The organism is Enterococcus malodoratus ATCC 43197, assembly GCF_000407185.1.
Taxonomy (GTDB): domain Bacteria; phylum Bacillota; class Bacilli; order Lactobacillales; family Enterococcaceae; genus Enterococcus_A; species Enterococcus_A malodoratus.
In genome coordinates this window covers 960,978-1,018,648 of the sequence record NZ_KE136481.1, presented here as the reverse complement: position 1 = coordinate 1,018,648, position 57,671 = coordinate 960,978, and the positions used below count along the sequence as shown (strand labels likewise).

The window sequence follows — 57,671 nt, the reverse complement described above, 5'->3', positions numbered from 1 at the left end:
AGCATTCTTATGGATTCTCTTTGGCGGAATCTTTTTCGGAGCAGTTCATGACTTTGGTGCGTTATATGCATCGGTTAAAAATGAAGGAAAATCAATTGGTCTGATTATTGAAAAATATATCGGGAAAATCGGCAAGAAGTTGTTTCTATTATTCTGCTGGTTATTTGCTCTATTAGTGATTGCTGCATTTGGCGACATCGTAGCAACTACGTTTAATGGTATGACTCCGGATGTTCCGGCAGCAGTTAATACGGCGAATGCTTCTGCAGCTTCGATCTCAATGTTGTTTATCGTTTCCGCGGTGTTAGTAGGCTTTTTCATGAAAAAAGTTCATTTAAAGGGAATTGCGATGCATGCTTTTGGAATCGCCGTTTTGCTAGTGACACTTGCTGTGGGAATCATGTTCCCAATTTTTGCGGATAAGCAGACATGGTTATTGATCGTATTTGCTTACTTATTCTTGGCTTCGGTCATGCCGATTTGGTTGCTGATGGCACCGCGTGATTTTCTTAGCACTTATATGTTGTTAGGGATGATTATTGCAGCTGTCCTAGGATTGTTAGTAGAAGCGCCAATGGTAGAGTTGAACGCATTCAATGGCTTTGCTGTACAAGATGCGACCGGAAATGTGAAATATTTATTCCCGATCTTGTTCATTACGGTTGCCTGTGGTGCAGTGTCAGGCTTCCATAGCTTAGTTTCTTCTGGTACGTCATCGAAACAAGTCTCGAATGAAAAGCATATGCGCCCGATTAGTTACGGAGCAATGATGTGTGAATGTGTTTTAGCTGTCGTAGCATTGGTTGTTGCGGGAGCGGTGGCTCAGAATGGACAATTGCCGGCAGGAACGCCTTTCCAAATTTTTTCTGGCTCGGTGGCAGGATTCTTAACAAAATTTGGCTTGCCGTTGAATATCGCTCAAGCATTTATGACGATGTGTGTATCGGCATTGGCATTGACTTCTTTAGACTCGGTAGCTCGGATCGGCCGGATGTCACTGCAGGAATTCTTCTATGAAGAAGGTGCAGAACAAAAAGGCTTAGCAAAATTATTGACCAATAAATATGTAGCAACTGTGGTGACATTGGGCGTAGGCTTTGTTTTAGCGCTTGGCGGATACAATAGCGTTTGGCCATTGTTCGGCTCAGCGAACCAATTGTTAGCTGCAATGGTAATGATTGCCGTGGCAGTGTATATGAAAACTTCTAAAAAATCAGGTGTCATGTTCTATATTCCCATGGGAATCATGTTGGCGGTCACCTTTACCGCGCTAGGAATGTCGATTTACGGATTAGTTACAAAATTGATCAACGCAACGCAATACTTAGTAACGATTCCAGCAGTTCCAGCTGCAGGGCAATTCGTCTTCTTGTCCGATGGCTTGCAGCTAGTTTTTGCCTTCTTATTATTAGGCTTAGGTTTGATGGTAGCAACGAAGTGTTTGCACTCTCTGTTTAATGTAGAAACAAAAAGCTCTGAGAAAATCGCGGCTGAATAAGCGAGAAAGCGACTCTTGAAAAAGGGTCGTTTTTCTTTTGTCCATTTTTGGAAAAACGGATAAATATTTCTTATTGAGCTTCTTGTTTATTAGAAATAGATAAGAGATACTTAAAGAAGAAATTTACGTTTAAGGATGAAATGGAGGAAACAATGAACATAGCTATCTGTGATGATAATCCTAAAATGATTGGTCAGATTGAGACACTGCTGCTTTCTTTTTTTGAAGACGATCCGAATCAATTTAGTTATGAAGCTTTTCTATCTGGAGAATCATTGGTGGATCACTTAACTAAGGAGGAATCTGCTTTTCAACTATATCTGCTGGATGTTGAAATGAAGTCGCTAGATGGTTTTGAGGTCGCGCGCTTTATTCGGGAAAGAGACCAGCAGGCGATTATCATTTTTATTACGAGCCATGTGGAATGGATGCCGGAAGCGTTTGAGGTCAACGCCTTTCATTATTTGATCAAGCCGGTGGATGAAGTAAAGGTCAAACAAGTTCTAATGAAGGCGCTGGAACAATTCTCTTTGCGCAAAATGATTCTTCAATTTACGATCAAGAAAAAAGTTTACACTGTCTATTTAGGCCAGGTGGAATATTTCGAAAGTATGAAACGTAAAATGGTCCTTCATTTAAAAAATGGCAAAGAGTATGAGTATTACGGCACCATGAAGGAAGTGATTGATAAAGTCTCCCCGCAATTGTTTACGCAAGTTCATCATTCGTATGTGATCAATATGGATTATGTCCAAATGAAAAGCGGGGAAACAATTGTGATGCGGTCAGGCCGAGAGATTGCGATCACAAAAAGTTTAATCAGTCTTTTCAACGGGCCTATCGTAATTACGTCTTGAAGAGGACAAAAGGATGAAGCTTGCTGGATTATTTGAACTGATCAAATCAGTCAACGATATTTTTATTGTCAGCGTCTTTTTCTCGTGCTATTTAACTGGACATTCCCTTAACTACTGGCAGAAGCATCGATTAAAAGGAGTGGCTTCTGTTCTTACAGTAATAACCGCCTATTTAATCAGAAACATCAGCCCGCTTTATCTATCTTTCGGTTCCTTCTATATGCTAGTCAATATTATTACATACGTTTTTCTAATGTATAGTATTGGATATTATTTTTTTAAAGGGCGAGCAGCAACGAAGTTTTTGCTGATTTTCCTTTCAATGATCATTCTATTGTTTTTTGATTTCTTGGTTTATTTAATTATTCAAACTATTTTTGGAATCAATTATTTTGATTCCAATCAGCTGTCTTATGCTTATGGCGGGATATTTGCCAGTCAGTTTTTACAATTGATTGCCGTCTTTCTTTTAAGAGCTAAACGCAAGGCACCATTATCCAGTCATGGAAGTAGTCGTTTCTATTTATTACAAGTCATCATTCCTTTTTTAACGAGTCTCTTTTTTATTATTTATCCCGTCTTCATTGAACAGAAGGCGCAAAACGATGATGCGCGTTTTTTTGTGGTTGTTCTATTATTTGCCGTTATTAACTTGGTGCATTTTGTGGTTCTTGAAATCCATCAGAAGCTGGAAAAGGAAAACTACGAGAACCTTTTTTTAGTTCAGGAATTCGCCCATCGAGAAGAGTATTATCAACAAATGGAAAACCATCAAGCAAAAATTCGCGGGATTCGTCATGATTTAAAGAATCAACTATTATCCTTAGTTACCGATAATATGGAATCTGAATCACAGATCGAACAATTATTGGAAGAAGTTATTGAGGTAGAGGAATGTCTATTTACTCAAAATAGCGGCATTAATCAACTATTGAGCAATAAGTATCAGCGAGCGAAAGAAAGCAATATCCAAACGAACTTTGAAGTAAAGGTTCCCACGGAGATGCAGTTTGAAATGCGTGATCTGGGAGCGCTGATCGGGAATGCAGTGGATAATGCAATCGAAGCCTGTCAAAGATGTTCCAATGAACGTGAATTGGATCTGAAATTGATTTATTTTAATCATATGCTGCTGTTGGAAATCGAAAATAGTACGGCGGAACAGGTGACGGACTTTAAAACACAAAAGAAAAAAGCCATCGAACACGGCTTTGGGGTGAAGAGCATCCAAGCAATTACTGAAAAGTATCACGGAGATCTGATTTATGAGGCTAAAGAACATTCTTTTCGTTTAGAGCTGTCGATTTGGGAGCCCAACTAGACAAAGGTGAGTTGTTACACGAAAAAGGGTCAAACGTTACATTTTACTAAAAAGTCTAATTTTTCCTTCTATACTAAAGTCAGTTAATAAATGACACGAAATTAGGAGGAAATAAAAATGATGAATACTAAAGTAGAGGGTTACAAACCGGGGGAATTCTTTGGCTGGGTGTTTTTGATCACATGGGGGAGCTGGTTAATTGCCGCTTATCTGAGTTACAATCACCCCGATCCCGATTTTTACTCAATCTTTTTGATCCCAGGCTTGTTTGCACCAGTCCTTGTGACGATCGCCTTTATTGCGATGCCGAAAAATCGTCAAATCAGAAAAGATTTTTTTCAGCGGCTATTCGATATGAAAAAAATTAATCTAGCGCCGTTGGTAAAAATTTGTTTGATCATGGGCTCTTCCGTTGTACTTGCAATCCTTGTTTCAGTTCTTTTAGGCGGATCAATCGAACAATTGCAGCTATCAGAAGATTTCAAGTTTTCAGCGGGTTCGATTCCTGTGCTTATGGTGATGATTATTGCACCGATACTAGAAGAAATTGGTTGGCGCGGATGCGTTGCTTAATCGTTTTAGCCTGCTTACTGGTTCGATCATGTTTGGTTTCCTTTGGTCAATTTGGCACTTGCCGTTGATGTTCGTAAAAAACTACTCGATGAATTTGTTGTTACAAGAAAATGTTTGGTTTGCGGTCAACTACTTTGTAAGTATTATTCCATTAGGGATCATTTTGAATTGGCTTTATGTAAAAAGCAATCGCAGCACGATGGCCTTGATCATTTTCCACATCTTCTTGAATTTTATGCAAACGTCGACTCAAATGACCGAATGGACGAGCTGTATTCAGACGGTTATCATCATCAGCATTGCTGGTTTGGTTGTGCTGACAAATAGAGAAATGTTCTTTCCAAGTTTGAGAATCTACTCTGAACTTGAAGTCTAATAAAAATAGTCACTGTCAAAATTCGACAGTGACTATTTTTTATGCAAGGCTTTGGGCAAAATGGGCCATTGCGACTTTAACTTCATTTAGTTTCTCAGGTTTGATTAAAGGAAACAATTTTTCTTGGAGTTTTTTGAACTCATGCAGGCTCAGTGCACCAGTTTCTTGATCAGCAAAACTTTTGACCAAGATTTCTTTTGCTTCATTTTCTTTTCCTTCAATTGTATTGTTTAGGAAAAAGTCTAGAAATTTTAGTTGTCCATCAAGCATCTTCTTCACTTCTTTCATTAGAATCATTTATTAGTATAAAAAATTAACGAAAAAGTTGCCATTAATATGTCTTGAAACCGAGTTAGTTTCTTGCGTTTGATGGTATTTTTTCAGCGATCTCTTTAGTATTGCGATGAACCAATAAATAATTAGTTAAGACAAGCGCAGAAGTTGAGATGAAAACGCCGCGATAGCCAAAGATCGAAGAAACACTAGAACCAATCATCGGACCTACAACGTTACCGGCTGCTTGGAAAGATTGATTGTAGCTAAAAATTCTTCCAGCGGCTTCTTGCGGTGAATATTTTGTGATCAGAGCTTGAACCGCAGGTAATAGACAGGCATCGGAAATACCAACCAAGAATCGCAGAAAGGCCAGTTGCCAAACATTTGTAACGATCGACATTGGTAAAAAGACAAGCATAGCAAAAATCAAACCAATACCTAAGATTTTCTCGCTGCCAATTCGGTCGCCAAGTCGACCAAAACGTGGCGCTGCGATCAGAGTTGCAATCCCGGGAATCGAAGCAATGATTCCGCTGATCAAAGTGACGTTTCCGTGGTTGTGCATTAATTGTCGAATATATAAACTGATGATTGGACTGATAGAATTATTTGAAGCTTGAATAATTAAAGTCGTGATGAACATGCCGATGACGACATGTGGGTATTTCAAACTATGAAATATTTCTTTTGCCGGAAGCATATCTTTTTTCTCAACGGGTGTAAATTCTTCATGAACGAAGAAGAGGCTGAGCAGGAAGACTAAAAATAAAATACTGCCGGTGATAAAAAAGGTTAAACGATAACCAAAAATAGAAGCAGTAATTCCACCAACAAGGGGGCCAAGCAAATTCCCAGTGACAGCGCCAGTCGCTAAAGTACCGAGAACCTGTCCACTTTTTTCCCGCGGAGTACCCGTAGCAACTAGAGCAGTCGCATTACTGATATAGCCGGAAAAGACGCCTTGTAGTAAACGCAGACCGATCAATTGATAGACATTTCCAACAAGACCCATCAAACTGATGACGATCGCCATACCAAGTGATGCTCGCAGCAACATTAGTTTTCGCCCTTTTTGATCGGCTAGTCTTCCCCATAATGGTGAGACGATCGCGGTAATCAAGAAGGTCGAAGAAAAGGTGATCCCGCTCCAAAAATTCAATTGCTGATTTGTATAGCTGCCTAATGAATCTATGTATAGGGACATAAAGGGCATAACAAGACTGAATCCAATACCAGCCATGAATGTGCCGAACCATAAAACAATTAAATTCTTTTGCCAAGTGGGACGTGGTTGAAATAATTTACTTTTGATTTTACTCAAATTAAAAAATGCCTTCTTTCAATTTTATGAAAATTTCAGAATCGGTTTTCATTATAACTCGCTCGCAGACCATGTAAAATTCTACCGCTTTATGTTAGGATAGAATTAAGGAAAAAACAATATTTTTTTCAAAAAAAGTTTTGTGGATATTTAGATTTTTCTTGAACTTGTTTCAACCGAGGGCATTTTTCTTGAATTTTTATTTCATGATACTTATGATTGAGGTGGAAAGAAGGGTAGCGGGATGTATCAAGTAATTACCATGTATGGCGACAATGAACCTTGGTGGTTCTTTGAAGAGTGGCAGACAGATATTCAAGAGACCGCAACTTTTGATGATTTTGATGCGGCAACGGCTTATTATGAGCATCGCTGGAATGAGCTCCAAAAGTCCAATACATATAGCAATGCAAAACATAACTACTTAAGCGCATTTTGGAAAGACCAAGATGAACGCTGGTGTGAAGAGTGTGATGATTATTTACAGCAGTATTGGGGTCTTGCGCTATTAAAGGATGAGCAGCCGTTAACGGTTGACAGTAGAAAGGAATTTTATGAAACAGCTAATTATAGCGGAAAAGCCAAGCGTTGCAAGAGACTTGAGCAAGGTGCTTAACGCCAATCAAAAGAATAAAAATTATTTCGAAGGACCCAATGTTATCGTGACTTGGGCCCTTGGTCATTTATTGGGCTTAAAAATGCCAGAGGATTTAAACAAGGAGTGGCAAAGTTGGCAAATGGAGACGTTGCCGATGATTCCTAAAAATATCGGAATCAAGCCATTGCCTAAAACAAGAGGCCAATTAAAGTCGATTCAGCAATTAGCGAAACGTAAGGATATTTCTGAAGCAGTGATCGCTACAGATGCTGGACGTGAGGGAGAACTAGTTGCTCGTTGGATTTTGGAGTATGTCCGCTTTGACAAACCCGTGAAACGATTGTGGATCTCGTCCCAAACCACTAAAGCGATCAAAGATGGCTTCAAAAATATCAGACCAGCAAAAGAGTACGATAATTTGTATTATTCTGCTCTCGCACGGGCAAAAGCGGATTGGCTTGTTGGACTGAATGTTACGCGAGCATTGACTGTAAAATATGAAGACAGCTTATCGGCTGGGCGGGTTCAAACACCAACACTTGCGATGGTGCGTCAACAAGAAAAGAAAATTGAACAATTCCGTCCGCAGAATTACTTTGTGATTTCGTTAGATGTCGCAGGCCAAAAGGCGAAGTTAAACCAAAAAAATCCTTACGGTATTACTGATCGCGAAGCGGCTGAAAAACTCGTTAAAGAAATGTCGCAGCAAAAAGGTACAGTAACGGATATTACTGAAAAAGAAAAAACAGAGCCCGCACCGCTGCCGTATGATTTAACAGAAATCCAACGGGAAGCGAATGCTCGTTACCAGTTTTCTGCGAAAAAGACATTATCACTAGTTCAAAGTTTGTATGAAACGCATAAAATCGTGACTTATCCGCGAACGGATAGTAAATACTTAACAAATGACATGAAAGCGACCATGAAGGAACGTTTACAGGCAGTGGTTGATTTTGCGCCAGAAGTTAAGACTTATATCAAACACGGGGCACAGGTAAAACAAAAGCGGGTTTTCCAAGACAACAAAGTAACGGATCACCACGCATTGATTCCAACGGAACAAAGACCGCGTTTTGAAAAATTATCCACCGATGAACAACGAATCTATAATATGATCGTGACCCGTTTCCTAGGTCTATTCGCCGAAGCTCATAAAGAAAGTCAGCAAAAAGTGACGGTGGCGTTCCAAAAAGAAACCTTTACTTTCCGTCAAAACAAAGTTTTAGTGGCTGGCTGGAAGCCTGCTGAAGAAGCGAAAAAAGCCGTTCAATGGTCAGAGGGAATGAAGATTGTACCAAGTTTTACAATCGAGAAAGCTTTAACTACACCACCAAAACCTTTGAACGAAGGCACTTTGCTTGGGAAAATGGAGAAACATAGCCTGGGAACACCCGCGACTCGTGCGGAAATCATTGAAAAATTGATCAAATCAGAATTGATGGAACGGACCAATACCGGTCTATTAGTTTCACCCAAGGGTAAACAGTTATTAGAACTAGTTAACCCATCACTTGTAACACCGGAACTAACGGAAAAATGGGAAAAACAATTAGAAGCGATCGCTGATGGCAAATACAGTAGCAAACAATTTTTACAAGAGATCGAAGCAGATACGAAAAAGCTAGTTAGTGAAGTCAAACATAGCGATAAAAAATATCAAGACTTCTCCATTACTGCGAAGAAGTGTCCAGAGTGCGGATCGCCTTTACGAGAGAAAAACACGCGCGATGGGAAAATCTATAATTGTACCAATCCTGAATGTAATTATCGTCGACGCAAAGATCCGAAAGTCTCGAATCATCGTTGCCCGCAATGTCACCGCAAGATGGAAATCATTGATGGTAAAAACGGTTCTTATTTCCGTTGTAAATACGATGGAACAACCGAAAAAATGTTGGATAAAAAAGAACGTTCGAAAAAAATGACGAAGCATGAAGAACGTCGTTTATTGAAGAAAATCAATGATCAAGAAGAACCACAAGAAAGTCCGTTGGCTGCTGCATTAAAAGCAGCGATGGAAGATAAAAAATAGTCCAAAAGCATCGAAGGTTGTAAGTTCCCTTCGATGCTTTTTATTTTATAATAGTAAGAAAATTTAGCTTGAATGTTCATATTTCTTTTTTGCTGATTGTAATAAGGCGTCTAGTTGCGAGTTTTCAGAAATCTGATACCGCTCGAAAGTGTTAATCAGGTGATAGATCTCTCGGAAGCTTCCCTGAACCAGGCTGCTGATAGGCAAACGATAATAGATTGAAAAGAACAGCTTAGTGAGACGTGGTCGACTAAAGAAATTCCGTTGTCCCTTTGGTAATACTTCAGCACCAGATAGTTCTAAAAGGTTATACGCATCCCGCATAGCAATGGATACCGCAGAAAAATCACCAGATTTGCGGATTTTTGCTGGCGATGGGCCATAAACATATTCAAATGAGTTTTGGATCATGACTAAGATGGCATGACTTTTTAACCAATCATCGATCTTGGGGTCATAGCTCCAAGCATAGTTTGTTCCGCGAAATACATCATCCAACATCTGAGCAATTGCAAAATCAGTGTGCAACGATCCAACTTTCATCTTGCCCTTTCCAAAGCGCAACACAGAGATTCCTTTTTCTGTATTGGTTCCTCCGGTCATTTGAAAGCCAAAATAAATCCTTTTCGGCTGGCTGCTTTTTTCTTGTAGTTCTTTTTCTAGCGCGGCAGCCTCCAATTGGTTGCCGATAAAAAGAATCGTAGAGCTGCTGTTTTTTGCTAATGGTTCAATAATTGCTGGAAAATCGCTGTATTTCATCGTAACAAAAATCAAGTCATACTGATCATCTGGCTGAAGTGTTTCAATTACACGTACAGTGTTCTTCGTTTGTTTTCGTTGGATTGAATGGTTTAGTATTAAACCATTTGTTAGTAATTCCTTCTTTCTTTTTCCACGAGCTAATAGTGTGACCTCGTTACTTTCATTAATAAGTGAATGGGCTAAAAAGCTTCCTTGAATGCCCGCACCATAAACCAATATCTTCATCTTTTCATCCCTTCCGAAAATCAACAGGTGTTGATTAATCAACTTGTGTACACTATAATAAAATGACAACTGAAAAGTTACAATCAACAAAATCTTGTTTTTGTTGATTACTGAACAGAAATGAATAAATGATTGGAGCAGAGGGATGGATCGACGGAAACGTAAGACGCAAAAGAATATCACAGCAGTTTTCTATCAGCTTTTAAAGAAAAAAAGTTACGAAGAAATATCAGTCAGCCAGATTTGTCAGGTGGCCGATATCAATCGTGGTACGTTCTATCTTCATTTCATTGATAAGGACGACCTGCTCGAGAAAAGTATCAGTCATGAAATGCAGGAATTGGTCGAATACTGTGAAGGAAATGGTGAAACGAGTAATCAGCTAAAATTAGAAAAGACGTTTGAATATATCGCAGAACACCGTGAAGAATTGAGACGATTGCTTGGCGCAGATAAGCAAGGATTCTTTGCTCAGTTTCAAATTGAATATTTGATGGAGCAAATGACAGATCAATCGCCGTTAACAAGCATTTTCTTTGCCCATGGACTTGTTGGATTACTGGAATATTACTTGATGAATGATATTTCTGAGGTTGAAATATCTGAGGAGCTGGAAAAGTTGACCTATTCCTTTCGTTAAAGGGATCTGTTTTCTTCAAGGATATTTAGTAGAAATTCAAAAAGAAAAGGGTTACAATATAAATGGTTTATACCAATTTCGGGAGGGATTTTTTTGAAATCAAGAAAAGATGAAGTGTTAGAAGCATTGAGAGCAAATCCTAACGAACAAACGGCCCAAGAGTTGGCGGATCAAATGGGGGTTGACCGAACAAATGTCAGCCGCTACTTGAATGAATTGACAAAAGACGGTACTGTAAAAAAAATTGATGGACGCCCTGTGAAGTTTCAGGTGGTCACGGTGTCTTTGGAAAAACATATTAATTTTGAAAATCTGATTGGTCGTGATGAATCTCTTAAGAGTCAGATTCAAAAATCAAAAGCGGCTATTTTATATCCTCCGCGCGGATTGCATACCATCATTTTTGGTGAGACTGGAACGGGGAAGACGATGTTCGCGGAATGCATGTATCGTTTTGCCGTTTCTGCGAAGGTTTTGGATGATACTGCACCGTTTATTACATTTAATTGTGCGGATTATGCACAAAACCCGCAGCTTCTTTACGGCCATATTTTTGGAGTGAAGCGTGGTGCCTTTACTGGTGCGGAAGAAACACGGACTGGTTTGATGGAACAGGCCGATGGCGGAATTCTCTTTTTGGATGAAATCCATCGGTTGCCTCCAGAAGGACAAGAAATGCTTTTTACATTTATTGATAAAGGAACCTTTCGTTCTTTGGGCGACGGGCAGGAGAAACAAGCCTCTGTTCAAATCATTGGGGCGACGACAGAGACAAGTTCAATGTTTTTATCCACATTCAATCGACGTATTCCGATGCAGATAGAGCTGCCCTCTTTAGCAGATCGATCGTTGGATGAACGACTGGCAATTATCAAAGAATTTCTGCAACAAGAAGCCAATCGCTTAATGCAGGAGATTGCGATTGATAAACGAAGTTTGTTGGCTTTCCTTCTATATAATGCTGAAGGAAATATCGGTCAGCTAAAACGGGATTTAAAATTGGTTTGTGCCAAGGCCTTTCTTCATCATCAAACCAATAGTGAATCTGAGAAATTGATGATTGTAGAAGAAGACCTGCCATTAGTCGTACAAAAAGGTTTGTTGCGGATGAATGAGGTTCAAGACAAATTGACGCCTTTCATGGATAAGAAAAATCTATATTTGACTTTGAAGCCAGGGACCGAAGAAGTTGTTTGGGGACAAGATCCAAATAAGGATATGGAAGTTTACCATTCGATTACTTATAAATTGGAGAAATTGGGTCGTGAAAATTTATCAGAGATCGATTTAGAAGAATTGATTTCTGATGATGTGGATCAGTATTTTGAGACCTATGTAGAGGAACTTTCTCATACGAATGCGTATCGAGAAATTATTTCCGATGATTTATGGAAACTGGTCAATGAATTGTATGATTTTGCCTCCAATCAAATGAACCGCGAATATGATGAAAAGGTTCGTTTTGCTTTTGCATTGCATATCAATTCGACAATAGAACGGATTCGCGGCAATCAATTCATTTCTCATCCCAATTTGAATGATATCCGCCGCAATTATTCCAAGGAGTTTCAATTAGCGATCGAATTTTCTAATCGAATCGAGGAAGCTTATGCGATCATGATCCCCTTAGATGAGATCGGATTTATCACGATGTTCCTAACCATGGACAATCAGGAAGAACAAAAAGTTGATGAACGGCAAGTCGCAGTACTAGTCGTCATGCATGGAAAGTCGACGGCTTCGAGTATGTTAGAAACCGTTCAGGAACTTTTAGGGACAACACATGGAATTGCTTTTAATATGCCGCTGACTTTGAATACTGAAAAAATGTATGGTCAAATCAAAAATTATATACAAAGCAAACGAGAGGAATTTTCGGAAGGGATAATTCTTTTGACCGATATGGGGTCACCAAATAACTTTGGCAATCTTATATTCCATGAAATGGGAATTCGTACGCGAGTGATATCAATGGCGAGTACAATGCTGGTATTGGAAAGTTTGCGTTTGGCGACGTTAAATCGTTCGTTAGAAGAAATTTATACGAGTGTCATCTCGATGTTTCAAACGATGGTTCGCTTAGAGGAGCCTACGCCTAAGGATGAGAAGAAGGTCATCATCGTGGCTTGTTTTACTGGTGAGGGTGTGTCTAAGCGATTAAATGAAGTGGTCTCTCAGATCGTTAATTTGGAAGAATTTGAGATCATTCAGATGCAATCGCTGGAACGTGAAAGCTTTAAACATCGGATTGATCAATTGATTACTCATAAGGACATTGTCGCGATCGTAGGGACGATGGAGATTCATTACCAAAAGATTCCTTTTGTGCCGGCAATGAATTTATTTAAACGAGAAAAGATTTTAGAATTTCAGGATTTGTTAGGGAGCACAATCACGCTGCCAGAGATGGTGGATTCTTTAACCAAAAACTTTTCACCGGAGTTAGATGTCAAAACGTTGTTTCTATTAATTGATGATGTTTTGCAGCTGATCCGTAAAGATCAAGAGCTGATTATTGAAAATACAGCAATGCAGGCATTGAGTGTTCACATCGCCTTCTTGGTTGATAAAATCAAAAAAAGTGAAGAACGACCAAGTTTTGAGAATGTTAAATATTTTCATCAGCAGCATCAGTTACGATTTAATCAAACCGCGGCTAATCTGTCATTGATCGAAAAACAATTCGATGTTCGCTTTACTGAAGACGACATCGCTTACATTGTTAAGACGCTTGAAGATAATCGAGTTGAACTAGGATTGCACAGTGTGTAATCCTAGTTTTTTTGTGTGTAAGATGAAAACCTTATCACGACAGCTTGTGTGCGGTCAAAAAGTTGGCACGCGAATTGCTTTATATAAAGTGAACAATAAAAATATTAAGGAGTGTCAAATATGAAAAGAATTATGTTAGTTTGTGCAGCAGGAATGAGCACTAGTTTATTAGTAACAAAAATGGAAAAAGCATCAGAAGCAGCAGGATTAGAATCAGATATCTTTGCAGTCTCAGCATCAGAAGCAGATGCAAAATTAGAAGATGCAAGCAAACCAGTTGATGTTTTATTGTTAGGCCCACAAGTTCGTTTCATGAAAGGCCAATTCGAAACAAAATTAGCTGACAAAGGTATTCCAGTAGCAGTTATTGATATGAAAGATTACGGCATGATGAATGGCGAGGCTGTTTTAAATACTGCGCTAGAACTTATGAAATAGGAAGTAGAAGGGGAGCTAAGCAAATGAGCGAAACAATGAGTCAAGAACAATTAGAAGCAGTGATGGGGTTGATCATCAATGCCGGCAACGCGAAGAGCGATGCAATGGAGGCGATTCAAGCAGCTAAAGTAGGCGACTTCGCCCTAGCTCAAGAAAAACTTACCGCGGCAGATCAAGCTTTAGTTGAAGCCCATCATTCTCAAACAGGGCTGTTAACCGAAGAAGCGAGTGGCAATCCAATGACAGTAACTCTTTTGGCCGTTCACAGTCAGGACCACTTGATGACTAGTATCACCTTTAACGACATGGCTAAAGAAGTCGTTGATCTTTACAAACGTTTGGGGAACGAATAGGAAGTGATCCCATGAAATTAGCTCGTGATCAAGAATCGTTGAAAGCGATCACAGGTTTAATTGAATACGCTTTTAGAAAACAGCAAACAATCATTGATGATCCGCTCTTTTTATCCCGCTATGAACACGCAGATTGTTATGGTGTGTATCAAGAGGATGAATTGACTAATTTAGTTATGGCGAATCATTTTGAGATTCAACTTTTTCAGCAAAGAGTCAAAATGGCTGGTGTTGGTTACGTAGCCAGTTATCCAGAATACCGAGGCAAAGGCGGCATTAGCAGTATTATGGCCGAATTATTGTCTGATCTATACGAACAGGGCGTGGCAGTTTCTCAGCTAGCTCCTTTTTCAGAAGATTTTTATCGGCAATTTGGATATGAGCCTACAAGCCGCAGAAAAACATATCGCATTCCAGCACTAGCCTTTAGTTATTTGACAAGTGAAAGAAGGGGGAATGTCAAACGTGGAACCTGGCAACAGATGAAGCCAACGATCCAATCAATATATCAGCATTTGCTGATGCAGCAGCAAGTCGGAACGGTTGTCCGTGAAGATTGGTGGTGGGAACGACTAAATGAGTATTACCCGCACCGTTTTTATGCCGTAGCTTACGATGATTCTGGTGCAGCGAAAGGCTATATTATCTATCGAATGCAAGGCAACACGCTAGTAGTAGATGAGCTCGTCTATGAGAACGAATTCGCGTTGCGAAAATTATTAACGTACTTGAAATCCCATGTCTCATCATTTGAAGAATTTCTTTATCACGCACCTGTTCATGAGATCATTGAAAAATGTTTTCGGGAACAAGAATACTTTACGATTACTTTAGAGCCTTACATGATGAGTCGAATTATTGACATTGAGCAATTATTACCGAAACTTCCGATTTACCAAAAAGAAATTATTTTAGAAGTAACTGAAGATAGAGAATGTCCTTGGAATGTTGGTAGCTGGCTTGTCAGTCAGGGGAGTTGTCAAAAAGTACAAAAAGCAGGCGATATTAAAGCTTCGATTCATGGATGGAGTGAATTATTATTGGGAGAATTAACCTTAGCAGAAGCACTGTTTCTCGGTAAGGCAACAGCCTCAAAAGGGTTTGAAGCTGAGATTTTTCCAAAAGGTCGACAAAGTTTTTACGATTATTTCTAAATAGGGGGAAACAAAGAAATGGATAAATTTATCAATTTTATGGAGAAACACTTTATCCCGCATGCGTCAAAAATCGGGAACCAACGTCATCTGATAGCAATTAGGGATGCATTTACAGTAACCATGCCGTTAATGATTTTAGGGGCATTAGCGGTAATGCTTAATAACTTGTCACTAAGTATTCCAGCATTTGGTAAGTTCATGAACGGCATTTTCGGTGGGGATTCTTGGACAGGTTTCGGCGGAGCTGTTTGGAACGGAACATTTGGTGTTCTATCGGTTTTCATCGCTTTCTTAGTTGCCTATAACTTAGCGCATCATTATGGTAAAGATCCAGTAGGTGCAGGGGTTGTATCCGTTGCTTCTTTCTTTACTTTAGGCGCAGCAACTAGCGGAATGAACTCTACGGGTTTGTTCGTAGCGTTGATCGTAGGTATCATCGTTGCAGAAGTCTTCACTCGTTTAGTTGGTAATGAAAAGCTAGTTATCAAAATGCCAGACGGTGTGCCACCAGCAGTTGCTCGTTCATTCGCATCTTTATTCCCAGCGATGATCACTGTTTCAATCTTTGGTTTGATAGCAGCGATTATTGCCGGATTTGGTGTTAAAGATATGTTCGCTGAATTCTATGCATTGGTTCAAGAACCATTCATGGGCTTAGCTAACTCTTACGGTTCAGCACTTTTGATTGCTTTTATTACACCATTCTTGTGGTTCTTTGGATTACATGGTGCCAACATGATCGATCCGTTCATGCAAGCAATTAACGCACCAGCGATTGAAGCGAATGCTAATGCATTAGCAGCAGGAAAAGCAGCACCGTATATTGTTAACAAACCATTCGTCGATTCATTTGTAAATATGGGTGGTACAGGGGTAACAATTGGTTTAATCATCGCTATCTATCTAGTTGGACGTAAGAATAAACCATTTATGGTTGTAAACAACTTGGCTGCAGCACCGGGTATTTTCAACATCAATGAACCATTGATGTTCGGTTTACCGTTGGTATTGAACCCAATTATGTTTATTCCATTCATCTTGACACCTATGATCTGTATTTCAACTGCGTACTTTGCAACAAGCTTCGGCTGGGTGCCAGCAGCAACGGTTATGCCACCATGGGTAACACCACCAATTATTGGCGGTTTCTTGGCTACTCAAAGCTTCTCAGGAGCAATTTTAGCAGCAGTTAACTTGGTTATCTCAATCGTTATGTATGTACCATTCGTATCATTAGCAACAAGACAAGAACTAAAAAAAGTATCTGAAGCATAAGATTTATCTGGGGGGGTTATGGATCACTTGATCCCTAACCCTCTTTATCAATTTATCTGTATTAAAAAGAAATAAATACCTTATTACGAGTTAGGATGTCAGTTCTACTTTGAATTTTTAAATCATTAGTAGAATGATATACGTGACGAGCATCAAACTTATTTTTCTTAAAAGAAAAATAAATACCTTATTACGAGTTAGGAGATCTACAATGAAAACTTTTCCAAATAATTTCTGGTGGGGCGCTGCAACATCTGGCCCACAAAGTGAAGGACGCTTTAACAAAAAACATGCCAATGTCTTCGATTATCATTTTGAGATCGAACCGGAAAAATTCCACAATCAAGTCGGACCGGATGTCGCATCAAACTTTTACAACAGCTACAAAGAAGATATTCAGATGATGCACTCGATCGGTATGAATAGTCTGCGTACGAGTATCCAATGGAGTCGCCTGATTGATGATTTAGAAACAAATACTGTTAATCAAGATGCTGTAGACTTTTATAATAATGTGATTGATGCAATGGTGGCTGAAGGTATGACTCCAGTCATGAATCTGCATCACTTTGACTTGCCGGTAGAATTATATGATAGATATGGCGGTTGGGAATCGAAAAAGGTTGTAGATTTATATGTTGGCTTCGCAGAAAAATGTTTTGAATTATTCGGAGATCGAGTGAAATTCTGGGCAACACATAATGAACCGATGGTTGTAGTAGAGGGCGAATACCTATTCCAATTTCATTATCCTAATATCGTGGACGGGAAAAAGGCAGTACAAGTAGCCTATAATTTGAATTTGGCTTCGGCTAAAGCAATCCAAGCATTCCGCAAATTAGCTATCAAAGATGCACAAATTGGTACGATTCTAAATCTAACACCAACTTATGCAGCGTCAGAGGCAGCAGAAGATCAAGAAGCAGCACGAATCGCTGAACTTTGGAACAACAAAATGTTCTTAGAGCCAGCAGTTTATGGTCATTTCCCTGCTGAGTTGGAAGAGCTGTTAACAAAAGACAAAGTTTTATGGGAAACAACGGATGAAGAAAAAGAAATCTTAAAGAACAACACAGTTGATTTTCTAGGCGTTAACTTCTATCATCCAAATCGCGTGAAAGCACCTGATGTGGCGCCGAACTCTGTGGGTGAATGGATGCCGGATCGTTATTATGATGCTTATGATATGCCGGGTCGTCGTGTGAACTTAGACCGCGGTTGGGAAATTTATCCAAAAGCACTTTATGATATCGCTGTGAACATCAAAGAAAATTATAAGAACATTCCATGGTACGTGTCTGAAAACGGCATGGGTGTTTCAAATGAAGAGCGCTTCAAAAATGCTGATGGTATAATCGAAGATGATTATCGAATCGATTTTGTGCAAGAACATTTGGAATGGCTGCATAAAGGAATCGAAGAAGGTTCTAATTGCTTTGGCTACCACATGTGGACACCAATTGACTGCTGGTCTTGGTTAAATTCTTACAAAAACCGTTATGGTTTTATTTCAAACAATATTCATACCCAAATCAAGACAGTGAAGAAATCTGGTTATTGGTTCAAAGAGGTAACTGACAAAAATGGTTTAGTAGACTAACCCAAAGAGGAGGAAAATAATTGAAACGTGAACTAGGTATTTCGGTATATCCCGACCATAGCGATCCGCAGGCGGACCGTGATTACATTAAAAAAGCAGCAGAGCTTGGCTATTCTAGAATTTTTATGAGCATGCTGGAAGTGACTGAGGGAAAAGAAAAGGTCGGCGAAAAATTTGGCGGCATTATCCATTACGCGAAAGATTTAGGATTTGAAACAGTCTTGGACATCGCGCCCTCAATTTTTGATGATCTAGGAATTTCCTACGATGATTTAAGCTTTTTTGCAGAGCTTGGCGCAGAAGGCATTCGTTTGGATGAAGGCTTTGATGGAAACAAAGAGGCCATGTTGAGTTACAATCCAGAAGGTTTGGCGATTGAATTGAACATGAGCAACAATGTCGCTTATCTTGATAATATTTTGTCTTATGAGGCGAATGAACCATTTATTTATGGCTGTCACAATTTTTATCCACAAGAAGGTTCTGCTTTGCCATATGATTTCTTTATCAGCTGCAGCGAACGCTTCAAAGGTCATGGTATCAAAACAGCGGCATTTATTACTAGTCATGATGCTGAATATGGTCCCTGGGATATTAATGATGGTCTGCCAACATTAGAAATGCACCGGCATTTGCCGATTGATTTGCAGGCACGTCACATGTTTGCGACTGGCTTGATTGATACGGTGATTATCGGAAATGCGTATGCTTCTGATGAAGAATTAGAAAAAGTCGCAGCTGTTGATCGCTATAAATTAAGTTTAGGTATCGAATTTGTGCCGGATGCAACAGAAGTTGAACGTAAAATCGTTGCTGATCCAAAACATTTCCGACGCGGCGATATTACGGCGACTGCTGTTCGTTCGACCATGGTTCGGGTAAAATATGGCGATGTTGCAAATCCTGTTCACGACAATACACAAGAATTTCAGGTTGGAGATGTCGTAGTCGGTAATGATGATTTTGGAAAATACAAAAATGAATTACAAATTGTCTTGGAACCGCATAGTGATTCACGGAAAAATTTAGTTGGTAAAATTCCACAAGAAGAGTTGATTATGCTAGACTTTTTGAAGCCGTGGACAAAATTCAAATTTGTTTCTAAAAACTAAATTTGATAGGTATGATAAAAAGATGAAAGTTCTTTATTGACAAACCCGATAAAGGCGTGTAAAGTATGACTCAACTTAATCAAACGACAATGAAAAGAAGAGTAGCAATTTATTTGTTCCAAGAGAGTCTCTGGTTGGTGGGAAGAGACAGCAATCAATTGTGAACCACATCTTTGAGTCGATCAGCTGAAATCAGTAGGTTGGTCCGGGAGAGCCCGTTAGCGCAGAGGTCAGATTGACCAGTTGAGATTGTTCGTTGTGAGACGACGATAAAAAAAGGTGGAACCACGTATTTACGTCCTTTAGCCCTAGCGGCTAAAGGACTTTTTTATTTCACCGACTGGACACTGACCTATCGAGGTTCTTTTCGTGAGAAAGGGACAAAGATGAGGTGGAACCACGTGTAAAACGTCCTCTGGTAGAGATACCAGAGGGCGTTTTTTTTGCCAGTCCAACTTTTTGCAGTTTGCTGAAATTAGTGATGAGTTAAGCTTGTTTCAACTAACAAATTGATGAAAAGTCTAGTTGGATGGTATGCGTGGCGAGGATAGAATTATTTTTCACGCGTTTTGAAAAATAATTCCATTAGTGAAAGCTAGCTGTCAATTACGCTATTCTGCCTAAACTGAAATCAACGGAGTCAAGATTAAGAAATTCGAAAGGCCGTACAACTTTCGATAACATGGAGGGATATTGGGATGAATTATTTGATCGAGGTCATGCCGCAATTATTACAGGGGGCATTGATTACACTGAAATTATTTGCTTATACGATATTGGGCTCATTGCCGCTGGGAATTTTATTATCGTTTGGGTTAGCGAGTCGTTTTAAACCATTACAATGGATTTTACGTTTTTATGTTTGGATCATGCGCGGCACACCATTATTATTGCAATTAATATTTGTATTTTATGGATTGCCGTTAATGGGAATTATTTTTGATCGTTTTGAAGCCGCACTCTTCGCATTCGTTTTGAACTATGCTGCTTATTACGCCGAAATTTTTCGCGGCGGGATTCAATCAATTCCATTGGGTCAATATGAGGCATCAAAAGTTATCGGTTTAACGCCTGTCCAAACAATTACACGAATTATTATTCCTCAGGTTGTAAAAATCGTTTTACCGTCTGTTGGTAATGAAGTCATCAACTTGGTAAAAGATACATCCTTGGTTTATATCCTTGGATTATCAGATGTCATGCGAGCTGGGAAAATCGCGATGGAACGAGATACCACTTTATTACCATTATTTGGAGTAGCAATTATTTATTTGGCACTGACAGGTGTGACGTCAGTTATCCTGAAACAACTAGAGAATCGTTTGAACTATTATCGTTAGGCGGGTGGAAAAAATGATTGAATTAAAAAATGTAAATAAATCTTTTGGCAGTAAAAAAGTTATCAATAATTTAGATCTGGTTATTCCAGATGGACAAATTCTAGCAATCGTTGGTCCTTCCGGTGGAGGAAAGACGACGCTGCTGAGAACCTTGGCTGGGTTAGAAACAACGGACAGCGGAACATTTTTATTGGATGGAGAGCCTTTTGATCCAACGAGCTCTAAAGAACAGGAGCAAGTGGTGGGCGTTGTTTTCCAAGATTTCCAACTATTTCCGCATTTGAGTGTATTAGACAATATCACGATCGGTCCGCGGCTAGTGTTGAAACAGGACAAAGAAACCTATACAAATAAGGCTCAACATTTAGCGAGTCTGTTAGGGATTGAGGAATTGTTGAGTAATTATCCTTATCAACTATCTGGCGGGCAAAAACAACGGTTGGCGATTGCTCGTGCTATGGCGATGAATCCCAAAGTGCTGGCCTATGACGAACCAACAAGTGCATTAGATCCTGCGTTGCGTCAACAAGTAGCAAGTCTGATTTTAGAGTTGAAAGCTGATGGGGTCACACAGATTGTCGTAACCCATGATTTAGTATTTGCTGAAGAGATCGGTGATCATGTTTTGAAGGTAGAACCAATTAAATAAAATTGATTTGGTAGTGAGACTCAGTATTCTTTTTTGAGTTTAAACATAAAGACAACACTAGGAGGAGAAAGTATGAAATTGAAAAAAATTGTTTTGGGAATGGTAGCAGTATTAACTTTAGTAACTTTAACAGCCTGCGGCAAGAAAGAAACCAGCGGTGACGACAGTTGGAAAACGATTGAGAAAGATAAAAAAGTGACAATTGGTTTAGACGATACTTTTGTTCCAATGGGCTTTAAAGATGAGGACGGAAAAATTGTCGGGTTCGATGTTGATTTGGCTAAAGCTGTCTTCAAAGAATACGATATTAAAGCAGAATTCCAACCGATCGATTGGTCTATGAAGGAAAATGAATTAGAAAACGGCACAATTGATTTGATTTGGAATGGATACACAGTAACAAAATCACGGGAAAAGAAAGTGTTGTTTACCGATCCTTATGCACAAAATGAACAAGTTTTAGTAACTAAGAAAGACAGTAATATTACTAAAGCGGAAGACATGAAGGGGAAAATCCTTGGTGCACAAGAAGGATCCTCTGGCTACGAAGCTTTTAACAACCAAGCGAAAACGCTGAAAGATATTGTTAAAGATAATGATGCTACTTTATATGCTAGCTTCAATGAAGCAATGATCGACCTTGAAAATGGCCGAATTAACGGACTATTGATCGATAAGGTTTATGCTGATTATTATCTAAAACAAGCCAATAAGCTAAACGATTATAATATTTTCAGTGTTGGGTTCAAAAATGAGAACTTTGCGGTTGGTGCCCGTAAAGGTGATAAAGAGTTAGTCAAGAAAATCAACAGTGCCTTCAAAGAATTACAGGAAAATGGAAAATACGGAGAAATTTCGAAAAAATGGTTTGGCGAAGAATTGTCTTTACCGAAAGAGTAAGCAGAAAATCTCTCTAAAACTGGACGTTAACAGCGATGTTGGGTTCGATTTACCATTAAACTACGCAAACTTTATTTATCCATAAAGAAAAGGCGAGCAAAACTTTTGTTCGCCTTCTTTTTTTTGTATAATGGTACAGAATGGAAAGAGGGATAACATGGCGCAAAAAAAGCGTACAAAGAAAAAAAGAAAAACTAAAAAGCAAAAACAACTACAAGAACAGCGCCTGATTATCGGGATTGGGCTTTTATTTATTTTATTTGCGGTCTTCGCTTTATTTAAGCTGGGCTTCTTAGGCAACTTGATTGCGAATGTCTTACGCTTAGTCGGCGGAAACACGTATCAGTTTTTAGCACTGTTATTGGGCCTATACGGGGCGCTGCTTGTGGCGAAAAATACTAAGTTGCGATTGACAAAAACGCGACGTTGGATTGGGATTGGCGTCTTTTATCTCGGCGTTTTATTGATTCTTCATGCACGTCTGTTTGTAAATGTGGAAAGCAAAGATCCTAATATTTTGAAGACAACGTGGGATCTTTTAATGACAGATTTCTTAGGAAATCAAATCACGCAAAATGTCGGCGGCGGGATGCTAGGTGCGGCACTCTATAATTTGACTCACTTCTTAGTATCGCAGGTCGGCAGCTATTTGATTGCCGGTTTGTTATTGATCCTCGGTATTTTCTTGTTCAGTCTCCTTGAGTTTAATCAAGTGACGGATTATCTAGGTAGTTTTGTGGATAAGCTGCAGGAAAAATTCTCCGAATCGGATGAAAAGAAAGCCTTGCGAACTGCTAAAAAAGAAGAACGTCAGGCTGAAAAAGCCCAAGCCAAAGCTGAAAAGCAAGCGGCGGAAAAGGCTAAGTTGGAAGCTGAACGAGCAGAACGCGAGAAGAAAAATATGGTTCGTTCGTTGACACCAGGCGAGCAGTTAGCGAAAGAAAATCAGGAACAGATAGTCAGTGAGCCAGAACAAATGACTTTAGTACCGATCGAGGGCTTCCAAGAAAATCTGGAAACATCAGAGGCACCGATGCCCGCGAAAAAAACTCAGCTTGCTGAAGAAGAAATCGATGATCCTGGTGATTTGGAATTTGAGATCAATGCGGAACCGGAAGATCATGATTATCAATTACCGCCTTCAACTTTACTAGACTCGATACCAGCGGCGGATCAAAGCGATGAATACAAAAAAATCGAACAGAATATCAAAGTGTTGGAAAAAACCTTCAACAGTTTTGGCGTGGATGCCAAAGTTGTCAAAGCCAGCTTAGGTCCATCGGTGACTAAATTCGAAGTACAGCCGGCTGTCGGGGTGAAAGTTAGCAAGATCGTTAATTTGACCGATGATATTGCTTTGGCTTTAGCGGCAAAAGATGTACGGATGGAAGCACCGATTCCCGGGAAATCTTTGATTGGGATCGAAGTACCTAACAGTACGATCAGCATGGTTTCTTTCCGCGATATTATCGAAGCTCAGCCTAACCATCCAGACAAATTATTAGAAGTACCGCTGGGGCGTGATATTTCTGGAATGGTTCAAACCGCTGATTTATCCAAAATGCCTCACTTGCTGGTGGCGGGGTCAACTGGTAGCGGGAAGTCGGTTTCAATTAACGGCATCATCACCAGCATTTTGATGCGGGCGAAACCTAATGAAGTGAAGCTAATGATGATCGACCCGAAAATGGTTGAGTTGAATGTCTATAATGGTATTCCTCACTTATTGACACCCGTTGTGACCAATCCGCGGAAAGCGGCCCAGGCGTTGCAAAAAGTTGTTCAGGAAATGGAAGAGCGTTATGAAAAATTTGCGGCTACTGGAGTTCGTAATATTTCTGGATTTAACGAATTAGTGATCCAGAAAAATATGGAAGACGGACAAAATCGTCCAATCTTGCCGTTCATTGTTGTGATTGTAGATGAGTTGGCCGACCTGATGATGGTCGCAAGTAATGAAGTCGAAGACGCGATTACTCGACTGGCACAAATGGCGCGGGCTGCCGGAATCCACATGATTCTTGCAACACAACGTCCTAGTGTGGATGTCATTACAGGGATTATTAAGGCGAACGTTCCATCACGGATTGCTTTTGCTGTTTCAAGCGGAACGGATTCTCGGACAATCATTGATGGCAATGGTGCGGAAAAACTTTTAGGTCGAGGAGATATGCTGTTCTTGCCGATGGGTGAAAATAAACCTATTCGTGTACAAGGAGCATTTATTTCAGATCACGAGGTGGAACGCGTAGTTGAATTTGTTTCGGATCAGCAAGAAGCGCATTATGAAGAGAAAATGATGCCGACAGAAGAAACGACCTCATCACCATCGGAAACACCACAGGATGAGTTGTATGAGGACGCTAAAGCATTGGTGGTTGATATGCAGACTGCTAGTATCTCTCTCTTGCAGCGACGTTTCCGGATCGGCTACAATCGAGCAGCACGAATCGTAGATGAATTAGAAGAACATGGCGTAATCGGACCATCTACTGGCAGCAAACCACGTGAGGTCTTCTTGCAGAAGGCTGAAGAAGAACCTGAAAATCCATTAGATGAATAGAAAAAGCTTTGCCAAAATTTTTTTGGCAAGGCTTTTTTTTATTTTTATTAATTGCACATATGTGCAAAACAGCGGTGACTTTCGATGGAGGAGTTCCTTTTCTAGGGAATCTTATTTTTTTAAGGTATTAACGAAAAACGTTGCTGCTGCAAGCTTTATTTGAACAAAACAACCATTCAAATAGATCTAAAGTGATCACGATGAATAAATTTCAACATTAATGTGTAACTTTCATGTGTTATACAATAGAAAAAACCTGTGCTATCTTTTTGTTAGATTGATAAGCGCTTACAATTGGAGGAATAAAAAATGAAAGGATTGAATCCACGGCAGAAAAAATTGATCCATTTACTTGTTCAGAATGAAAACTATATGCCAGTCTCCTTTTATTCCCAGCAGTTAGAAAAATCGAGTCGAACGATTTATTCTGACCTAGAAAAAATTCAAGTTTTATTAGCCGATGAATCACTTGTTTTAGAAAAGAAACCACGAATCGGCATTCAATTAAGAGGATCGGTTGAAGAAAAAATGCGATTTCTGGAAAGAATCACGGGGAGTTTGACAGAGATTGTCATTGGAACACAGGAGCGGCAATGGCAGATCGCCAAACGTTTAATGATTGATGATGAGGTAGTGACGCAACAAATGCTGGGACAGCAATTCCATGTGAGTCCAAGTTCAATTGCGAATGATTTGGAAAAGATCAGTGAGAATTATCGCATCAGACTGACAGCCTCGAAACGTGGAACAAAACGTATCGGCAATGAGGAAGAAATACAGAATGGTCTCTTTCGTTTTTGTGAAGACTATTTGGAGGCTCGCGGGATTGACACAGAACAGCTCTTTCATGAGGAAGCACAAAAAATTTTACTTGAGTTGTTTCCGCAACAATTAGTGGAAATAATTGTTGAACAGGTTGAAGACTTGAAAAGGCAAAACGACTTTCTGCTTCCAGAACAATATGTTAAATCATTGCTTATTCGCTTACTTGTTTTCTGTTTCCGTTTAACGAAGAACGGACATATTGAAGAAAAAGAATTTCTATTTGATCAAATCAAAATGATCGACACCTATTTGATCGCTAATGAGCTGCTTGAGCATGTCGCTTCAAAAATGGTTTGTCACTATGACGAAGAAGATATTTCTTACGTGAATCGGCAATTGGTCGGTTACGGTGTCAAACCTAACACCAAAGAACGAAGCAATTACGAAAAGTACGCAACGACTATTCAAAAGATTTTAAAAAATATGAGTGAAATCATGCAGGTTGATTTTCTGGCTGATCAGCAATTAACGGAGCGGTTCGCTAGTCATTTTATCCCAATGATCTATCGTTTGAAAATGGGCATTGCCATTACGAATCCTCTGGTTGAAGAAATCCGGAGTCAATATGCCATTACTTTTAGTGCGACGTGGTATGCGTTAGCTAACGTGGAAGGCAAATTGGGTGTTCATTTCAATGATGAGGAAGTGGCGCTGGTAGCCATGTATTTCCAGGTGTCACTGGAGAAAAGTAAAAATGGAAAGAAAATTTTGATTGTTTGTCCCAATGGAATTGGCACTTCAGAATTAATCTTCAATAAGATCAAACGTATCCTGCCAGCACAAGATATCGCTGAGATCACAACTATCGATAAACTTTACAAGAAAAATTTGGACAATGTAGACTTGATCATTTCTTCTATTCGACTGAACGATGTCCACAAACCGATTATCAAAGTCTCGACATTGGTTACGCAAGAAGATATCAAAAATATTACTACGCTTTACTCGAACTTATTCTATTCAGAAGAGTCGGATGAAACGGAAAAGTTGGACTTTCCATTTTTAAAAGAAGTGATTGATCTAGAGTTCATTCACACACAAAAGTGTTTTTCGGATAAACAAACTTGTTTAGATTGGATGATCACTCATTTGGAGAGCCAGCGGATAGTTACTAATGCTTTCCGTAAAGAAGTTTTTGATCGCGAAGAAATTGGGGAGACAGCACTGGCAACAGGGGTAGCTATTCCTCATGCCGCGCCCCAAAATGTTTTGCAGACGAAAATCTCGATTGTTACTTTGGCTGATCCGATTGTTTGGGATCAACGGAAGGTTCATTATGTCTTGCTGATGTGTATCGCAAAGAGTGATCGTAAACTTGTGCGTGGTGTAATCACTGATATTCATAAAATTGTTCAATCTGAAAAACAGTTAAATCGCTTCTTTGCTAAAAGGGCGGCAGAAGAAATTTATAACGATATTACTAGGAGGTAGAGGAATGGAAATAATCAGTGAAGAATTAATCGATTTAGCAATAGATGCTGATTCCAAAATGACGGCTATCAATGTTTTGGCCGATCGAATCAATCAAGCCGGACGGTTGCATGATCATGCCGGTTATATCGAGAGCGTGGTAGAACGAGAGAATTTGACAACAACAGGGATCGGTTTCGGAATTGCGATTCCCCACGGAAAAAGTGCTCATGTCAAAGAAACGACAGTGGCTTTTGGCCGCTTAAAAAATAAAGTTGATTGGCAAAGTTTAGATGGGGAAAATGTTGGTTTAGTCTTTTTACTAGCAGTACCAGAAGAGTGCCAAGGAGATCAGCACTTGAGAATTATTGCGGGATTATCTAGAAAATTAGTTCATCAAGAATTTCGAGATACATTGCAGCAAGCTTCAAGTGATCAAGAAATCGTCAATTTGTTAAATGATAGTTTAGCGGGTGTCGTTGCTTAGGAAGTAATTTAAAAAGGAGAGATTATTTATGAAATTAGTCGCTGTAACAGCTTGTCCGTCTGGGGTAGCCCATACATATCTTGCTGCGGAAAGTTTAGCCGTCGCTGCTAAAAAGAATGAGGTAGAGATCAGTGTCGAAACGCAAGGATCAATTGGAATTGAAAATGAATTGACTATGGATCAGATTAATAGTGCGGATGCGGTGATTTTAACCAATAACATCGGAATCAAAAATGAAGAACGCTTCAAAGGCAAACCGGTTGTTCGTGTAAGTGCTGGAGACTGCATTAATAAGGGAGAAGCGATCGTCAAAAAAATCCAACAGAAATTGGCGAAATAGGAGGAATCGGGATGATTGAGTTATTAAAAGATACAAGAAAAAATATGATGACGGGTGTTTCATATATGATTCCTTTCGTCGTTGCAGGCGGGATTTTATTGGCATTAAGTGTTTTGCTTTCAGGAAATGCTTCTGTGCCGGATAAAGGCTGGTTAGCAGATATTGCCAATATTGGAATTACTGGTCTGGGGATGATGGTACCAATTCTATCTGGTTATATCGCGTTTTCAATGGTTGATCGACCGGGACTTGCACCTGGAATTATCGGCGGGTTGATTGCGAGTAATATCGGTGCAGGGTTTTTAGGAGGAATTTTATCAGGGATCGTAGCTGGGGTTGTCGTTTTCTATTTAAAGAAAATCAAATTGCCTTCAAGCTTACGGTCACTCGGTCCAATTTTCATCATTCCTTTGTTTGGAACATTGATCGTGGGTGTTTTGATGTATGGAGTGATTGGGCAGCCGATTGCCGCATTGATGACTGCGTTAACGAAATGGTTAGAGTCAATGGGGACAGGAAACCTAGTCGTACTTGGACTGGTATTAGGTGCGATGATCGCTTCTGATATGGGAGGCCCCATCAATAAAGTGGCCTTTAGCTTTGGTTCCGCAATGGTTGGAACAATCAATCCTGCGACCGGCTTACCTAGTGCTACTGCTTTAACGATTATGGCAGGGATTGGCGCAGCGATATGTATCCCGCCGCTTGCGATGGGATTGGCGACAATTGTTGCACCGAAAAAATTCACCGTTGAAGAAAGAAATTCGGGAAAAGCCGCGATCGTCATGGGATTAGTAGGAATTTCAGAAGGAGCGATTCCCTTTGCAGCAGCGGATCCATTACGTTGTATTCCGGCTAATATGATCGGCAGTGCAATCGGTGCGGCGATAGCGATGGTGTTAGGTGCAGGAAATCCAGCGCCGTGGGGCGGTTGGATCGTTGCTCCGGTAGCACAAAATCCACTAGTCTATATTCTCGGCACAGTGGTCGGTTCAGTCATTACGGCCGGAATTGTGATCGCGTTGAAAAAACCAATCGCTGATGAGGATGTTCAAGCAGTTGCTCTTGATGATGACTTTGATTTAGACATTGAAATTATGTAGTAAAAAAATGTGTCGAGTGTATTCGGCACATTTTTTTAGACCAAAATTAGTTTTGCATATGCGCTGATCATTCGCTCATAATCGAGCGGCAGACCTTTGCTGGTGATCACTACGTCGATTTCTGACCAAGGAGCCACTTGTACGAGTGAGGTTTTTTCAAATTTCGTTTGATCCAGCAATACGATTTTTTTAGTAGATTTTTTCAGCATTCGTCGTTTGGCTTCGGCGTCGATCAAAGAAGATGTACAAAAGCCTTTGCGATTTTTTACACCGCTGGAACCAAAAAAGCATAGGTCAAAATGAATATCGGGAAGAATTTCATTTCCGCTGTTGCGAAAAGCCATATCAGCAGGAGAGTATTCACCGCCAAAACAAAAGAGCTTATGATGTCCATTTGCGAGTTGCGTGATGGCCGCGAGCGAACCGGTAAAAATTTGTTTTTCTTTTAAGGGCAAGATTTTTTTTGCTAAAAGCGCTAGTGTACTGCCTTGATCTAAGCCAATCGAATAATCTTCATTCGTAATGAGAGCCAAAGCTGCTTGTGTGATCCGATCCTTTTCAGGAAATTGCGTGGTCCGTTGAAAGACGGGTGCCAACTCTTTTTCCTTTACTAAGGTCGCTTTGCCATGCTGCTTTTTCAAAACGCCTTCTTTGGCAAGATACGTTAAGTCTTTGCGAATAGTTTCGTCGGAGACTTGAAATGTTTTCACTAAATTGCTGACTTTGAGTTCATTTTGCTGATATAAAAGTTCGGTAATTTCTTTGCGGCGTTGAGCGATTTCGACAGCCTTCATGCAGAGCCCTCCTTTTTAACAACCGTAGCATGAGATTCCAACAAAAACAATTCAAAACTTGGGAAAAAGTGAGCAAATCCAACTTTTTGATTGTATTTCAAAGAATCGTATAGTTTCAAACGTAAAAAATTTCTATACTAAAAATGAAAAGAAGAGATCGAGAGGAGCAAAGGAAATGGGAACAGGAGTAATTAACCAAGAGAAGAATATTGCAAACGTGGTAGTTAAAGGAACTCCGCGTATTCAAATGATGAAGGATCATTTATTTAAAGAAAAGCGTCAAATTTCACTAGAACGTGCATTACTTTACACTGAAAGTTATCGTCAAACGGAAGGGGAACCAACGATCCTGAGACGAGCAAAAGCGGTAGCACATATTTTAGCAAATATAGAAATCAGTATTCGTGAGGGCGAGCTGCTGGTAGGAAATCGAACCGTTCGTCCGCGATCGGGGATTCTTTCACCTGAGATGGACCCGTATTGGATTATGCAGGAGATCGATACGATCGCTACACGACCGCAGGATCAATTTGAATTTACCGAAGCTGACAAAAAGGTTTATCGTGAAGAATTATATCCCTATTGGGAAAAGCGTTCGATGAAGGATTTTATCAATAGCGAATTGACAGATGAGGTGAAAATAGCCTTAAAGGATGACGTTTTTAAATTGAACCAAACCGATAAGGGACAAGGACATATCATTATGGATTTTCCTGGGATATTATCCCAAGGTATTGGAAGCTATCTGGATCGCTTGAATGAAAAAATAGTTGCAGAGCCGGAGAACAACTTTTATCAAGCAGGAAAAATAATGTTTGCTGCGATGCGAGATCATTTTTTACGCTATGGAGAATTGGCAGAAGAGATGAGTAAAAATGAAGGTGAACGATTACGGCAACAAGAACTGCAAACAATTGCGAAAATATGTCGCAAGCTGAGTACAGAAAAACCTACAACCTTTTATGAGGCGCTGCAATTATTGTGGATGACCAGTATTGTTGGGCAATATGAATCGAACGCTTCTTCGCTGTCTTTAGGACGAATGGATCAATATTTATATCCATTTTATGAGGCATCTCTGCAATCAGGCACTGAAAAAGATTTTCTATACGAAGTACTGGGTGACTTTTATATCAAGACAAATGATGTGGTTCTTTTACGTTCCGAGAGCAGTGCTAAGTGTTTTGCGGGCTTTCCAACTGGTTACACGGTTGTTTTAGGTGGACTGGATGAATTAGGTCATACAGCAGTCAATCCTTTATCGTTTACCATGTTAGAGCTTTATCATGAAATATTATTGCCGCAGCCTAACTTATCAGTCAGAATGAATGAATTGATCCCAAGACGCTTCTTGTTAAAAACAGTTGAAACGATTCGTCTAGGAACGGGAATTCCACAATTATTCAACGATGAAGTTTGCGTACCCGCCTTTTTAAGTAAAGGAGTATCGCTCGATGATGCACGCGATTACGCAACAGTCGGCTGTGTGGAGACCTCGATTCCCGGAAAAACATATGGGTTGCACGACATCGCGCTTTTCAACTTATTGCGAATCATGGAGCTGAGTATGTATGAGTTAAGGAATAAACAGGACTTAACTTATAATCAACTGGTAGAAACGATCGAAGAAAAAATCGATTATTATGTGGAGCTGGTGGTCAAAGGATCGAACATTGTTGATTTGGGGCATCGACATTATGCCCCGACGCCATTTTTATCCGTCTTGATTGATGACTGTTTGGAAAATGGGAAAGATGTTACCGAGGGTGGTGCGCGTTATAACTTTTCTGGGGTACAAGGAATCGGTGAAGCCAACTTAAGCGATTCAATGTATGTCATAAAAAAAATGATCTTCGAAAATAAAGAAATGAGCTTTGGCTACTTGGTAGATGCATTGGAGTCAAACTTTACGGGTGAATATGCTGATCTACAAAATCATGTGATCCAAGATTTTGAGAAATTTGGTAACGATGATGAAGAGCTCGATATTATCGCAGCAAAATTATTTAGACACTATGCCAAAGAATTAGAAAAATATGAAAATGTTCGAGGCGGTCAATTCATTCCTGGAGCTTATACGGTTTCAGCCCACATTCCTTTAGGTGAGGCAGTCGGTGCAACACCTGATGGACGTAAGGCACAAGAACAATTAGCGGATGGCGGATTATCACCAATGGTTGGTCGTGATCACTTAGGGCCAACGGCGGTGTTAAAATCTGTCAGCAAATTGGATAATTACCTAACTGTAAATGGCAGCTTATTGAATCTGAAGTTTCAGCCGAACACGTTAAAAGGGCAGCAGGGATTAAATAAATTCGCCGACTTCTTGCTGGCGTTTACTAAATTAAAAATTCAGCATGTCCAATTCAATGTACAATCGAAAGAAACCTTATTAGCGGCGCAAAAACATCCAGAGAAATATTCAGGATTATTGGTTCGAGTGGCCGGGTACAGTGCTTTCTTCGTTGATTTGAATAAACAAATTCAAGACGATATCATCGCGCGTGTTGAACATCAATTGTAGGATGAGGGATAAAAATGGATCAAGGATTGGTTTTTAATATTCAACGCTATTCTGTTCATGATGGCGGCGGCATTCGGACATTGATTTTTTTGAAAGGTTGTCCGCTACGCTGTCCATGGTGTTCAAATCCTGAGTCGCGAAAAAAAGTCGAACCGGCTAAATGGAAAAAGAATGGAAAGACGGAGACAATCGGAGAGTGGCGTTCAATTGATGAGTTGTTAGATGAAGTGTTGAAGGACGAAATCTTTTATCGTACCTCTGGCGGCGGAGTGACTTTATCCGGCGGAGAAGTCTTGATGCAAGCAGAATTTGCCGGCGAATTTTTACAGGAATTGAAAGTTCTCGGGATTCATACGGCTATTGAGACGACTGGGTGTTTTCCAGTTGAACGATTAAAAAAAATCACTCCTTACGTTGACCAAGTACTATTCGATTTAAAAATCATTGATCGCTCTGAGGCAAAAAGAGTTATCGGACTAGCTCCTGAAACGGTTCGAGAAAACTTTGACTATTTGTTGACGCAAGAACAAGTTCAAGTGATTCCGCGAATTCCATTGATTCCTGACTATACGACTAATGAAAGAAATATCCAACAGCTGATTGATTTTATCGCTGAACGGCAAATCAAAGAGGTGCACTTGCTGCCATTCCATCAATATGGCAGCAGTAAATATGACTATCTTGGTTGGGAATATGCGATGCAAGGGGTATCGACGTTAACTCAGGCTGAAGTAGCTGTGCTTAAGGAAAAATTCGAAACAGCAGGAATCAGTGCAAATGTTGATGGATTAGAGTGAGAGGCCATGCGTCTCTCATTTTTTTAGTTTTACTGTAACATAGCTTGTGAAATCATTTCTTTTTTTCAAAGTTGATTGTTTTCTCCTTGTGAATCGGTTATAGTATGTAACGAATGTTGCCAGATTTCTTCATGTTTTAAAATAATTGGAAAAATGGTAGGCGTACGAAGAGAAATATTTAAATTTCTGATTTTATTATTAAGCTGGCCATCTGCAAGAATAAGTCAGCACTTCGGTATAATGTAGTAGGAGGTAACACCTTGGAAAAACCCTCGATTTATGGTTTAAGAAGAGAAGAATTGGTTGAATGGTTTCTAGAACACGGAGAAAAAAAATTCCGTGCAACACAAGTTTGGGAATGGCTTTACCGCAGCCGTGTGACCGAATTTGCCGAAATGAGCAATCTTTCAAAACAAACAATTTCTCTGTTAGAAGAAAATTTTATTATCAATCCATTGAAGCAACTAGTGGTGCAAGAGGCCAGTGATGGGACGGTCAAATATCTTTTTGAATTACCCGATCATTTGATGATCGAAACAGTTTTGATGCGCCAAGAATATGGCTTGTCGGTCTGTGTAACTACCCAAGTCGGTTGTAATATCGGCTGTACATTCTGTGCATCAGGTTTGCTGAAAAAGCAACGTGATTTGACTGCTGGCGAAATCGTCGCTCAAATTATGCTGGTGCAGCATTATTTTGATGAACGCGGCGAAGAGGAACGTGTTTCCCATGTTGTTGTTATGGGGATTGGCGAACCGTTCGATAATTATAATAACGTGATGAACTTTCTTCACGTCATCAATGATGATAAAGGAATGGCGATCGGAGCCCGTCATATTACAGTTTCAACAAGTGGTTTAGTTCCAAAAATCAAGAAATTCGCGGAAAATGGCTTGCAAGTAAACTTGGCGATTTCATTGCATGCACCAAATAATGAAGTTCGTTCATCAATCATGCGAATCAACCGCAGCTTCCCAATCGAGAAATTGATGGAAGCCGTAGACTATTATATAGAAGAAACCAATCGTCGAGTGACCTTTGAATATATTATGCTGTCCAATGTGAATGATCGTCCAGATCATGCGCAGCAATTGGCAGACTTGATGAAGAATAAGAAGAAATTGGTTTACGTGAACTTGATTCCGTATAATCCAGTCAGTGAACACGATCAATATTCTCGCAGCAGTAAAGCGGATGTCTTGCGTTTTTACGATGTCTTGAAAAAGAATGGCATCAATTGCGTGATTCGAAAAGAACACGGCACAGATATCGATGCCGCTTGCGGACAATTACGCAGTAAACAAATGAAGAAAGTCGCAGCAAAATAAACATCTAACTCTCTCAATTATTGAGAGAGTTTTTTTGTCAGTCCAACTTTTCGCAGTTTAATCAATTATGAGAGCTAATAAATAGTTTATTCCAATTAATGCTACAAGCCGTTTAGTTGGATGATATGCGTGGCGAAAATCAGTATCATTTTTATGGGTTTTGAAAAATGATATCTTTAAAACGAGTTAGCAGTCGGTCCAACTTTTAACAGTTGCGTATATAAATGGGAACGTAATCTTTTATTGAAGAATACAAATACGAAAATACGTTCCCTAGTTTCACCTAGCTGTGATACACTTAAAAGAAAGTGCATTCAAGGAGAAAAGAGATGAACAAAGCAGACATTCAAACTATTTTAGATCATCGTTATGATCAAGGCTGGGATTATTGGACGACAGAAGACAAACGATTAGGAAAGGGGGCACCTTTTTCTTGTTTAGAATCTGCGGAGTATTTATTGGAATTGGGAATGGACCCGCAAGAGGAGATATTGCAAAAGGTTGCAGAGCTTTTGTGGGAATGCTGGCGAGAGCCGGGGGAGTTCAAACTTTATCCCAAAGGAGCCGTTTTTCCTTGCCAGACAATTCCGGCAGCCACTCTTTTAGTTCGTCTAGGGCATGGGGATGATCCGCGAATGAAACAGACTATGGAGCATTTATTGGCGACTCGTTACGAGGATGGCGGCTGGTGGTGCAAGAAATTCTATTTTGGAAAAGGGCCAGAAACGGAATTCTCTAATCCGTTACCAACATTGAATGCATTAGAATTATTTCGCCGAACAAATTTTGTTGAAGAATCAGAACTAGATGAGGCTGTGGAATTCTTATTGAACCATTGGGAAACTAAATTGCCGATCGGTCCCTGTCATTATGGGATTGGAACATTATTCATGCAGGTGGAATATCCATTCCGCGGGTATGATTTATTCTATTATCTTTATGTATTGTCCTTCTATGAAAAAGCGCGGAATGATCCGCGTTTTATGGAGGCCTTTGGAGCCTTAATGGAAAAAACGGTTGAGGATAAGGTCATTGTAGAACGAGTAGTTCCTAAATTGCGTAAATTGAGTTTTTGCAAAAAAGATCAAGTCAGTGACTTGGCTACTGATCGCTATCAGGAAATTGTCGCTAATCTGGCAAAATAAAATTTAGCTTTGTTTTTTTACGTATCTTTTTTAAAGGAGGTATGTGATGAAATTAATCGAGATCAAAAGAGAGTATGAGCTGAATCAAAACACCTTTTATGGTTGGTTAAAAGAAAATCAAATAATCGTCAAAGAAATGACTGGGTACGTCATCGGTCCAAATGCGCTTGAGGGAATGGAGACCAAGACAAATCGCCGTGTAACCGAAGATGGCGAGGTTCTGATCACGACTCAAGTTGTGATTGATAATCAAAAAATTCCTCAGCTTATAGAACAGTATGAAAAATCAGGATTGCCTAGATTATTTTCTTCTCAAAGTCAGAAGAATGGGACAAAAAGAAATTCTAACAATGAATCGGCGGAACACCTCGAAAAGAGAATTGATATTTTGGAAAAGCAAGTATACATTTTTACAGAACAATTAAGTACATTTATAAAACAAAGCACCCGAGAACACGAGTAAACGTGTTTTCGGGTGCTTTTTGTCTTATGCTAGAATTGTTCCTACTGGAAAGATTCTTCTGAACACTTTTCGAACTAACGGTCCAGCGATTAATAATTGGAAGGGAAGAGCCATCACGACATTTTTTAGGATATTTACACCCCAAAGAATGAATAGCTGATCCCATTCTTGAGTATGACTTAACACTTCGACCGCGCCGTAAAGTGACATGAAGAAGACCATCGGTAAAACCATACAGCTTGAAACGGTAAGAATTTTACGTAAAGGACTAGCAAATGTCGGTAACAATTTGAAGGCTACTTTTTTCGCTGTAGTCGAAACAACAAACCAGTCTAAAATCAACGCACAACAATATCCCAAAGGCAAACCGAGCCAGGCTGTCTTAAAAACTTCCAATGAAAAGGTTCCAGCGTGTAAATAAATATTGTACAAACTCATCCAGAACACCATCACGAAACACATCATTATCGTATAAACAAAACTTTCTCTCTTATTACTTGGCATAAAGATCCTCCTATTTTTGAATACAATCAACTCCTATTAAAATACTCAATTTGGTTGTTAGGATGTGTATCATTACTGCTAAACATCCTGATCTTGAATAAACATAGGGATTAAAGTATTCATCTCATAATTTGATAAACTGCAAAAAAGCAGAACGAACAAAAAAAGTGGCAATCGTATAACTCGCTACGATGGCCACTTTGGGAATCTTCACTGCGTTATGGAAAGTCTTTTTTCGCTTTTTCCATTATATACAGATTTTTCCATTTCATGTAAGTAAAATTTTTATTTTTTTTCACCAATTTCATCTTTTAGACGATAAATTTTTGATGGACGGCCAATTCCGACAGGACGTTCGCCGATTTCATCAAAGTATTGCAGCATGGCTTTCTTGAAATTAGAATGATCGACTGTTTTAAAATCGACACCCAGGAACTTCGCAAAAACTTTACGAGCTTCCGTAATGGTAAATTCTTCACCTAAGACTTGTAAAATTAATGGTTCATGATCCATTTTATTGACGACTCGATTGAAAGCCTTGCGGATAATTTCATTATGGTCAAAGGCCAAAGTATCCTTACCGATCGACTTACCAGTTTCTAAATCGATCTCAATGGAGATATCATCATCACTTGTTAGATAGATGGTTTCGCCGTGACGCTCCATGTTGAACCAGCGAGCATCTTGTGTGTCATCACCAGCTGTCGGCGGTACTTGTCCAATAAATGCCAGATAACTGACAGTGATTACCCAGCCACGAGGGTCACGATTTGGCGAGCTGAAAGTATGGAGCTGCTCAACATTTTTTCTTCCAATATCTAAGCCGGTTTCTTCGGCAGTTTCACGTCGAACGCTGTCATTTGTCGACTCATTTCGCTCAACAAATCCACCAGGCAATGCCCATGAATTGCGATAGGGATTTCCCCGACGCTGGATAAGTAGAATTTTTAACTGATCTTCTTCTTTGTTATAGCCCATAATGACAATGTCGACGGTGACAGAAGGCTTATCATATTCCGGATGATCCTGTTCTTTATACCAAGCGACGAATTCTGTTTCATCTGCTTCGTGTTCATAATAATCTTTCTCTGCTTCTTTAGAGGCAAATTTTTTCATGCATTGTTCACCCATTTTCTTATAAGTATTCGCTACTTTATTGTAGCATGAATAATAAAAAAAGGGGAACTCCGCTTGGAATTCCCCTGTAGGTTGCTAAAATTATTTTGTTGATTCAGTTGTTGCTTTTTTACCTGAACTATTTGTTGTTAAGAAGTCAGATAAAATGTTTTCGAATGAATCGTCTTTGATCTTCACATTGGCTTTCTTCAATTCTTTAGCGATAACTTCAGAAGAGAAGGTTTGGTCAGCCATTTTAGTATCTTCAGCGATTTGTTTCAATTCTTTTTTGTATTTGTCCATGTCATTGCCTTTAGAAGAGTTTTTCTCCATTTTAACAATGTAGTAGCTTGATTGGTAAGTAGATGAATCCATTACAGTAACAACATCAGAAACTTCACCATCTTTTAGTTTGAAGGCTGCTTCTTTTACTTCAGCGGGTACAGTTGTTGATTGAGAATCAAATTTGATTTCGCCGCCATCTTTTTTCGTTGTTGCATCTTGTGATTTTTCTTTAGCGATTTTCGCGAAATCACCTTTATCATCTAATTGTTTCTTGATTTCTTTTGCTTCATCTTCGCTGCTTGCTTGGATGATGCGGGCAGTAACTTCTGGATGGAATGAATCCCAGGCTGCTTTTGTATCTTTATCGGTAATCTTCACATGTGCTTTCAAACCTTCTTGGAAAGCTAGTGATTGTTTCAAATATTCTTTATACGATTTCTTTGTGTAGCCGGCAGATTTTAACTGACTTTCAAAGCTGTCGCCTAATTGTTTCTCTTGTTTGTCGTATTCTTTGTCGATTTGTTTGTCCGTTACTTTATCACCATAGGCGTTTTCAAATACCTTATAGATGATCATATTTCGAACTAAACTTTGATTTGATTGTTCTTTTTTCGCTTCATTATAAAAATCTTCGACGGTAATTTTTCCGCCTTTCATTGTTGCGATGTCTTGGTTAGAACTTCCTGAACAAGCGCCCAATACAATCACGCTAAGTAAGCCAGCAGTGGCTAAAAGAATCTTTTTCTTCATTTCTGTGCTACAACTCCTAAAATTAAAATTTACATTCGTCTGTTATTCCTGTTCAACTATAACATATCTAAAATTGTAAAAGAAAGGGATTAAAAATAGTTTCCGAGAAAATTCACAATAAAGGCACAATTACTTAAGTGAACTAATGTGATTATTTTGTTTCATCCACCGGCCGCTCCAAAGAAAAACGGCCTTTCTTTATCACCGTTTTTTCTTCGCTTTCTGGCAATAATTGATTGATCTTGTCTAGTTGAGCCTGAATTTGTTGGATCCGCGGTTCCGCCTGAAATCGGAATTCCTCGACATCTTTTTCAACACCTGAGGTAAAGGCTGGCACTAAAGTATCAAAGGTTCCTTTTAAAGTAGCTAAAGATTCGCGAAAATCTGCTAAATTATCATTTAACTCGTCAGTTAGTTCGACTAGCTCACGTGTGTTGGTAATTAAGTTTTCACGTGTTTCCTCACCCTTGCGCGGGGCTAATAAAAGTCCGCCAAGTGTCCCAATACTGGCACCAAATAGAAGTCCTTTAAAAAAACTCATTTATTTCACCTGCTCCTTGATCTTATCAGCGATCGCTTGCATTTCTTCTGGTGTCCGTTGATCCGTATGATTGCCAAAATGAATAGAGAAATCATCCTTTTTACTGTAACGCGGAACTAAATGGACATGGGAATGGAAAACGGACTGGTATGCTAATTCTTTATTATTATTTAAAATGTTCAATCCTTCCATTTCAGGAAAAGCTTGTTCAAGTGCGCGGGCGATTTTAGGAATGCGAGCAAAGACATCGGCTGCTAAGTCTTCGTCATATTCAAAAATATCTGTTACGTGCTGTTTTGGAACCACTAGTGTATGCCCTTTGGTTGCTTGAGAGATATCTAAAAAAGCATAAACCTTTTCATCCTCAAAAATTTTGTAGCTAGGGATTTCTTGATTGATGATTTTACAAAAAATACAATTTTCCATTACAAACATCCTTTCTGATCGTGTATGATTGTTCTATTTTTGTGTCACTGCCGCCGAAAAGAAGACCAGCAGATGACCGAAATTCTTCTTTTACTTTACCATAACTTGTTATACTTGTGCTGGAAAAGGTCAAGAGAAGATTAATTCTTTCTGGGATTCTGCTATAATACTAAATAACGAAATTGGAGGGGAAAAGATGAGCTTAGCGATTCAGCATGTCACAGGAGGCTACGGCCACTTACCTGTTTTAAAAGATATTAATTTTGAGGTACATAATGGAGAAATGATCGGTCTGATTGGTTTGAATGGTGCAGGTAAATCAACCACGATTAAAAATATCATCGGGTTGTTGACGCCGCAAAAAGGAACAATCACAGTCGATGACCTGACGTTGCAGCAAGATCCAGAGAATTATCGTAAAAAAATTGGCTACATTCCTGAAACACCTTCTTTATATGAAGAATTAACGTTGCGGGAGCACATTGAAGTAACTGCCATGGCCTATGGTATTCCCAAAGAAGAAGCGATGGAACGAGCTGAATCATTGTTAAAGACTTTTCGATTGGAAAATCGGCTGGACTGGTTCCCCGTTAACTTTTCTAAAGGAATGAAACAAAAAGTGATGGTTTTGTGTGCTTTTCTGATTCAACCAAGTTTGTATATCATTGATGAACCATTTTTAGGATTAGATCCACTGGCCATCAATGCTTTGTTGGAATTAATGGTAGCGATGAAAGAACAAGGAGCAGCGATCTTGATGTCTACACATATTTTAGCGACAGCTGAAAAATATTGTGATCGTTTTGTTGTTTTACATGAGGGAGAAGTGCGGGCACAGGGAACTTTACAAAACTTGCAAACCGAATTTAATCTGCCGGGTTCTTCCCTAGATGAAATCTACATCGCACTGACAAAGGAGAAAGAACATGCATGATTTTTTTCTATTGAGGCGACAACGCCACCAGAAAAAAATGATGAAGTACATGCGCTACGTGTTGAATGATCATTTTGTTTTGGTGTGTTTGTTCTTAGTCGGCGGATTGGCATTTTACTATTCGAACTTATTAAAAGCATTGCCGAGTGATTTCCCTTGGAGCTTGCCGATTGTCGGAGGTGTCTGGTGGCTGATTTTGCCATTTGGCAAATTGGCGACATTAGTTGAACCAGCCGACATGACATTTTTATTACCAAAGGAAAAAGAGATGGGCGGCTATTTGTCGCGAGGATTGCGACATTCGCTAGGCTTTCCCTTTGTAATTGAATTACTTATTTGCGGTGCTCTACTACCGCTAGTAGTCCTAGCAAAACAAGTAAGCTTTATTAACTTTTTCTTTTACTTACTGATGCTCTGGGGATTAAAAATCGGAAATTTACGGATTCAACGTTTGGCTTGCTACCAGAAAACCAATGAACAAACGCAACGTTTATCCATTCTATGGTTTATCACAAGTGGTGCGATTATTTTCATTAGTTTATATGGCGCAGCTTGGATTGGTACAATATTAGCAATTGCAGCAGTGTTCGGATTCTTTACGGTAACAAAAGAGAACGATCGCTTGCTGGATTGGAGCAAAATGATTGATCAGGAAAATGCTCGTCTGCATCGGATTTATCAATTCATTAATTTGTTTACGGATGTTCCGGAAATTGAAGCAAAAGTGCGGCGTCGGAAATATTTAGATGGTCTACTGAGCAGAATTTCCTTCAAACATGAAAATACGTATCTGTATTTGTTTGCTCGCGGAGCGTTACGAGGAGCGGAGTTTGGTGGCTTATTTTTCCGTTTGCTGATTGTTGGCGGGGTGCTGTTGTTCTCACTGAATGACTTTCGCTTTATTGTTGGAGTCAGCCTGCTCTTTATTTACTTGATTGGTTTTCAAATGATTCCTTTATATAGTCAGTTTGACTATATAAGCGCGACGCAACTTTATCCTGTATCGAATAAGCTTAAGAGAGCCTCTTTACAGCAATTGATGGCTATTCTATTGTTTGCCGCGGCAATTATTTTTACGTTGTGCAGTTTGGTGCAGTTGTCAATCGTTGAAAGTTTAGTCTTACTCGTGTTACTTTTAATCGAAATCGGCTTGTTTGCTTGGTTCTATCTCCCAACAAGAATAAAGAAAATGGAGGATTAGTGAATGAAAGTATTATGGAACGAAAAAATTGTAGAAGAATCAGAAGTAAAAATTGATTTGGAAGATCGCGGTTACCAATTCGGTGATGGTATTTATGAAGTGATCCGTATTTATGACGGCTACTTGTACATGGAAAAAGAACACTTGGACCGTTTATGGGTAAGCGCAGAAAAGATTCGCATGACACTTCCATTCACAAAAGAAGAACTAAGTCAGCGCCTGCATCGTTTAGCCAACGAGGTTGGATTAGAAAATGCTCGAATCTATTTCCAAGTGACGCGCGGTACAGCGAAACCACGGCTGCACAATTTTCCTGATCCAAAAGAAGTTCAACCGGTCTTAATGGCAGACATTCAACCAGCATCACGTCCAAGCTCGAAACAAAATATTGGTATTCGTGCGGGTTTCGTTGAAGACAAGCGCTGGCTGCACTGCGATATTAAATCAATTAGTTTATTGGGAAATATACTAGCTTTAGATGAAGCACAGCAAAAAGGCTATGATGAGGCCGTTTTAGTGCGCGATGGCTATGTAACAGAAGCCTCAGCATCAAATTTATGGATGGTGAAAGACGAGGTACTTTACACCCATCCAGATGGAAATCTGGTTTTACCGGGGATTGCGAAAATAAAAATCCGTGAACTAGTCAAGACCTTAGGAATTGAATTACGGGAAGAACGATTTACTAAAGAAGAGCTGTTGGCGGCAGACGAATGTTTCAAAACCAGTTCTGTGGCGGAAATCATGCCGATTATTGAAATTGATGATCATAAAATCGGTGAGGGGATGCCGGGCAGTCTGACGAAAAAAATTCTGACTGCTTATATCGAAACAGTGAATTTATCCGTTCAAGCACACCGCGATGAAAAATAATCAAAGAAGAACATACATGCCCTTGACGAAGTGGCTTTCCCCGACTAAAATAGTAAATACGTTTAAAATGCTAGGGGAGGGCCTTGGGTATGGAATTTCAGTTGGATAGCGACTGGCGTGTACAGCCGATTAAGGGTGATACAGGAAAAACGTATATCGGCTATCGTGACGAGGATCGCGTCTTCATTAAACGAAATACCACCCCAATGTTGGCGGCTTTATCTCGTGAAGGAATCGCACCAAAACTTGTCTGGATCAAACGAACAGGCAATGGGGATACATTGACCGCACAAGAATGGCTAGATGGCCGAATTCTTGAGCCGGAAGAAATTCCTCGTCGAAACGATGTGGTGGACGTGTTGTATCATCTTCATCATTCGCCTTCATTGAAAGTGATGTTGAAAAAGATGGGCGGACGTCAAGTTTCGCCGCAACAACTATTAGCTGATTACGAAGCAAATCTGCCGACGATGATTGAACAAAACGCTTTTATCGAATTAGTGTATGATTATTTGAAAAAAAATATTCCGACCTATGCGAAAAAGAATTACACTGTCGTTCATGGTGATGTTAATCACCGGAATTGGTTGGTTTGTTCAAATTATTTATATTTAGTCGATTGGGATTCTGTGATGTTTGCTGATCCTGCGTTGGATATCGGTACGATTTTAGGGAATTATGTACCATTATCCAGTTGGAGCAAGTGGCTGGTACGTTATGGTATTCGTCCAACAGATGAAAATATGGAGCGGATTTATTGGTATGGATTGATGAGCTTGCTGCTGGAAATAGCACGTCAATATAAACGTGACGAGCCTCATCATATGAATCAATCGATCTTACAATTAAAACGAATTTTTGCCGGAAGCTGAACATTGGGTTCAGCTTTTTGTTAGTCCAGCTTTAAAAGTTATCAATGAGTAAAGAAAAGTTTCTATATGAAGGAAATGAAACATTCATATAAAAAAATTGGAGGAAAACAATGCGAGTAAGAAACCGCCCGGGTGCAGCAGAAATGCTGGCTGCTCGACCTGAATATGTGGTACAAGATCCTGAAGCGTGGAAGGGACGCTGGTCTGAACGGTTTGGCAATGATCATCCGATTCACATAGAAATTGGGATGGGAAAAGGTCAATTCATTACGGGAATGGCTGCTGCTCATCCAGAGATCAATTATATCGGCGTGGAGATGCAAGTCAGTGTCGTATCGATGGCTTTAGATAAATTAGTGGAAAAAGAATTGCCTAATTTACAATTACTGCACGTAGATGGTTCAGAGTTAACTAATTATTTTGCGAGCAGTGAAGTTGATCAAATATATTTAAACTTCTCTGATCCATGGCCGAAGAAGAAACATGAGAAACGTCGTTTAACATCACCAAGCTTTTTAGCAGTTGATGAAGAAATTTTACGACCAGCCGGCGAGATTCATTTCAAAACTGATAATCAAGGGTTGTTTGAGTATTCATTAAGCAGCTTTTCGAAATACGGTATGACAATTGAGCAAGTCTGGTTAGACTTGCATGAAAGCTCTTATGAAGGAAATATCATGACTGAATATGAAGAAAAATTTTCGAATAAGGGGCAGCGGATTTATCGAGTCGAAGCGCGTTTCCAAGATAAAACAAAAAAATAAAGATAAAAAAGGTGGGCCAGATTTCTGGTTCATCTTTTTTTTGAAGCTACGAATTTTTTTTGCGTATCTTATTTTCGAGGTGAAAGGAATGGAGATCGAACAGCTTTCGGATGAATTGATCCAATATGGTTTCGAACATCAGATGCAAGACTTATATTTACTCCCTCAAAGAGAAAAGTACCGCTGCTTTTTTCGGCGAGGCCCCTTCTATGAGCATAAAAACTCAAATCTATCCTATGTTAAAAATGAATTGTGTGTGGTTACCGCTTTGCAGCTGATTAATCGTTTCAAATATTTAGGTCAAATGGACGTTAGTGAAAAACGCAAGGCCCAACTTGGAGCGATCTCCTACTCCTTACCTCATGGTGAACAACGACTGAGATTATCTACCGTTGGTGATTATCTGCAGCAAGAAAGTTTAGTTATTCGGTTTTTGCATCAATTTGGTCGTAGTCCAGAAGTGTACCATCTGCCTGAGCAGCTAAAAATTCTTCAGACCCAGACTAAAAAGCGCGGACTTTACTTGTTCTGTGGTCCTGTTGGATCTGGAAAAACGACTTTGATGTACAAGCTGGCTCGTAAAATGAAGGGACAAGTCATTACAATCGAAGATCCAGTAGAGATTGAAGAGCCCGATTTTTTACAATTACAGGTGAATGAAAAAATTCATCAGAGTTACGATGAATTAATAAAATTATCTTTACGACACCATCCGGATGTTTTGATTATAGGCGAGATTCGTGACACAAAAACGATTCAAGGCGCAATCAGAGCGGCCTTAACCGGTCATTGTGTTTATGCGACATTGCACGCAGCTAGTTTAGATTCTGCTCAAGCCCGTATTTTTGAATTGGGCGGTGAGGCTTCTTTGCTTAAGGAGTGTTTACAAGGAATTGTTTATCAAGAATTGTTACCTGTGAATGAAACAATCGGACTGCTGACGAGCTATCGATTTTATCAAGAGAATCTGCTATTTACTTGGGAAGAAGGGCTGGCATGTGTGGAACAAAACCAAACTAACAAGAAAACAACGAATTGATTTTGTTCAACTGCTGGGTGATCTGCTGGAAAATGGTTTTAGCTTGCAGCAGGCGTTTGCGTTTTTCTTCAATGCGAATCTTTTTGTACCGTCAATTCTAGCCTCTGTCCAGCAAGACCTCAATCAAGGAAAAAGTCTGGCTGCAAGCTTTGCGCAGTTGAATTACTCCAATGATCAAATTTTACAGATTGAGTTGGCAGAATCCCATGGTGATCTTGCCCAAACACTGTCAGGAATTGCTGAACAGATGCGTTTGGTTCAGCGTCAACGAGAGAACTTTCTCAAAGCAGTCTCGTATCCATTACTGTTGTTAATATTTCTGATTGTGATCTTGTTAGGAATGAGATTTTTCTTATTGCCTCAATTGTTAGCGAGCGGCATGATCCGAGCAGAAGATTTCTCGGTTCAATTAATAAAAATGGTGCCCGTGATAGGTTTGGGAATGATCATTTTTTTGCTCGTACTGCTTTTATGTTGGCAATCATGGGGAAAGAGACACAATTATTTAGTTAGATTTCGTGTTCTAGCAAAAATGCCGCTTCTAGGCACATTGTTTAGCAATTATTATTCTGCCTACTTTGCGTTAGAGTGGGGAAAACTTTTTCAACAAGGATTGGAATTGAATCAAATCATCGAATGTCTATTGGTTGTCAATGGCAAATCCCTGATGCAGGAAATGGCCGGTGATTTAAAAGTTCGTTTGGCTCAAGGAAATACTTTAGCCGAAGAGTTGGAACGCTACCCTTTTTTGACTAGAGAATTTAGTCGGATTGTATTTCAAGGAGAGGCGCGGGGGAACTTGGCAAAGGAGTTGCTCACCTACAGTCAATTAGTATGGCGCCGTTTTTTTAATCAATTAGAATTTTTGTGTTCTTGGCTGCAGCCTCTTGTGTTCCTTATTGTAGCAATTTTGATTGTCAGTTTGTATTTAACGATGCTCTTGCCTTTAACAAATTTGGAGGGAATTCTGTGAAAAAGAAATTATCAGGCTTCACATTATTAGAGATGCTAGTTGTTCTTTTCGTTATCAGCCTGCTTTTGTTGCTATTTGTTCCCAAGTTAATCAGTCAAAAAGAGAGTGCGAGTAAGAAAAGTGATGCGGCAATTGCTAAGGTAGTGGAAACACAAATCGAGGTTTTTGAGCTAGACAAAGGACACAAACCAAGTGAAAATGAACTAATTTCTGGCGGCTACGTTAAAAAGGAGCAATATGAAGCCTATGAACGAGCACAGAAACAACCATAGGTCGGGCTTTACATTGATCGAGACACTGATCGTATTGGTCTTAGTGTGCAGTTTTGTTCTGTTACCAACAATTGCGATTAAAAGTTGGCAGCAGGAGTTAGAGAAAAAATTTTTTTATTATCAATTCGAAAAATCTATTTTGCATTTGCAGCAAGTGGCTATTGTAGATTCACGATCAACGCGCATTGAGCTTTATCCAGACAAACAGTTCATCATTTTCTTTACCAATCATACGGAGTTGCCATGGCGGCAATTAGATGTTCCAAAATCAGTGAAGTTGGTCAGTAAGGGTTCCGTTTTCTTCGGTGCAGAAACTGGAAATATTACAACGGATCAATCAGGCAATGGAAATATACCTAAGATTATCTTTAATGCTGAGGGACAGATTATTTATCAATTTCAAATGGGGAGTGGTCGTTTTGAAAGAAAATAAAGGATATATTCTGTTAGAAAGTTTGATCAGTCTGGCAATTCTGTTGATCATTGTCTCAAGCTATGTCGGAGTCACGATCAAAATGCAAAGAGAAAGTCAGTTGCGGCTTAGTACACTGACTAGTTATCGTGATCTTTATACTGAAACACGTCGGTGTCGGCTGCACCCTGTTGGGTCAGCAAAACCACAGATTGAAATATCGCTAGAACAAGGAATGGCTTTGAATCATCAAGGAGAGATCATAATTGCAAAAAAATAAGGGCTTCATCTTGTTGGAAAGTTTAGTAGCGCTATTAATGCTTAGTGGAATCCTGTTACTACTTTCAGGATTAATTCAGCATGCTCACAAAATGGAACAGGTGTTGAGCGGGTATCACCAATTAGAATGGGAAATCTTTTTGCTCCAGTTGGATAATGAGCTGCATGAAGTAAAGTACATAGGGACATCGCAAACGGAAATATCAACTGAAATAGAGAGTAAGGGGAAGATGGTTCCTCTAGTAATCAAAAAAGTAAATAATAGAATAATTAAAAGACAATCAGGCGGGAATCAGCCATTGTTGATGGGAGTGAATCAATTTGTTTGCCAAGAAAAAAATAATGGCGTGGATTTTGTTGTCACCTTCACTGATGGGAAAAAGAAAGAGGGAACCTGGATCTTTGAATAGCCGAGGCGGAGTACTGCTCTCCGTTTTATTGGCTATTTTTTTGTTCAGCTTTCTACTATTAAATCTATTAACAAGTTATTACCAAACAGCTGATTTGGTTTCAAGAACGGAACAATTGTATCAGGCAAAAATCGCGAAAGAGCTTTTCTTGGCTGATTATCCTAACTTGAATAAAAGCAAAGGAACCTGGATCTTTAATAAAGGGGAATTAATCTATGAAAAAGAACCGGAACAATTAAAGATTATCGTGAAAATTAAAAAGAAAACATATCAATTTTATGAAAAAAATAGCACATCAAGCTCGTCAGATTGATATAGTTACGGAAATCTGACAAATGCAGGAGAATGTATTGTAGAAGATACCTTTATGTTGAATTAGGAAAACAATGATAAAAGAAAGAAAGCGATTGATTAATTAGAACATGTTCGCTAAAATAGAACAGGTATCGTGAGTGTTATATTAGTTAGTGAGGTGCAAGATGAATCCAGAAAAAATCGAAACCGCTTTTTCTTTAATGGAAGAAGCAATCATCGCGTTGCAACATTCACTAGGGACTTCTTTTTTTGACGCTTACATCGAAAATACGGAGAACTTAGTTGATAATGCAAAAGTACGTGTGCTTGATCAACAACCTGATGAAGTTACGGTGGCTAAAATAGAAGCAATTTATCAAGAACTACTAGGGCTGGAGTTAGAAAAAGAAGATTGGCGCAAACTGACGCAATTGATTTTGCTTAAAGGATCAAAAACCGAAAGTTTACAGCCTAATCACCAATTGACGCCTGATAGTATCGGCTTTTTGTTTGTCTTTTTGATCGAACAGCTGACGGTTAAAAAGGAACAATCGTTAGAAATTTTAGATATTACCGTTGGTATGGGGAATCTTTTGTTGACTACATTGATCAATTTGCGAGCTGCAAATTTTTCGGTTAATGGAATCGGCGTGGATAATGACGAAACATTGCTTGCAATTGCCGCTTCAGATAGTTTATTGATGGGAGAAGAAATAAAGTTGTTCCATCAAGACAGCTTGCAAGATTTGTTAGTTGATCCAGTTGACTACGTTATCGGGGATCTTCCTGTAGGTTACTATCCAAACGATCAACAGGCAGAGAAATTTGCCACCCATTCTGAAAAGGATCACAGCTATGCACATCATTTATTGATGGAGCAAGCGATGAATTATTTAAAACCAGCCGGCTTTGGATTATTTTTAGTTCCAAGTAACTTTCTTGAGACAGACCAAGGACCCTTGCTGCAAAAATGGTTAAAGGATGACGTGTTATTGCAAGGCATCATTCAATTGCCAGATGAGTTGTTCAAATCAGAACATTCGCGAAAAAGTATTTTATTATTGCAGAAAAAAGGCGAGACAGCAGAACAGGCAGAAAAAGTTTTACTTGTTCATTTGCCTTCATTAAAAGATCCAACACAGGTAACAGAGTTCTTTAAAAAATTCGAGGACTGGAAGTCTTCTAATTTATAAACTGCTCAAATGAGCGAATAGCAATTTAATTAAAAGGAGAGTTAAAATGTCAAAAACAATTGCAATCAATGCAGGTAGTTCAAGTCTAAAATGGCAGCTATATCAAATGCCTGATGAGTCAGTAATCGCAAAAGGAATCGTTGAGCGAATCGGTTTGAATGATTCGATCTTTACGATCAAATACGGAGATGGACAAAAATTTGAACAAATTTTAGATATCAAAGATCATGAGGTCGCTGTTCAAATGCTGTTGGATCAATTGATCGAACTAAAAATCATTGCATCATTTGATGAAATTACTGGCGTTGGTCACCGTGTGGTCGCTGGTGGTGAATACTTTAAAGATTCTGTTTTGATTGATGACGATGTCTTAGCTAAAATTGAAGGTCTTAGTGAATTTGCGCCGTTGCACAATCCGGCAAACGCAATGGGAATCAAAGCTTTCCGTCATATTTTGCCTAACATAACAAGTGTGGCTGTTTTTGATACTTCTTTCCATGCGACCATGCCAGCGACAAATTATTTATATAGTATTCCAAAAGAATATTACGATAAATATTCTGCGCGTAAATATGGTTTCCACGGAACAAGCCATCGCTACGTTTCCGAACGTGCGGCTGAATTATTAGGCAAACCGATCGAAGAAACAAAAATCATCACTGCCCATATTGGTAACGGCGGATCAGTGACTGCTGTTGAAGGCGGAAAATCAGTTGATACATCAATGGGCTTTACCCCATTAGCTGGTTTGACAATGGGAACTCGTTCTGGGGATATCGATGCATCATTATTACCATATATTATGGAAAAAGCTGGCATTTCAGATATTAATGAAATGATCGATGTTTTGAATAAAAAATCAGGCGTTTTAGGCTTAACAGGTATCTCAAGCGATATGCGTGATATCGAAACAGGTGCTGAAGAAGGCAATGAAGAAGCTATTTTAGCTTTGGATATTTACTGTGATCGTATCCGTAAATATATTGCTCAATACATTTCTGTGATGAATGGTGTTGATGCTATCGTCTTCACTGCTGGTGTTGGTGAAAATGCCGATCCTGTTCGCCGGATGGTTTTAGAAAATATGACTTGGTTCGGTATCGAGATCGATGAAGAAATCAATAAGAGCATCCACGGAAAAGAAGCCGAACTTTCAACTGAAAACTCTCGGGTGAAAGTATACGTGATTCCAACGGATGAAGAAGTAATGATCGCTCGTGATGTTGAGCGTTTAGGTAAATAATTGTTTGAGCCCTTGCCGGATCGGCGAGGGCTTTTTTTAAGAAGAGGAAATCTGAAAGCATAATTTTGTTGTATTAGAACAAAACTATGCTATTTTTTTGTGCTAAACTTTTTATGAAGGTGGGAGAGTGACTGTTATGAGTGAAAAAAGAAATATCGAGCGTTCCATTCAAGAATATGTTCCAGGGAAACAGGTCACACTTGCTCATTTGATTCCTCATGCCAATCAAGAAGTTTTTGAAAAGCTTGGTCTTGAACATTCCGGTGATGCGATTGGGATTTTGACGATTACTCCGAGTGAAGCGTCGATCATTGGTGCCGACATTGCCAAAAAATCAGGTAATGTATCGATTGGTTTTATGGATCGTTTTAGTGGAGCAGTAGTGATTATTGGTGAAGTATCATCAGTAGAATTTGCGTTAAAGCAAGTAATAAATTCACTAGCAACCATCTTGGATTTTGATGTTGCAGAAATTACCAGGACCTAACTATGAAACGAGTCATTTTTATTGGCGAAACCGGATCAGGAAAAACAACGTTGATGCAGCTTCTGAATGATTGGGAAATTAAATACCATAAAACACAGCAGGTCTATTTTACAGATAATGTGATTGATACGCCGGGTGAATTTATGGAGAACCGTTTTTATTATAATGCATTAGTGAGTTCAGCCGTTGGAGCTGATTGTATTGCGGTGGTCCAAAGCATCACGAGCCGACAGAATTATTTTCCGCCATGTTTTTCATCACGTTTCACCAAACCGATGATCGGCATTATTACGAAGACCGATTTGGAGCATACTGAGGCAGATTATGATCTGGCACAGAAGAGATTGCGTCTGGCCGGAGCACAAAAAGTTTTCTCATTGTCCACAGTAAATCAGGAAGGAATATCAGGCCTAAAAAATTTTCTGTTGACAGATGAATTTTGACAGCGGATACATTCTGCGTTATTATGTACTCGTAAAGAATTGAATAGAAGCATTTGGAACAGGGAACAAGGTGAGAATCCTTGGCAGACCCTTTCTACTGTATAAGCAGACGAAATCTCAAGTAGCCACTTTCGGGAAGGCGAGATGGAGGATGAAGCGAAGTCAGGATACCTGCCCTTTTGCTGAGGTAATTGTATTGGGAGAATTATTTCACCATGAATAGTCAAAGTGACGTTTATTTGGTGAGGTGTCTTTCAGACACCTCACTTTTTTTGCGAGCTCCACTTTTCGCAGCGAAAAAAAATCATGGACAATAACGCCAGTAGAATCGCATGGCTACAAAAAGTTTTTTTAAATGAGTTAGCTGTGGCAATAAAAGAACAGCCGTAATTCGGCTGCTCTTAATGAATTATTTTTCTTTTCTATAGTTAACCGGAGTCATGCCGACAAGTTCTTTGAATATTTTACAAAAATAGCTCGTTTGGGAATAACCAATATTTTGCGAAATGGATTTAATGCTTAAATTCGATTGTGCCAATAGAACCTTTGCTTGTTCGATTCGTTGTCTATTCAAATAGGTAATGAAGCTGACACCGATTTCCTTTTTGAATAGACGGCTGAAATAGAATTGACTAAGATACACATGGTTAGCGACGTCTTCAAGTGTTAAATTGGTCGTTAAGTTCGTATCAATGTAAGAAATGGCTTTGCGAATTTCATCATTTTTGGAGTTGATAGAATCTTTAGTTTCTTTTTTACTTGAGTGAAAGTTAAATTTAATTTGATCCCGCGGGTCATCGTCATTGAAGTGATAATCGCCAATCGTTTTGAGTAAAGCGGCGGCAGATTCAATTTGAGTTGTATTGACGGTCTTAATTTTCTTTCTGGCTTGACGTAATTCCTGTGGAGATTCCCAAGGAGTAACGATCGGATGGATGCGGGTAAATGAATTTTGCGAGTCGTCATTCATCTCTACTTGACCAAATAATGCAAATCCAATCAATTGATTATTGCGAATAATAGGTAATGAAATATCTGTGAGTCCAGCATGGCAACGGTAAATACAAGGGTTACCATTTTTTGAGGCTTCTAAGCCTCCGAATGCATCACACTTTTGGCAAAGAGATTTGAATTCTGGCTTTGAACGCATTAACTGACAAAAAGGAGAGAAGTTATATAGGTCGGAAGTTTCCTTTCCATGTATATCAACAAGTACCGACCCAAAATCGGCTGCAAGAGCAAAATCTTGGATTGTTTTGGAAAGTTGCAAGGAACTTTGCGAATTCAATGTACTGATATTTTCCATGTAAGCGCCTCCTAGTCAACTATCATTTTACCAGAACACAAAATTATTTTAAATCTCGTTTAGACCAATAACATTATTTTGACCAGCAGAAGACAAAATATTACTATTTTCTGACCTTAGTTGAACTTTGATTAAGGTTTATTTGACGTTGTCTTGACACTTTGTGACCACAATATTTTAACATTGGGAATAATCCGACTAAAAGATAGGACAAATTTGTTCTATCTTTTTTGTTTATCATTATAAATGTAAGTGCTATCAAAAAAATTAGGAGGAATGTTTTATGCAACAGGAAGCGTTAGGAATGATTGAAACTAGGGGGTTGATTGGTGCTATTGAAGCAGCTGACGCGATGGTAAAAGCTGCGAATGTTTCCTTAATTGGAACGGAAAAAATTGGTTCTGGATTAGTGACAGTGATGGTACGAGGAGATGTAGGTGCGGTAAAAGCAGCCGTTGATGCAGGTGTTTCTGCGGCTAACTCAGTAGGAGAAGTTGTTTCTAATTATGTTATTCCACGTCCACATACTGAAGTTGAAGGCTTGCTCCCTAAGTCAGAATAGAAAGGTGGGATAGCTGATGGCAAACACAGATCAAAAGATCGAAGAGATCATGAAGCGTGTGCTCGCAAAAATGGAAACAGGAAATGAGTTGAAAACCACTAACGGAGGAGATCATAAAATGATTGAAAAGCAATGTGCATTGACTGAATTTGTAGGAGCTACAGAATTTGGAGATACGATCGGGTTAGTAATCGCTAACGTAGATTCATCTCTATTAGAAACAATGAAATTAGAGAAAAAATATCGTTCAATCGGAATTGTTGGTGCTCGTACTGGTGCCGGACCTCATATTATGGCTGCTGATGAAGCAGTGAAAGCGACAAATACAGAAGTCATCTTGATTGAAATGCCTCGTGATACAAAAGGCGGAGCTGGTCATGGTTCGATCGTGATCTTTGGCGGCGATGATGTATCTGATGTGAAACGTGCGGTAGAGGTTACGCTGAAAGAAGTGGATACGCGCACATTTGGAGATGTATACGGCAACGAGGCTGGACATATTGAATGTCAATATACAGCACGTGCTAGTTACGCATGCAATAAAGTATTTGGTGCTCCGGTCGGAAAAGCTTTCGGAATTTTAGTTGGAGCTCCTGCCGCAATTGGTGTAGTAATGGCTGATACGGCACTGAAATCAGCGAATGTTGATGTAGTATCTTACGCAACACCGCAAAATGGCCAAAGTTTCTCAAATGAGGTAACGATGACAATCACAGGCGATTCTGGAGCTGTTCGTCAAGCAATTATTTCAGCTCGCGATATTGGTTGCCAATTATTGGGAACGATGGGTAGTACGCCTAAAAATGATCAACCATCATACATTTAAGAGTGGAGTGAAAAATAGATGAAATCAAAACGATTTGAAGAACTAGAAAAAAGACCGGTCAATCAAGATGGTTTCGTAGATGAATGGGTAGAAGAAGGATTAATTGCGATGCAAAGTCCGAATGACCCTAAACCAAGCATCAAGATCGTTAATGGTGAAGTGGTTGAACTTGATGGGAAAGACAAAGCTGACTTTGATTTGATTGATTCATATATCGCTCAATACGGAATTGATTTAACTCGCACCGAAGAAGTAATGGCTATTCCTTCGAAAGAGTTAGCGAATAAAATCGTTGATCCAAATATTTCAAGAGAAGAAATCGTTCAATTGACGACTGCGGCAACACCAGGGAAATTAAATGAAGTAGTCGGATATATGAACGTGGTTGAAATGATGATGGCGGTTCAAAAAATGCGGGCTCGTCGTCGTCCAACGACTCAATCTCACGTAACCAACGTTCGCGATAATCCTGTACAGATCGCAGCGGATGCGGCGGAAGGTGCTTTGCGCGGCTTTGATGAACAGGAAACAACGGTAGCCGTTGCTCGTTATGCGCCATTCAACGCAGTGGCGATCATGGTTGGTTCGCAAACTGGACGTCCAGGCGTATTGACACAGTGTTCATTAGAAGAAGCAACAGAGCTTGATTTAGGAATGCGCGGCTTTACCGCTTATGCCGAAACAATCTCTGTTTATGGTACGGAACAAGTATTTACCGATGGCGATGATACGCCTTGGTCTAAAGGATTCTTAGCTTCTTGTTATGCCTCTCGCGGATTGAAGATGCGTTTCACTTCAGGGACTGGATCAGAAGTACAAATGGGATACGCAGAAGGCAAATCAATGCTCTACCTTGAAACACGTTGTATCTATTTAACAAAAGCAGCCGGAGTTCAAGGCTTGCAAAATGGTTCGATCAGCTGTATCGGAGTTCCAGGGGCAGTTCCTTCAGGGATTCGAGCTATTTTAGCTGAAAACTTGATTGCGATGCTGCTTGATTTGGAAGTGGCTTCAGGAAATGACCAAACCTTCTCACATTCAGACATTCGGAGAACGGCTCGTTTGCTGATGCAATTCTTACCAGGTACAGACTTCATTTCATCAGGTTATTCAGCAACGCCAAACTATGACAACATGTTTGCCGGTTCCAACTTTGATGCTGATGATTTCGATGATTACAATGTCATTCAACGGGATTTGAAAGTTGATGGCGGATTACGGCCGGTTAGTGAAGAGGATGTTGTGGCAGTTCGTAATAAGGCTGCGAGAGCTTTGCAAGGGCTGTTTGATAAGCTAGGCTTGCCAACGATCACTGATGAAGAAGTTGAAGCAGCAACCTATGCTCGAGGATCACAAGACATGCCGGAACGTGACATGGTGCAAGATATCAAAGCAGCACAAGAATTATTAACTCAAGGTAAGACAGGTTTGGATCTTGTTAAGGGCTTGTCAGAAAGTGGTTTTGAAGATGTCGCAACAAGCTTGCTCAATCTTTTGAAACAACGTGTAGCGGGAGACTTCCTACAAACGTCTTCAATCTTTGATGCAGATTGGAATGTGATCTCTGCCGTCAATGACAAGAATGATTATGCTGGACCGGGAACTGGGTACCGATTAGATGGGGCCGAGTGGGAAAAAGTAAAAGCGATCCCTAAAGCAATCAATCCGAAAGACATTTAAGGAGGAGTAAAAATGACAGAACTGAATGAAAATCTTTTGCGCTCCATTATCAAAGAAGTGTTAACTGAAATGGAAGCAAACACAGGAGATCAACCTGTTGCTTTTGAACAAACAAAGACAGAGTCCACAACATCGTCTGATTGGTTTAAATCTGTCGGCGTTGCTCAACCAGGAAATTCTCAGGATGAAGTAGTTATTGCTGTGGCGCCAGCTTTTGCAGATTCACAAACAACCAATATTCTTGGCGTTCCCCATAAAGAAATCCTAAAACAAGTGATTGCCGGTATTGAAGAAGAAGGCTTAAAAGCTCGGGTTGTTAAAGTTTATCGGACTTCTGATGTAGCCTTTGCCGGTGTTGAAGGAGATAAATTATCTGGTTCGGGTGTTTGTGTTTCGATCCAATCAAAAGGTACAGCGATTATCCATCAAAAGGATTTGCAACCGCTGTCAAATTTGGAGTTATTCCCGCAAGCACCGCTGATCACTTTAGAAACCTATCGTGCGATTGGGAAAAACGCCGCAAAATATGCGAAAGGCGAGTCGCCAAATCCAGTGCCAATGATGAATGACCAAATGGCTCGGCCGAAATATCAAGCGTTATCAGCATTGCTCCATATTAAAGAAACGAAGCACGTAGTAATCGGAAAACCAGCAGAAGAAATTTCTGTAACTTTATAGTGAGGTGACTAGAATGAATGAGCAATCTATCGAGAGTTTGGTTCGAGGAATCTTAAAAGATATGAATAGCGGTACAAGTCCGGCAGCGACAGAAACTACTGTAAGTTCTGGGGCAGCGACTGTTGCTGACTATCCGATCGCAAAAAATCATCCGGATTGGATCAAAACAAATACTGGTAAGACATTGGATGATATTACGTTAGAAAATGTATTGAATGGATCATTAACACCTGACGATTTAAAAATTACGCCCCGTATTTTGAAAGCGCAAGGAGAAATCGCTACGAGTGCAGGTAGAAAAACAATCTCTAATAATTTTGATCGCGCGTCTGAGTTAACAGCTGTTCCTGATGCACGAGTGTTGGAAATGTATAACGCTTTGCGTCCTTATCGTTCAAGCAAACAGGAACTACTAGATATCGCGAGTGAGTTGGAAACGAAATATGATGCGAAAATCAGCGCAGCTTATGTGCGCGAAGCAGCGGAATATTATGAAAAACGGAAGAAACTTAAAGGTGATAATTAATTTCTAGTTCGGAAATTCAGGAAGAGGAGCAATGAATCATGAAACGTGTAATTGGGATTGATATTGGAAATTCCTCAACTGAAGTAGCTTTGGTTGAAATTGATGATCATCAACATGTCCGATTCCTAGAATCTGCCATTGCTGAAACGACGGGTATTAAAGGGACGAAGAAGAATCTATTTGGTATCTATAAAGCAATCAATGAAGCCTGCGCAAAAAATCGATTAAAGGTCGAAGAAATCGATTTAATTCGAATCAATGAGGCAACACCGGTTATCGGCGATGTTGCGATGGAGACGATTACGGAAACGATCATCACCGAGTCAACGATGATCGGCCATAATCCCAAAACGCCCGGCGGCTTAGGCTTGGGCGTAGGAACTACGCTTCGTTTTGCTGAGATTGAAAAGATCGGGAAGAAGGATACTCCTTATATTTTGATCATTGAAAAGTCCTTTGACTTTGATGCTGTGGCACGCCAAATCAATCATTTTGTAGCAAATGGCTTTCTGATTACTGCGGCTATCATGCAATCGGATGATGGAGTTTTGGTGAACAACCGATTATCAAAGAAGATTCCGATTGTCGATGAAGTTTCTTATATCGATAAGGTTCCAGTAAATATGCTAGCAGCAGTTGAGGTGGCTGAAACCGGTCGCGGTGTATCACAGTTATCCAATCCTTATGGAATAGCCACGGTCTTTGAGCTTGATTCGGAAGCAACTAAGAATATTGTTCCTGTTGCCCGTGCCTTAATCGGAAATCGCTCGGCGGTAGTTATAAAGACACCAAAAGGCGATGTTAAAGCGCGAACAATTCCTGCTGGGAAAATTGAAGTAACTGGTGGGAATCGCCGCAGTACGGTAGGCATATCAGCAGGTGCAGAAAAAATTATGGAGACGGTTTCGGCCTTCGAAGTGATTGACAA

General features: G+C 39.6%; 60 protein-coding genes, 1 riboswitch and 1 other annotated feature (2 of these 62 cut by a window edge). Of the genes, 50 read left to right on the top strand and 10 right to left on the bottom strand.

Going from position 1 to position 57,671, the window contains the following annotated elements:
- From I585_RS05030 to I585_RS05010, 5 genes are all read left to right on the top strand, one after another.
- Window positions 1-1,498: the 3' portion of a carbon starvation CstA family protein gene (locus I585_RS05030; protein WP_010739957.1), read on the top strand. 248 nt of this gene lie to the left of the window's left edge; the window shows 1,498 of its 1,746 coding nt (coding positions 249-1,746); its start codon lies beyond the left edge, outside the window; its stop codon occupies window positions 1,496-1,498.
- Window positions 1,499-1,650: 152 nt separating this feature from the next.
- Window positions 1,651-2,355, top strand: coding sequence for a LytR/AlgR family response regulator transcription factor (locus tag I585_RS05025; protein ID WP_010739956.1), 705 nt, complete (start codon window positions 1,651-1,653; stop codon window positions 2,353-2,355).
- A 13-nt stretch (window positions 2,356-2,368) separates the two neighbouring features.
- Entirely contained in the window at window positions 2,369-3,676 is a 1,308-nt protein-coding gene (locus tag I585_RS05020; RefSeq protein WP_010739955.1) for an ATP-binding protein, read from the top strand.
- 117 nt (window positions 3,677-3,793) lie between these two features.
- Window positions 3,794-4,249, top strand: coding sequence for a hypothetical protein (locus tag I585_RS05015; protein WP_010739954.1), 456 nt, complete (start codon window positions 3,794-3,796; stop codon window positions 4,247-4,249).
- The gene (locus I585_RS05010; protein WP_034709987.1) at window positions 4,242-4,625 is read left to right on the top strand and encodes a CPBP family glutamic-type intramembrane protease; all 384 of its coding nucleotides are present in this window, start codon (window positions 4,242-4,244) and stop codon (window positions 4,623-4,625) included. The genes I585_RS05015 and I585_RS05010 overlap by 8 nt, the downstream gene beginning before the upstream one ends.
- A gap of 39 nt (window positions 4,626-4,664) precedes the next feature.
- Here the strand turns inward: I585_RS05010 and I585_RS05005 are convergent, their stop codons facing one another.
- Both I585_RS05005 and I585_RS05000 read right to left on the bottom strand, forming a co-directional pair.
- Complete coding sequence (locus tag I585_RS05005) at window positions 4,665-4,913, bottom strand: hypothetical protein (RefSeq protein ID WP_244265973.1); 249 nt, start codon at window positions 4,911-4,913, stop codon at window positions 4,665-4,667.
- Window positions 4,914-4,977: 64 nt separating this feature from the next.
- On the bottom strand, window positions 4,978-6,222 hold the full coding sequence (locus I585_RS05000) for a multidrug efflux MFS transporter (protein WP_010739952.1): 1,245 nt from the start codon (window positions 6,220-6,222) through the stop codon (window positions 4,978-4,980).
- Window positions 6,223-6,466: 244 nt separating this feature from the next.
- On the opposite strand from I585_RS05000, the gene I585_RS04995 reads away from it, so the two are divergent.
- Together I585_RS04995 and I585_RS04990 are read left to right on the top strand one after the other, a co-directional pair.
- Complete coding sequence (locus I585_RS04995; protein ID WP_010739951.1) at window positions 6,467-6,838, top strand: DUF1033 family protein; 372 nt, start codon at window positions 6,467-6,469, stop codon at window positions 6,836-6,838.
- A complete protein-coding gene (locus tag I585_RS04990; protein WP_010739950.1) occupies window positions 6,777-8,852 on the top strand; it encodes a DNA topoisomerase III in 2,076 nt (691 codons plus the stop codon). The genes I585_RS04995 and I585_RS04990 overlap by 62 nt, the downstream gene beginning before the upstream one ends.
- Window positions 8,853-8,915: 63 nt before the next feature.
- Here I585_RS04990 and I585_RS04985 read toward each other — a convergent pair whose 3' ends face one another.
- Window positions 8,916-9,839, bottom strand: a complete 924-nt coding sequence (locus I585_RS04985; protein ID WP_010739949.1) for a ketopantoate reductase family protein — start codon at window positions 9,837-9,839, stop codon at window positions 8,916-8,918.
- A gap of 145 nt (window positions 9,840-9,984) precedes the next feature.
- Between I585_RS04985 and I585_RS04980 the strand changes: the two genes are divergently transcribed.
- The 16 genes from I585_RS04980 to I585_RS04905 all read left to right on the top strand — a co-directional run bounded on the left by I585_RS04980 (window position 9,985) and on the right by I585_RS04905 (window position 28,803).
- On the top strand, window positions 9,985-10,479 hold the full coding sequence (locus tag I585_RS04980) for a TetR/AcrR family transcriptional regulator (protein WP_010739948.1): 495 nt from the start codon (window positions 9,985-9,987) through the stop codon (window positions 10,477-10,479).
- Window positions 10,480-10,572: 93 nt separating this feature from the next.
- Window positions 10,573-13,251: a sigma-54-dependent transcriptional regulator gene (locus tag I585_RS04975; RefSeq protein WP_010739947.1), complete on the top strand. Its 2,679-nt coding sequence runs from the start codon at window positions 10,573-10,575 to the stop codon at window positions 13,249-13,251.
- 120 nt (window positions 13,252-13,371) lie between these two features.
- Entirely contained in the window at window positions 13,372-13,689 is a 318-nt protein-coding gene (locus I585_RS04970; protein WP_010739946.1) for a PTS sugar transporter subunit IIB, read from the top strand.
- A 23-nt stretch (window positions 13,690-13,712) separates the two neighbouring features.
- Window positions 13,713-14,042: a PTS lactose/cellobiose transporter subunit IIA gene (locus I585_RS04965; RefSeq protein WP_010739945.1), complete on the top strand. Its 330-nt coding sequence runs from the start codon at window positions 13,713-13,715 to the stop codon at window positions 14,040-14,042.
- Window positions 14,043-14,053: 11 nt separating this feature from the next.
- Entirely contained in the window at window positions 14,054-15,196 is a 1,143-nt protein-coding gene (locus I585_RS04960; protein WP_010739944.1) for a GNAT family N-acetyltransferase, read from the top strand.
- An 18-nt stretch (window positions 15,197-15,214) separates the two neighbouring features.
- Entirely contained in the window at window positions 15,215-16,474 is a 1,260-nt protein-coding gene (locus tag I585_RS04955; RefSeq protein WP_010739943.1) for a PTS sugar transporter subunit IIC, read from the top strand.
- 211 nt (window positions 16,475-16,685) lie between these two features.
- Window positions 16,686-18,074: a glycoside hydrolase family 1 protein gene (locus I585_RS04950; RefSeq protein WP_010739942.1), complete on the top strand. Its 1,389-nt coding sequence runs from the start codon at window positions 16,686-16,688 to the stop codon at window positions 18,072-18,074.
- A gap of 20 nt (window positions 18,075-18,094) precedes the next feature.
- A complete protein-coding gene (locus tag I585_RS04945) occupies window positions 18,095-19,186 on the top strand; it encodes a DUF871 domain-containing protein (protein WP_010739941.1) in 1,092 nt (363 codons plus the stop codon).
- Between the two features lie 80 nt (window positions 19,187-19,266).
- Window positions 19,267-19,492: a binding site (T-box leader), on the top strand.
- Between the two features lie 392 nt (window positions 19,493-19,884).
- A complete protein-coding gene (locus tag I585_RS04940; protein ID WP_010739940.1) occupies window positions 19,885-20,526 on the top strand; it encodes an amino acid ABC transporter permease in 642 nt (213 codons plus the stop codon).
- Window positions 20,527-20,539: 13 nt separating this feature from the next.
- Entirely contained in the window at window positions 20,540-21,175 is a 636-nt protein-coding gene (locus I585_RS04935; RefSeq protein ID WP_010739939.1) for an amino acid ABC transporter ATP-binding protein, read from the top strand.
- A 72-nt stretch (window positions 21,176-21,247) separates the two neighbouring features.
- Window positions 21,248-22,075: an amino acid ABC transporter substrate-binding protein gene (locus I585_RS04930; RefSeq protein WP_010739938.1), complete on the top strand. Its 828-nt coding sequence runs from the start codon at window positions 21,248-21,250 to the stop codon at window positions 22,073-22,075.
- A 157-nt stretch (window positions 22,076-22,232) separates the two neighbouring features.
- Window positions 22,233-24,638: a DNA translocase FtsK gene (locus tag I585_RS04925; protein ID WP_010739937.1), complete on the top strand. Its 2,406-nt coding sequence runs from the start codon at window positions 22,233-22,235 to the stop codon at window positions 24,636-24,638.
- A 309-nt stretch (window positions 24,639-24,947) separates the two neighbouring features.
- The gene (locus I585_RS04920; protein WP_010739936.1) at window positions 24,948-26,894 is read left to right on the top strand and encodes a BglG family transcription antiterminator; all 1,947 of its coding nucleotides are present in this window, start codon (window positions 24,948-24,950) and stop codon (window positions 26,892-26,894) included.
- A gap of 4 nt (window positions 26,895-26,898) precedes the next feature.
- A complete protein-coding gene (locus tag I585_RS04915) occupies window positions 26,899-27,360 on the top strand; it encodes a PTS sugar transporter subunit IIA (RefSeq protein ID WP_010739935.1) in 462 nt (153 codons plus the stop codon).
- Between the two features lie 28 nt (window positions 27,361-27,388).
- Window positions 27,389-27,700 carry a PTS fructose-like transporter subunit IIB gene (locus tag I585_RS04910; RefSeq protein ID WP_010739934.1) on the top strand — a complete coding sequence of 104 codons (312 nt, stop codon included), beginning with the start codon at window positions 27,389-27,391 and terminating at the stop codon, window positions 27,698-27,700.
- A gap of 11 nt (window positions 27,701-27,711) precedes the next feature.
- Window positions 27,712-28,803, top strand: coding sequence for a PTS fructose transporter subunit EIIC (locus tag I585_RS04905; RefSeq protein WP_010739933.1), 1,092 nt, complete (start codon window positions 27,712-27,714; stop codon window positions 28,801-28,803).
- A 35-nt stretch (window positions 28,804-28,838) separates the two neighbouring features.
- On the opposite strand, the gene I585_RS04900 is transcribed toward I585_RS04905, so the two are convergent.
- A complete protein-coding gene (locus I585_RS04900; protein WP_010739932.1) occupies window positions 28,839-29,597 on the bottom strand; it encodes a DeoR/GlpR family DNA-binding transcription regulator in 759 nt (252 codons plus the stop codon).
- A 175-nt stretch (window positions 29,598-29,772) separates the two neighbouring features.
- Here I585_RS04900 and I585_RS04895 point away from each other — a divergent pair, with 175 nt between their 5' ends.
- The 5 genes from I585_RS04895 to I585_RS04875 all read left to right on the top strand — a co-directional run bounded on the left by I585_RS04895 (window position 29,773) and on the right by I585_RS04875 (window position 35,854).
- Window positions 29,773-32,121, top strand: a complete 2,349-nt coding sequence (locus I585_RS04895; protein WP_010739931.1) for a formate C-acetyltransferase — start codon at window positions 29,773-29,775, stop codon at window positions 32,119-32,121.
- Between the two features lie 14 nt (window positions 32,122-32,135).
- Entirely contained in the window at window positions 32,136-32,918 is a 783-nt protein-coding gene (locus I585_RS04890) for a glycyl-radical enzyme activating protein (protein WP_010739930.1), read from the top strand.
- Between the two features lie 260 nt (window positions 32,919-33,178).
- The gene (rlmN, locus tag I585_RS04885; RefSeq protein WP_010739929.1) at window positions 33,179-34,246 is read left to right on the top strand and encodes a dual-specificity RNA methyltransferase RlmN; all 1,068 of its coding nucleotides are present in this window, start codon (window positions 33,179-33,181) and stop codon (window positions 34,244-34,246) included.
- A gap of 329 nt (window positions 34,247-34,575) precedes the next feature.
- Window positions 34,576-35,391, top strand: a complete 816-nt coding sequence (locus I585_RS04880) for a hypothetical protein (protein WP_010739928.1) — start codon at window positions 34,576-34,578, stop codon at window positions 35,389-35,391.
- A 46-nt stretch (window positions 35,392-35,437) separates the two neighbouring features.
- Window positions 35,438-35,854 carry a hypothetical protein gene (locus I585_RS04875; RefSeq protein ID WP_010739927.1) on the top strand — a complete coding sequence of 139 codons (417 nt, stop codon included), beginning with the start codon at window positions 35,438-35,440 and terminating at the stop codon, window positions 35,852-35,854.
- A gap of 24 nt (window positions 35,855-35,878) precedes the next feature.
- Here I585_RS04875 and I585_RS04870 read toward each other — a convergent pair whose 3' ends face one another.
- The 5 genes from I585_RS04870 to I585_RS04850 form a co-directional block, all read right to left on the bottom strand.
- The gene (locus I585_RS04870; protein WP_010739926.1) at window positions 35,879-36,358 is read right to left on the bottom strand and encodes a DUF2798 domain-containing protein; all 480 of its coding nucleotides are present in this window, start codon (window positions 36,356-36,358) and stop codon (window positions 35,879-35,881) included.
- 285 nt (window positions 36,359-36,643) lie between these two features.
- Window positions 36,644-37,474 carry an NUDIX hydrolase gene (locus I585_RS04865; protein ID WP_016249937.1) on the bottom strand — a complete coding sequence of 277 codons (831 nt, stop codon included), beginning with the start codon at window positions 37,472-37,474 and terminating at the stop codon, window positions 36,644-36,646.
- Between the two features lie 102 nt (window positions 37,475-37,576).
- A complete protein-coding gene (locus I585_RS04860) occupies window positions 37,577-38,509 on the bottom strand; it encodes a peptidylprolyl isomerase (RefSeq protein ID WP_010739924.1) in 933 nt (310 codons plus the stop codon).
- Between the two features lie 151 nt (window positions 38,510-38,660).
- Window positions 38,661-39,050 carry a YtxH domain-containing protein gene (locus I585_RS04855; protein ID WP_010739923.1) on the bottom strand — a complete coding sequence of 130 codons (390 nt, stop codon included), beginning with the start codon at window positions 39,048-39,050 and terminating at the stop codon, window positions 38,661-38,663.
- A complete protein-coding gene (locus I585_RS04850) occupies window positions 39,051-39,485 on the bottom strand; it encodes an HIT family protein (RefSeq protein ID WP_115356378.1) in 435 nt (144 codons plus the stop codon).
- A 187-nt stretch (window positions 39,486-39,672) separates the two neighbouring features.
- Here I585_RS04850 and I585_RS04845 point away from each other — a divergent pair, with 187 nt between their 5' ends.
- The 16 genes from I585_RS04845 to I585_RS04770 all read left to right on the top strand — a co-directional run bounded on the left by I585_RS04845 (window position 39,673) and on the right by I585_RS04770 (window position 51,165).
- Window positions 39,673-40,410, top strand: coding sequence for an ABC transporter ATP-binding protein (locus I585_RS04845; RefSeq protein ID WP_010739921.1), 738 nt, complete (start codon window positions 39,673-39,675; stop codon window positions 40,408-40,410).
- Window positions 40,403-41,611 (top strand): ABC transporter permease, encoded by a 1,209-nt coding sequence (locus I585_RS04840; RefSeq protein ID WP_010739920.1) that lies wholly within the window; start codon window positions 40,403-40,405, stop codon window positions 41,609-41,611. Before I585_RS04845 ends, I585_RS04840 begins: the two co-directional genes overlap by 8 nt.
- A 3-nt stretch (window positions 41,612-41,614) precedes the next feature.
- Window positions 41,615-42,484 (top strand): D-amino-acid transaminase, encoded by an 870-nt coding sequence (dat, locus tag I585_RS04835; RefSeq protein WP_010739919.1) that lies wholly within the window; start codon window positions 41,615-41,617, stop codon window positions 42,482-42,484.
- 89 nt (window positions 42,485-42,573) lie between these two features.
- A complete protein-coding gene (locus I585_RS04830; protein WP_010739918.1) occupies window positions 42,574-43,356 on the top strand; it encodes a phosphotransferase family protein in 783 nt (260 codons plus the stop codon).
- A 110-nt stretch (window positions 43,357-43,466) separates the two neighbouring features.
- Window positions 43,467-44,120: a tRNA (guanosine(46)-N7)-methyltransferase TrmB gene (gene trmB / locus I585_RS04825; RefSeq protein ID WP_010739917.1), complete on the top strand. Its 654-nt coding sequence runs from the start codon at window positions 43,467-43,469 to the stop codon at window positions 44,118-44,120.
- A gap of 88 nt (window positions 44,121-44,208) precedes the next feature.
- Entirely contained in the window at window positions 44,209-45,159 is a 951-nt protein-coding gene (gene comGA / locus I585_RS04820) for a competence type IV pilus ATPase ComGA (RefSeq protein ID WP_010739916.1), read from the top strand.
- Window positions 45,119-46,132, top strand: coding sequence for a competence type IV pilus assembly protein ComGB (comGB, locus tag I585_RS04815; protein WP_010739915.1), 1,014 nt, complete (start codon window positions 45,119-45,121; stop codon window positions 46,130-46,132). The genes comGA and comGB overlap by 41 nt, the downstream gene beginning before the upstream one ends.
- Complete coding sequence (gene comGC / locus I585_RS04810) at window positions 46,129-46,404, top strand: competence type IV pilus major pilin ComGC (RefSeq protein WP_010739914.1); 276 nt, start codon at window positions 46,129-46,131, stop codon at window positions 46,402-46,404. Before comGB ends, comGC begins: the two co-directional genes overlap by 4 nt.
- Window positions 46,379-46,837, top strand: coding sequence for a competence type IV pilus minor pilin ComGD (comGD, locus tag I585_RS04805; RefSeq protein ID WP_244265972.1), 459 nt, complete (start codon window positions 46,379-46,381; stop codon window positions 46,835-46,837). The genes comGC and comGD overlap by 26 nt, the downstream gene beginning before the upstream one ends.
- Window positions 46,815-47,096, top strand: a complete 282-nt coding sequence (gene comGE, locus I585_RS04800; protein ID WP_244265971.1) for a competence type IV pilus minor pilin ComGE — start codon at window positions 46,815-46,817, stop codon at window positions 47,094-47,096. The genes comGD and comGE overlap by 23 nt, the downstream gene beginning before the upstream one ends.
- The gene (gene comGF, locus I585_RS04795) at window positions 47,083-47,505 is read left to right on the top strand and encodes a competence type IV pilus minor pilin ComGF (RefSeq protein ID WP_010739911.1); all 423 of its coding nucleotides are present in this window, start codon (window positions 47,083-47,085) and stop codon (window positions 47,503-47,505) included. Before comGE ends, comGF begins: the two co-directional genes overlap by 14 nt.
- The gene (gene comGG, locus I585_RS04790) at window positions 47,498-47,818 is read left to right on the top strand and encodes a competence type IV pilus minor pilin ComGG (RefSeq protein ID WP_010739910.1); all 321 of its coding nucleotides are present in this window, start codon (window positions 47,498-47,500) and stop codon (window positions 47,816-47,818) included. Before comGF ends, comGG begins: the two co-directional genes overlap by 8 nt.
- Before the next feature lie 166 nt (window positions 47,819-47,984).
- Complete coding sequence (locus I585_RS04785; RefSeq protein WP_010739909.1) at window positions 47,985-48,992, top strand: class I SAM-dependent methyltransferase; 1,008 nt, start codon at window positions 47,985-47,987, stop codon at window positions 48,990-48,992.
- A gap of 46 nt (window positions 48,993-49,038) precedes the next feature.
- Complete coding sequence (locus I585_RS04780; protein ID WP_010739908.1) at window positions 49,039-50,235, top strand: acetate kinase; 1,197 nt, start codon at window positions 49,039-49,041, stop codon at window positions 50,233-50,235.
- 136 nt (window positions 50,236-50,371) lie between these two features.
- Window positions 50,372-50,722: a BMC domain-containing protein gene (locus tag I585_RS04775; RefSeq protein WP_010739907.1), complete on the top strand. Its 351-nt coding sequence runs from the start codon at window positions 50,372-50,374 to the stop codon at window positions 50,720-50,722.
- 2 nt (window positions 50,723-50,724) lie between these two features.
- On the top strand, window positions 50,725-51,165 hold the full coding sequence (locus I585_RS04770; protein ID WP_010739906.1) for a EutP/PduV family microcompartment system protein: 441 nt from the start codon (window positions 50,725-50,727) through the stop codon (window positions 51,163-51,165).
- Window positions 51,166-51,184: 19 nt separating this feature from the next.
- A riboswitch (cobalamin riboswitch) is annotated at window positions 51,185-51,358 on the top strand.
- A 216-nt stretch (window positions 51,359-51,574) separates the two neighbouring features.
- Here the strand turns inward: I585_RS04770 and I585_RS04765 are convergent.
- Entirely contained in the window at window positions 51,575-52,471 is an 897-nt protein-coding gene (locus I585_RS04765) for a PocR ligand-binding domain-containing protein (RefSeq protein WP_010739905.1), read from the bottom strand.
- Between the two features lie 283 nt (window positions 52,472-52,754).
- Between I585_RS04765 and I585_RS04760 the strand changes: the two genes are divergently transcribed.
- The 6 genes in view from I585_RS04760 to I585_RS04735 are tightly spaced (at most 38 nt apart) and all read left to right on the top strand, a layout consistent with a single transcriptional unit that may run on beyond the window.
- Complete coding sequence (locus I585_RS04760; protein ID WP_010739904.1) at window positions 52,755-53,033, top strand: BMC domain-containing protein; 279 nt, start codon at window positions 52,755-52,757, stop codon at window positions 53,031-53,033.
- A gap of 16 nt (window positions 53,034-53,049) precedes the next feature.
- Window positions 53,050-53,859, top strand: a complete 810-nt coding sequence (gene pduB, locus I585_RS04755) for a propanediol utilization microcompartment protein PduB (RefSeq protein WP_010739903.1) — start codon at window positions 53,050-53,052, stop codon at window positions 53,857-53,859.
- 18 nt (window positions 53,860-53,877) lie between these two features.
- Window positions 53,878-55,539: a propanediol/glycerol family dehydratase large subunit gene (locus I585_RS04750; protein ID WP_010739902.1), complete on the top strand. Its 1,662-nt coding sequence runs from the start codon at window positions 53,878-53,880 to the stop codon at window positions 55,537-55,539.
- A gap of 12 nt (window positions 55,540-55,551) precedes the next feature.
- Complete coding sequence (locus tag I585_RS04745) at window positions 55,552-56,217, top strand: propanediol/glycerol family dehydratase medium subunit (protein WP_010739901.1); 666 nt, start codon at window positions 55,552-55,554, stop codon at window positions 56,215-56,217.
- Window positions 56,218-56,230: 13 nt separating this feature from the next.
- Entirely contained in the window at window positions 56,231-56,743 is a 513-nt protein-coding gene (locus I585_RS04740) for a diol dehydratase small subunit (RefSeq protein WP_010739900.1), read from the top strand.
- Window positions 56,744-56,781: 38 nt separating this feature from the next.
- Window positions 56,782-57,671, top strand: partial view of a diol dehydratase reactivase subunit alpha gene (locus I585_RS04735; protein ID WP_010739899.1) — the 5' end (the start) only. It continues 946 nt past the right edge of the window; the window shows 890 of its 1,836 coding nt (coding positions 1-890); it begins with the start codon at window positions 56,782-56,784; the stop codon falls past the right edge of the window.

Excerpts from the sequence above, each read along its gene's own strand:
- I585_RS04830 (WP_010739918.1), top strand. The coding sequence starts at position 42,574 with ATGGAATTTCAGTTGGATAGCGACTGGCGTGTACAGCCGATTAAGGGT.
- dat (WP_010739919.1), top strand. The coding sequence starts at position 41,615 with ATGAAAGTATTATGGAACGAAAAAATTGTAGAAGAATCAGAAGTAAAA.
- I585_RS04980 (WP_010739948.1), top strand. The coding sequence starts at position 9,985 with ATGGATCGACGGAAACGTAAGACGCAAAAGAATATCACAGCAGTTTTC.
- I585_RS04985 (WP_010739949.1), bottom strand. The coding sequence starts at position 9,839 with ATGAAGATATTGGTTTATGGTGCGGGCATTCAAGGAAGCTTTTTAGCC.
- I585_RS04935 (WP_010739939.1), top strand. The coding sequence starts at position 20,540 with ATGATTGAATTAAAAAATGTAAATAAATCTTTTGGCAGTAAAAAAGTT.
- I585_RS04925 (WP_010739937.1), top strand. The coding sequence starts at position 22,233 with ATGGCGCAAAAAAAGCGTACAAAGAAAAAAAGAAAAACTAAAAAGCAA.
- I585_RS04760 (WP_010739904.1), top strand. The coding sequence starts at position 52,755 with ATGCAACAGGAAGCGTTAGGAATGATTGAAACTAGGGGGTTGATTGGT.
- I585_RS04880 (WP_010739928.1), top strand. The coding sequence starts at position 34,576 with ATGAACAAAGCAGACATTCAAACTATTTTAGATCATCGTTATGATCAA.
- comGD (WP_244265972.1), top strand. The coding sequence starts at position 46,379 with ATGAACGAGCACAGAAACAACCATAGGTCGGGCTTTACATTGATCGAG.
- pduB (WP_010739903.1), top strand. The coding sequence starts at position 53,050 with ATGGCAAACACAGATCAAAAGATCGAAGAGATCATGAAGCGTGTGCTC.
- I585_RS04895 (WP_010739931.1), top strand. The coding sequence starts at position 29,773 with ATGGGAACAGGAGTAATTAACCAAGAGAAGAATATTGCAAACGTGGTA.
- I585_RS05015 (WP_010739954.1), top strand. The coding sequence starts at position 3,794 with ATGATGAATACTAAAGTAGAGGGTTACAAACCGGGGGAATTCTTTGGC.
- I585_RS04740 (WP_010739900.1), top strand. The coding sequence starts at position 56,231 with ATGAATGAGCAATCTATCGAGAGTTTGGTTCGAGGAATCTTAAAAGAT.
- I585_RS04845 (WP_010739921.1), top strand. The coding sequence starts at position 39,673 with ATGAGCTTAGCGATTCAGCATGTCACAGGAGGCTACGGCCACTTACCT.
- I585_RS04765 (WP_010739905.1), bottom strand. The coding sequence starts at position 52,471 with ATGGAAAATATCAGTACATTGAATTCGCAAAGTTCCTTGCAACTTTCC.
- I585_RS04780 (WP_010739908.1), top strand. The coding sequence starts at position 49,039 with ATGTCAAAAACAATTGCAATCAATGCAGGTAGTTCAAGTCTAAAATGG.
- I585_RS04750 (WP_010739902.1), top strand. The coding sequence starts at position 53,878 with ATGAAATCAAAACGATTTGAAGAACTAGAAAAAAGACCGGTCAATCAA.
- I585_RS04860 (WP_010739924.1), bottom strand. The coding sequence starts at position 38,509 with ATGAAGAAAAAGATTCTTTTAGCCACTGCTGGCTTACTTAGCGTGATT.
- I585_RS04950 (WP_010739942.1), top strand. The coding sequence starts at position 16,686 with ATGAAAACTTTTCCAAATAATTTCTGGTGGGGCGCTGCAACATCTGGC.
- I585_RS04990 (WP_010739950.1), top strand. The coding sequence starts at position 6,777 with ATGAAACAGCTAATTATAGCGGAAAAGCCAAGCGTTGCAAGAGACTTG.
- I585_RS04745 (WP_010739901.1), top strand. The coding sequence starts at position 55,552 with ATGACAGAACTGAATGAAAATCTTTTGCGCTCCATTATCAAAGAAGTG.
- I585_RS04775 (WP_010739907.1), top strand. The coding sequence starts at position 50,372 with ATGAGTGAAAAAAGAAATATCGAGCGTTCCATTCAAGAATATGTTCCA.
- I585_RS04840 (WP_010739920.1), top strand. The coding sequence starts at position 40,403 with ATGCATGATTTTTTTCTATTGAGGCGACAACGCCACCAGAAAAAAATG.
- I585_RS04890 (WP_010739930.1), top strand. The coding sequence starts at position 32,136 with ATGGATCAAGGATTGGTTTTTAATATTCAACGCTATTCTGTTCATGAT.
- I585_RS04965 (WP_010739945.1), top strand. The coding sequence starts at position 13,713 with ATGAGCGAAACAATGAGTCAAGAACAATTAGAAGCAGTGATGGGGTTG.
- I585_RS05025 (WP_010739956.1), top strand. The coding sequence starts at position 1,651 with ATGAACATAGCTATCTGTGATGATAATCCTAAAATGATTGGTCAGATT.
- I585_RS04970 (WP_010739946.1), top strand. The coding sequence starts at position 13,372 with ATGAAAAGAATTATGTTAGTTTGTGCAGCAGGAATGAGCACTAGTTTA.
- I585_RS04915 (WP_010739935.1), top strand. The coding sequence starts at position 26,899 with ATGGAAATAATCAGTGAAGAATTAATCGATTTAGCAATAGATGCTGAT.
- I585_RS05005 (WP_244265973.1), bottom strand. The coding sequence starts at position 4,913 with ATGAAAGAAGTGAAGAAGATGCTTGATGGACAACTAAAATTTCTAGAC.
- I585_RS04905 (WP_010739933.1), top strand. The coding sequence starts at position 27,712 with ATGATTGAGTTATTAAAAGATACAAGAAAAAATATGATGACGGGTGTT.
- I585_RS04875 (WP_010739927.1), top strand. The coding sequence starts at position 35,438 with ATGAAATTAATCGAGATCAAAAGAGAGTATGAGCTGAATCAAAACACC.
- I585_RS04900 (WP_010739932.1), bottom strand. The coding sequence starts at position 29,597 with ATGAAGGCTGTCGAAATCGCTCAACGCCGCAAAGAAATTACCGAACTT.
- trmB (WP_010739917.1), top strand. The coding sequence starts at position 43,467 with ATGCGAGTAAGAAACCGCCCGGGTGCAGCAGAAATGCTGGCTGCTCGA.
- I585_RS04770 (WP_010739906.1), top strand. The coding sequence starts at position 50,725 with ATGAAACGAGTCATTTTTATTGGCGAAACCGGATCAGGAAAAACAACG.
- I585_RS04955 (WP_010739943.1), top strand. The coding sequence starts at position 15,215 with ATGGATAAATTTATCAATTTTATGGAGAAACACTTTATCCCGCATGCG.
- I585_RS04855 (WP_010739923.1), bottom strand. The coding sequence starts at position 39,050 with ATGAGTTTTTTTAAAGGACTTCTATTTGGTGCCAGTATTGGGACACTT.
- I585_RS04910 (WP_010739934.1), top strand. The coding sequence starts at position 27,389 with ATGAAATTAGTCGCTGTAACAGCTTGTCCGTCTGGGGTAGCCCATACA.
- I585_RS04930 (WP_010739938.1), top strand. The coding sequence starts at position 21,248 with ATGAAATTGAAAAAAATTGTTTTGGGAATGGTAGCAGTATTAACTTTA.
- I585_RS04995 (WP_010739951.1), top strand. The coding sequence starts at position 6,467 with ATGTATCAAGTAATTACCATGTATGGCGACAATGAACCTTGGTGGTTC.
- comGA (WP_010739916.1), top strand. The coding sequence starts at position 44,209 with ATGGAGATCGAACAGCTTTCGGATGAATTGATCCAATATGGTTTCGAA.
- I585_RS04870 (WP_010739926.1), bottom strand. The coding sequence starts at position 36,358 with ATGCCAAGTAATAAGAGAGAAAGTTTTGTTTATACGATAATGATGTGT.
- I585_RS04850 (WP_115356378.1), bottom strand. The coding sequence starts at position 39,485 with ATGTTTGTAATGGAAAATTGTATTTTTTGTAAAATCATCAATCAAGAA.
- I585_RS04940 (WP_010739940.1), top strand. The coding sequence starts at position 19,885 with ATGAATTATTTGATCGAGGTCATGCCGCAATTATTACAGGGGGCATTG.
- I585_RS04785 (WP_010739909.1), top strand. The coding sequence starts at position 47,985 with ATGAATCCAGAAAAAATCGAAACCGCTTTTTCTTTAATGGAAGAAGCA.
- I585_RS04960 (WP_010739944.1), top strand. The coding sequence starts at position 14,054 with ATGAAATTAGCTCGTGATCAAGAATCGTTGAAAGCGATCACAGGTTTA.
- I585_RS04865 (WP_016249937.1), bottom strand. The coding sequence starts at position 37,474 with ATGAAAAAATTTGCCTCTAAAGAAGCAGAGAAAGATTATTATGAACAC.
- I585_RS04920 (WP_010739936.1), top strand. The coding sequence starts at position 24,948 with ATGAAAGGATTGAATCCACGGCAGAAAAAATTGATCCATTTACTTGTT.
- I585_RS05020 (WP_010739955.1), top strand. The coding sequence starts at position 2,369 with ATGAAGCTTGCTGGATTATTTGAACTGATCAAATCAGTCAACGATATT.